The following is a 56,388-nucleotide window of genomic DNA, read 5'->3' as shown; positions in this document are numbered from 1 at the left end:
CGGCCGGAGCAAGTGCGTGGTCAGCGATGCCTGCCTCCGGGCCGCAGCTCAGGTCAATGTAAGCATCGTTGAGCGCCCCGACTTCAACACACTTGCCACAACATCGTTCGTTGCTGCCATGAAGGCGGCTCACACGCGGACCGCGACGACCTTAAGCGCAGCGATCCCAATCGATTGGCTGGGGCTCGACTACCGCGAGCGGAAGCTGGACCTTGCTAGGCTGGTGCACCACTGGTTCTTCAGCACTGTGCATTTGGCTTTGTGCATGGCCGCGGATGGGCAGACCCAGTTCAGTTTGGCGCGCGCGCCTGTCTATGCCGACCGAGAGAACGTCACGACCTTCTTGAACGGGCTCTCGGGCGTCGCCGCTCAAGTGGCTCTTCATTGGTGGCGTGGAGAGTTCGTGGGCTTCCATGAGCTTTACGAACTCATGGACTCCGTGGAATTCCGACATTTCCGACAAAGCCATGACTGGCAATCGGCGGCCGACGATTTCCGGGCATCTTTGCATCGCGTGGCTTGCGATGTTCACATAGGCAGCATCCTATTGGGTCACCCAGTAGAGGCTGAGCTGTCGGAAGTGACGGTGACCGCGGCGGGTACTTTCAAATGGTTTGACGCCGCATCCTTCTGTGAGCAATACGTCGCAGGGCTCCTAACGAAGATGTCAGATGAGGCCGCATTGACCTTCGTGCGATCGCAACACGAACTGTTCGACGCGGAGGTCCGCCAGGAGACCAGCGTGCATTTGCAGAAGCCACTGCAGTTGTGTGGAATCGCGGTCGCCCACGGTTTGGTCGAGCCAGCGCGCAAATTATGCCGGCAGACCTGGGAGCTGGCATCGGGCTTTTCGCATCGCAAGGATCCTACGCTGAATAACACCCTCGACGCGATTGGATTCCTGGTTGAAGTCTCACCGAATGAGGCGCGTAGTCTGTTGGCCCAAATCTCCTCCCAAGTCCACTCGGTGCTGGACTATACCGATGGCAGTGGCACCCGGCATGTGCTTACCAAAGCTGACGCGCTGCTGGCCAAGCTAGCGCCGGCCGCGCTAGTGGCTAAGTACGAAGAACATGTAAATGCTGGAGAATGGTTTGAAGCTGAAAACTGTCTGGGTGCCTATATAAAGCAGGGTGTGAAAGCTGGATGGCCGCTTGATGCGCTGATGCGCACTGGCCTGCACCCGGAGATTCGCGATGTGCTGCATCGTCTTGTCGAGAAGGGAGTCACTGGTGCCGCAGAGCGATTACAGGTAGTCAATGCTCATGCAGGGTGGGATGTCGGCGTGCTGTGTCGCGAGGAGCATGCGGGTTCGAGCATGGATCGCAAGCCCTTCGATGGTGATGTCTCGGCGTTTGAGCCTGAACAGCTAAAGGCTTTGCTTGAAAAGTTATCGGTCGGGTCCTTCGATAAGGATGCGGCACTCGTGGCTTGGTACAGGCACTGGGAGGCTAAAGGCCAGGGGAAGCGGTTACTCGAAGCGCTCGATGACTCGCTCTTGTCCGGCCAAGGTCGAGGAAGTGGCCTGCTTGACCTCTCCGGACACGCCTTCCATACCCGGCGCAAGCTAAGCGGGCTGAATGCAGCCTGGAAGTACCTCGTTAGCGCGCAGATCAACAGCGGCGGCTGGATTGGATACATGGAGCGCGAGGAGAAAACGTTCGCCCGACTGGACCTTGTGGCCAAGCACTACCCCCGTCGGTGTGACGAGTTCGTGATCGATACAGCATATGCCATGTTCGGTGAACCGGAGCGACCGCGTTTTGCGCCGGGCGAGGCCATGGTCTACTTCTACGTGAAGCAGGGCCGCATTGATGAGGCAGTCGCGTTCGCCCAAGTCATGGTCGACTGTGTGCTCGAAGACACCCGGACCCTCCCGCTGAATATTCCGCGCTGGGGGGCCGAACTGGCTGCGGCAGGCGCGCCGGGGGAGGTGGATGAGCTTCGATTACTCATTGCTCGTCTCGGATGGCCCATACCGGCCGTAAGGTGGTGGAGCATCCAGGAGCTCGCGACCAGGCTGGGCGACCCTGCGACTACGGCTGAGACCGAGGCCGCGCTACTGAAATTCCTGCATTCGCGCAAACTTGAGGCAGAGGTCGTGGAGGTGCTGTGCATCTTTTGGACGGCTGCAGGCGCAAATGGCTACGCTCCGAATGTCGAGCTACCAGCGCACACGCCGAAGCCGTCACTTCTGTCCAATTTATTTATCGAGACGCTCGGTTTCGAGGCGCAGACACTCGATATCGACCTCAAAGAGGCGCCGAAGGGCTCCGAAACTCCAGTTGATTTCGAGGGTGTGCAGGGTGTGGATTTGGCCGGTATCTTCCGGAACACACTGGCTAGGCTTGAGTATCGGACCAAACTCCCACTAATTCGGCAGATGGCGTTCGAGTGGGCTCAAAACCAGGCGACCTATCCTATCTCTCCCCTGCAGGCAGACCTTTGGCATTTTGCTCGGGCGCTGGGCGACGGTTTCGTTGGTCCTTACTCCTCCCGCGCCGCCCTTCGGGCAATCTCAGCCTATCTACGCACCTTGGCGGTAGCGGAACGGTTGTGGGGGTTGCCGTCTGCCGTTGTGCGTCATCACTCGCTTATTGCGTTGCCCATTAATCCAACGCTGGCTGCACTAAGGCCGTCGCGTCCAGCATGGGTGCCAGTACAGGCGGACTTCAGCGGATCCACCAAAGTGATCGAAGGAAGTCTGCGAAGTATCGTCGATCGCGTCGCGGCCGAGCGCCCCGGCGATGAGCTGATTGCGTTGAGCGCTCCCGTCGAGATGACGATGGAGCGCTGCGTAGAAGTGTCATTGGTGCGCTGGATGCAGGCCGGAGCTAGTGAGGTGGCGGACTCAGATCTGGCTGTCCATCTTGATTACTTCTGGCGCGACATGCCGGTGGTACCGAGCTTGCCCACGAAGCCGCTCGACAGGAAGACCTGGTTGGGGCCTGTTGATCAGTTGCTGGACGATCCGTCATCGTCGTTACCTCTGGCCGGGCGGATTGATCTAGATCGCATGGGATATCTGCAACTGAACTTCTATCCATCTAGATTCTTCGTGCCGACACTCCATGGGGCTGTTCAAGCCGAGATGCGTCAAGTGAGCAGCTTGCTTGAATTCCTCAAGAATGAACAAGTGATGGCTGACTACGTTCACTGGAATGCGGGCTGGGGTCCTGTTCGACCTGGAGCGCTGAGTGGAGCCTGCGGTGCAGCCTTGGTGTCGCGCGGAACGACCTATCGTGAGTTTCCGGCCGCCAAAGGACAGGTTGCTCGATCGTTCTATCTCTGGCAGGTTCGCCTGCTTCACCGGAACTACCCGCATGACGCTTATGAAGAAAGCCTGCAGAGCGGCGTGTTCTTTGTCTGATTTGCCGCCGTCTCAGCGTTCAGTGCACAGCGGCGGCGAGAACAGACGGTGCCATATCGACTCTAATTGCGGCGCGGGTGACTGCGTCTAGTCGATTGAGCCCCGTAGCTAGCGAAAGCTTTTGGTCGAAAGTAGTCAGTAGCGATTGGCTGCTTCCGGCCAAGACAAGCCTTCGTGTAGCACAGCTAACGCCTGCCGGCGTTCCAGAATTCTGCATCAATTCCAGCGAGATATGGGGACTTCTGCCATGGTTGGGGCATTGCTAGTTTGGCTCAAAGCCAAGCCGCGACTGGTTTGGATTGGCGGCAGGCATTGGCCTTCCACCCTGACAGAAAGCTCAGAATTCACCAGCAGTGGGAGCGCGACCACGTCTCTCAATCTTTTCCACTGGTGACCCGTGTTGGTCTAGGCATCGGCGTGTCTACGACCCGTGAGCTAAGCAAGACTAAACACTTGAAATAGTATGTTCGTACCTGGGGCCCTAATACCAGTACAACAAGAAGTTGCTGCGTGAGATCGACCGTCGGGTCCGATACCTGCGCAAGCGCCTCGAAGACGTCAAGGTGGTTGCCTATTCGCCGCAGCAGGAGGGCAAGGTCTTCTTCGGTGCCTGGGTGGAGATCGAAAACGATGACGGCGAAGCCCTGAAGTTTCGCATCGTCGGGTACGACGAGATCTATGGACGCAATGACTATATCTCGATCGATTCGCCCATGGCGCGGGCCCTGCTCAAGAAAGAGGAGGGTGATGAGGTGCTGGTGCATACACCTACTGGCGAAGCGACCTGGTATGTAAGCAGCATAAGTTACGAGCAGTAAGCGTTCAGCTGCAAGCCGAGGCGTATCTGCTCATGCTTGCAGCTTGCAGCTTAAGGCTATCCCTCTCGCAGCACCGCCAACGGGCTGGCATTAAGCGCCCGCCGAGTCCCCAGCACACCAGCCCCGCCTACCAGTAGCGCGCCCGCTAGCGGCAGTATCAGCAGCCACGGATGCGGGCCCCACTGCAGGTCGAACGCATAGCGGTAAAGCACCAGGGTAATCAACTCACAGCCTAGCGCTGCCAGGGCGCCACTGGCCGCACCCAGCAGCCCGAACTCGATACGCCGCGCTTTCACCAGCAACGGTCGAGCAGCGCCCAGCGCGCGCAGCAATGCGCCTTGGCGAATGCGTTCATCCAGCGTTGCCTGCAAGCCTGCGAACAGCACGGCCAACCCCGCTGCCAGGACGAACAGCAATACATATTCCACCGCCAGGGTAACCTGGGCGAGGATGCTGCGCAGCTGCTCCAGCAAGGCATCGACTTGCAGGATGGTCACCGCCGGGAACGCCCGCGACAGGGCCACCACATCCAGGTCATGACCCGGCGCGAGGTAGAAGCTGGTCAGGTAGGTGGTCGGCAGCCCCTGCAGGGTGCCGGGCTGGAAAATCATGTAGAAGTTCGGCTGGAAGCTGTCCCAGTGCACGCTGCGCAAGCTGCTCACTCGCGCCTGGCGTTGTTCGCCGCCAATGTCGAAGGTGAGCAGGTCGCCCAGTTGCACCTTCAGGCTGGCGGCAAGTTCCGCCTCGACCGAAACGCCGGGGATTTCATCACCAGCCGGTAGCGCCCGCCACCAGTTGCCGGCGGTCAAGGCATTGCCTGCGGGCAGGTCGGCGGCCCAGGTCAAGCTGAGGTCGCGCTGAACGGCGCGCTCGCCGGCGGAATCCTTGCTGACGATCTGTTGCACGGGTTGCTCGTTGATCTGGATCAGCCGGCCAGGCGTCACCGGGTACAGCGGTGCGGAGGCTGCGTTCACCTCGTGCAGGCGCTGGGCAAAAGGCTCACGGTCGTCGGGCAGGATGTTCAGGGCGAAATGGTTGGGTGCGTCCTTGGGCAGTTGTGCCTGCCAGGTGTCGAGCAGCTCGGCGCGCAGCAAAGCGACCAGGGCCATGGCCAGCAGGATCAGGCCAAACGCCAGTGCCTGGCCCGCGGCAGCCATGGGGTGGCGCAGCAACTGGCCCAAGCCCAGGCGCCAGGGCAGCGGGGCGCCTGCCAGCAGTTGCCGCAGGCTACGTAGCCCAAGCAGCAGCAGGCCGCCCAGTGCCAGCGCGGCAAGCAACCCGCCGCCTAGCAGGGCGAAGGTCAGCAGCAGGTCGAGGCTCAGGCGCCACATGATCAGGCCCAGGGTGAACAGGGCGGCGCCGTAGACCAGCCAGCTGCTGGGTGGCACGGGCAGCAGGTCGCGGCGCAGTACACGCAGTGGCGGCACCTTGCCCAGGGCGGCGAGCGGGGGCAGGGCGAAACCGGCCAGTGCGACCAGCCCGGTGGCGATGCCGGCCAATGCCGGGAGGATGCCGCCAGGCGGCACCACGCTCGGCAGCAGGCCGTGCAACAGGCGGAACAGGCCCAGTTGCGCCAGCCAGCCGAGCAAGGCACCGACCAGCGCGGCCAGCAGGCCGAGCATGGCCAGTTGCAGGCAGTACAGGCCCAGCGCTTGGTGGCGGGACAGCCCCAGGCAGCGCAACAGTGCGCTGGCGTCCAGGCGCCGCGCCGCATAGCGGCTGGCCGACAGTGCCACGGCGACGCCTGCCAGCAGCACCGCTACCAGGCTGGCCATGTTCAGGTAGCGTTCGGCCTTGCCCAGGGCACCCCCGATCTGCCGGTTGCCATCGCGGGTGTCGAGCAGGCGCTGGTTCGCCGCCAGGTTCTTCTCCAGCCCCTGGCGGTACTGCGCCAGGGCCTGTGCATCGCCGCGCCACAGCTCTCGGTAGCTGACCCGGCTGCCGGGCTGAATGACCCCTGTGGCCTCCAGGTCGGCGAGGTTCATCATCACCCGCGGGGTGAGGCTATAGAAGTTGTTGGCACGGTCCGGTTCGTAGGTCAGTACGCGGCTCATGCGCAGGGTCTTCATGCCGACATCGATGCTGTCGCCGATGCTCAGGCCAAGGGCAGCCAGCAGGCGCGGTTCGACCCAGACCTCGCCCGGCGGCGGGCCGCCACCGGGTGTTTCCATGGCATACGGCGCGGGTGCACTGCGTACCTGGCCACGCAAGGGGTAGGCGCCATCGGCGGCCTTGATGCTCGACAGCTGGATGCCGGCATCACCACCGACCACGCTGGTGAACTCCACCACCCGGGCGTGGCGCAGGCCCAGGGCGGTGCCGGCGTCTACCTGTTCCTGACGCGCCGGCGCACTGCCTTGCAATACCAGGTCGGCGCCAAGGAACTCGCTGGCGCGCAACTGCATGGCGCCATTGAGGCGGGCACCGAAATAGCCGATGGCGGTGCTGGCGGCAACAGCCACCAGCAGGGCGAAGAACAGCACGCGCACTTCGCTGGCGCGGATGTCGCGCAACAACTGGCGCAGCGCCAGGCCGCACAGGCGGGAAAGCGGCATGTGCTTCATCAGGCCTCCACCGGCGCCACCAGGCGGCCTGCTTCGAGTCGTATCAGGCGCCGGCAGCGGCTGGCCAGGCGTTCGTCATGGGTAACCAGAACCAGGGTGGTGCCGCGCTCCTTGTTCAGGTCGAACAGCAGGTCGCTGATGCGCTCACCGGTATGGCTGTCGAGGTTGCCGGTAGGTTCGTCAGCGAACAGCACCGCCGGTTGGGCGGCGAAGGCGCGGGCGATCGCCACCCGTTGCTGCTCGCCACCAGACAACTGGCGTGGCGTGTGGGTCAGGCGCTTGCCCAGGCCGACCCGTTCAAGCAGGGTGCGGGCTTGTTCGCGAGCATCGCGACGGCCGTCCAGTTCCAGTGGCAGCATGACGTTTTCCAGTGCATTGAGGCTGTCGAGCAGCTGAAACGACTGGAACACAAAGCCGACATGTTCGGCGCGCACCCTGGCGCGTTGGTCTTCGTCCAGTGGGCCCAGGTCTTGTCCGGCGAGTATCACCTTGCCGGCGCTGGGGCGGTCCAGGCCGGCCAGCAGCCCGAGCAGGGTGGATTTGCCCGAGCCCGAGGCGCCGACGATGGCCAGGCTGTCGCCTTGGGCGAGGTCCAGGGACAGTGCGTGCAGGATGGTCAGATCACCTTCCGCACTGGGGACCACTTTGCTAAGGTTCTGCGCAACGAGAATGCTGGGGCCCATGGAGAATCCAATGCGAGTGTGGTGGTTGAGTGCCGGTCTGGCCCTGTATTGCCTGGCCCAGAGCGCGGCGGCGGGAACGTTGCTGGTTGTCGGCGATAGTATCAGCGCCGGTTTTGGCCTGGATACCCGCCAGGGGTGGGTCTCTTTGTTGCAGACCCGGCTCAGGGACGAAGGTTTCGATGATCGGGTGGTCAATGCGTCGATCAGCGGCGACACCAGTGCAGGGGGCCAGGCGCGGCTGCCGGCGCTGCTTGCAGCGCACAAGCCCAGCCTGGTGGTGCTGGAATTGGGCGGCAACGACGGGCTGCGCGGGCAGCCTCCAGAGCAATTGCAACAAAATCTTGCCTCGATGATCGAGCGGTCACGCGAGTCCGGGGCCAAAGTGGTGCTGCTGGGCATGCGCCTGCCGCCCAATTACGGGGTGCGCTACACCACGGCGTTCGCCAAGGTTTATGAGCAGTTGGCAGCGCAGAAACAGGTGGCACTGGTGCCGTTTTTCCTCGAGGGCGTAGGGGGTGTGCCGGAGATGATGCAGGCCGATGGCATCCATCCGGCGCAGGGTGCCCAGCAGCGGTTGCTGGAAAATGCCTGGCCGGCGATAAAACCCTTGCTGTGACGCTTTAAACGGGGCCGGCTTTCGGCTAATGTTGCGCCCCCCGTTTCGAGAGCCCCCAATGCCGCGCCCTGCCTGGTCCTTGTATGCCTACCAACTGATCGAGCCCGATGAGCAGCTCGATCTGTTCGCCTGCCAGGAAATCCGCGTCCACCTTGTCGCCCGCCAGCTCGAACTGGGTGTGCCGGTCGACCGTACCCTTTGTGGGGGCTTGCTGCCTGCACAGCCACGGTGGTCCGGCGTGCCGCGTTCGATCTATCGTGACGGCCGCCTGTGCGACCTCTGCCGGGCGATTCTCGACGCCCAGCGCCGCGGCATGCGTCCGGTATGGCCACAGCTTTGACACGGCCCTGGGCCTGAAACTCCGAGCGCCTTTCATCATCTGAAACGCATGGAAACCGCCAGTGGCTCCCGCTTGGCACGGTGCGGGTGTACAATCGATTCTCTTGACCCACCTTTCGAAGGATTTACCGGATGTTGCCGCGCTTTCCCGCCGTCACCCGCTGCCTGACCCTGGCCGGCCTGCTGGCAGCAGGCCCCGCCGTTGCACTGGAGCTGCCGCTGCCGCCTCCGGGAGAAGACGTCGTTGGCCAGGTACAGGTGATCAAGGCCAAGTATGAGGACACCTTTGCCGACATCGGCACTGCCAACGACCTCGGCTACCTGGAGATGATCGCCGCCAACCCGGGTGTCGACCCATGGCTGCCGGGCGCCGGTACCGAGATCATCCTGCCGACCCGCTACGTGCTTCCGCCGGGCCCCCGCGAGGGCGTTGTCATCAACCTTGCTGAATACCGGTTGTACTACTTCCCGAAAGGGCAGAGCGTGGTGTACACCTTCCCGCTGGGGATCGGTCGTGAAGGCTGGGGTTCCCCCATCGCCAACACCAAGATCATTGCCAAAACCCCAAACCCGACCTGGACGCCACCGGCTTCGATCCGTGCTGAGCACGCCGCCGATGGTGACATCCTGCCAACCGTGGTGCCGGCCGGGCCAGACAACCCGCTGGGGCCGTACAAGTTCACCCTGGGCGTGCCGGGTTATCTGATTCACGGTTCGAACAAGAAGTTCGGCATTGGCATGCGCACCAGCCATGGTTGCTTCCGCATGTTCAACAATAATGTGCTGGAGCTGTCGAAGATGGTCCCGGTCGGTACGCCGGTGCGCATCATCAACGAGCCGTACAAGTTCGGAATCAGTGGTGGCAAGGTATACCTCGAGGCGCACACACCGCTGGACGATCACGGCGACCCTTCGGTGGTCGACAAGCACACTGCTGTCATCAACGCACTGCTCAAGCGCGAAGACCTGGCCAACAATGTGCGCATGAACTGGGACATGGTCCGCGGCGTGGTCGCTGCCGAAGATGGCATGCCGGTGGAAATTGCCGTGCCCGTCGATAACCAGGGTGCAGCTCCCATGGTGTCGAGCATTCCTCCAGAACTGCAGTAAGCCCTTGAGCGATAGGGCTGAAGCCTGCCCAGGTCAAACGCCTGGGCAGGCTTTTTCATTTGTGCTGTTTGCTTTTGTAGCGGCAATAAAAAAGCCGACCCCACAAGTGGGTCGGCTTCTTAACAATCCGTGAGGACTATTACTTGCGGCTGGCTTTGTCCAGCATACGCAGAGCGCGCTCATTGGCTTCGTCAGCGGTCTGCTGAGCCTTCTGAGCGGCTGCCATTGCATCGTCAGCCTTACGGTAGGCTTCGTCAGCACGGGCCTGAGCGCGAGCTGCTGCGTCTTCAGTCGCAGTCAGACGAGCTTCGGTTTCTTTGGATACGCTGCTGCAACCGGTAGCCAGAACTGCGGCCAGAGCCAGAGCAGAGAATTTCAGAACGTTGTTCATCGTGTTCCCCTTCAAGGACTTTCTATTAAATAGCCATCTCTCAGGAAAGAGAAACTGGCCGGCGTACATAGTACCCATTACTTGTAGTAAGTAAACTGACTCAGCGCAAGAACGGTAAAAAAAATGTTGCCCAAGGGTGCTTGACGAGATTTTCAGGCTTTTTGTGAGCACGCTGTGCAGGCGGCGCAAGCGATTGTTGTTTGGGAACTTTTTTGTTGAACTAACGGTGACTTTAAGGGTCGTTGTACGTCTAAAGCCCAAGAGTGTCCGGCTGAGTTTGCAGGTCAGTTCGTGCAGGGGTTCGAGCTCATTGCCGTGACTTTTAACCGATGCCACCTTGAGCAATCCGGGGTGTCGCGCCTACTATTTGATGGCCCGGTCCGGCAGAACCATTGCAATCGGCCTGCGGTCCAAGGGGCAAGAGGTGGCATAGGCGCTGCACGCATTGGTTCCTCTGCCGGATACATCACCATCGATTAAGGTAAAGGTCTGCCCAAAAGGCCTGCGAGGAGTAGTGATGAGTGAAGCGCTGACCATCCACCATGACCAGGCCGGTCATCAGTTCGAGACCAACGTGGACGGTCATCGTGCCTACCTGACGTACATGGATCTGGGCAAGCAGACGCTGGATATCTATCGCACTTTCGTCCCCAACGCCCTGCGCGGCCGCGGCATCGCTGCAGCACTGACCGAAAGGGCCTTGGAGTACGCGGACCAGATGGGCTACACGGTGATTCCTTCCTGCTCGTACGTCGAACGCTACATGGAGCGCAAGCAGCGTCATTCGAGTAAAGCCTGAACCTGCTGACTGCACATGCGAAAACGCCGGGCTAAGCCCGGCGTTTCATTTTGTGGCCACGTTCAGCCGCGCTTGCGCTTGGGCAGTACATCCTTGAGCTTGGCGTGCATGCTGCGCAGGGTGTTCTCTGTGGCAGACCAGTCGATGCAGGCGTCGGTGACCGATACGCCGTACTGCAGATCTTCCAGGTTCTTCGGGATCGACTGGGCGCCCCAGTTCAGGTGGCTTTCGACCATCAAGCCAATGATCGACTGGTTGCCTTCGAGGATCTGGTTGGCGACGTTCTCCATGACCAGCGGCTGCAAGGCCGGGTCCTTGTTGGAGTTGGCGTGGCTGCAGTCGACCATGATGTTGGCCTTGATCTTTGCCTTGGCCAGGTCCTGTTCGCACAGGGCAACGCTGACCGAATCGTAGTTCGGCTTGCCGTTGCCGCCACGCAGCACTACGTGGCCGTAGGGGTTGCCCTTGGTAGTGACGATGGATACGCCGCCTTCCTGGTTGATGCCCAGGAAACGGTGCGGCTTGGATACCGACTGAAGGGCGTTGATGGCCACGGTCAGGCCGCCATCGGTGCCGTTCTTGAAGCCGACCGCCGAGGACAGACCCGAGGCCATTTCGCGGTGGGTCTGGGATTCGGTGGTGCGCGCGCCAATGGCCGACCAACTGATCAGGTCTTGCAGGTACTGCGGCGAGATCGGGTCGAGCGCTTCGGTGGCGGTTGGCAAGCCCATTTCGGCCAGGTCCAGCAGCAGTTGGCGGCCGATGTGCAGGCCGTCCTGGATCTTGAACGAGTCATCCAGATAAGGGTCGTTGATCAGGCCTTTCCAGCCGACCGTGGTGCGCGGCTTCTCGAAGTAAACACGCATTACCAGATACAGCGTGTCGGAAACTTCCTCAGCCAGCACCTTGAGGCGCTCAGCGTATTCGTGAGCGGCCTTGATATCGTGGATCGAGCACGGGCCGACCACTACGAACAGGCGATGGTCTTTCCCGTCGAGGATATTGCGCACCACTTCGCGGCCGGCAGTAACGGTCTGCAAGGCTTTGGCGCTGAGGGGGATTTCCTTCTTGAGCTGATCGGGAGTGATCAAGGTCTCGTTGGAGGCAACGTTAAGGTCGTCGATCGGTAAATCAGCCATCGTGTTACTCGTCAGGTCACGGTGCCGGCCGCCAGCAATCCCCGTGCGGCCCAGCAGCAAGAATGTTCGCAGCGGGGAGCCGAACCTTAGCGCGTTACTGGGGGCGCGACAATGGGCTGCAACGCGCCTGTGCAGGGTTTTTCCCTGGTGCAACAGGCTTGTCCTGCTATTTGGGTGCGCAAAATGCCTCAACAGGTGTAGAAAAGCACACCGACATTTATCAGGAGATCAGCATGGACCCTCGCAAACCACGCATTGGCATTATTGGCAGTGGTGCCATCGGCGGCTTTTATGGCCTGATGCTGGCGCGGGCCGGGTTTGACGTGCATTTTTTGCTGCGCAGTGAATTTGCGCAGGTTCGGGAGCATGGCCTGAGGCTGGAAAGCGCCGTGCACGGCGACTGGCGCATGCCGGTGCAGGCTTATGCCAGCGCTGCCGACATGCCGCCGTGCGATTGGTTGCTGGTGGGTGCAAAGGCCACCAGCAATGGCGAATTGGCGCCGCTGATTGCGCAGGCATCGGCACCCGATGCCAAGGTGGTGCTGCTGCAGAACGGGTTGGGTGTCGAGGAGCAGTTGCGGCCAGCGTTGCCCGGCAATCTGCACCTGCTCGGTGGCTTGTGCTTTATCTGTGTCAACCGCGTGAGCCCTGGTGTGATACGCCATCAGGCGCTGGGTGCGGTCAACCTGGGCTATCACAGCGGGCCCGCCAGCGACGGGGGGCTGAGCATCGTAGAGGAGGGCGCCAGGCTGTTCCGCGCCGCGGGTATCGACTCCCAGGCCATGGACGACCTCGGTCAGGCTCGCTGGCAGAAGCTGGTGTGGAATGTCCCCTACAACGGCCTTTCGGTGTTGCTTGGTGCCAGTACCTTACCGCTGATGGCCGATGCCGACAGCCGTGAACTGGTTCGGGCGTTGATGGCTGAGGTGGTCCAGGCGGCCGCCGCCTGTGGTCACGAGCTGCCTGCCGGTTATGCCGAGCACTTGTTCCGGGTCACCGAGCAGATGCCCGACTACTGGCCGAGCATGTACCACGATCACGTCCAGCAGCGACCGCTGGAGCTTCAGGCTATCTATGCCGAGCCTCTGGCCCGGGCGCACGCTGCGGGGTGCAGCCTGCCGCGCATGCAGATGCTCTACCAGGCACTGGCCTTCGTCGATCGCGCCAATCGCGCCGGCTGAAACCTCTACAGCCCGCATTGGCAGTGCGCCGGGCGGCCGAGCGAGCGCCCGGCGCGCTGCTAAGCTGAAGCTTGCTCTGCCGCCACGGCAGTCGAGGAGGTCGAATGATCCGCTCCATGCTGTACGCCACCGACCTCGGTGTCTACGCCCCTTTTGTCATGCAGCATGCCTTGGCCCTGGCCCGCACGTTCGGCGCGGAACTGTATGTGATTCATGCCGTAGAACCCATGGGGCAGTTCGCCGAATCCCTCCTGCAAAGCTACCTCGATGAGCAGACGCTCGATGCGTTGCATAGCGAGGGCGTCAATACGGTGATGGCCAACATCGAGCAGCGTGTGCTGGAGAACTTTCGCGAGGAGCTGGGCGAGGACGCGGACCTGGCGGTGATCAAGGCGGTCCGGGTGCGCCAGGGTGATCCGGCGCAGGTCATCCTGGAACAGGCGCAACGTTTGAGCGTGGACTTGCTGATTTTCGGCAGCCACAGCGCCGGTGCTGGGGTAGATGTGCCGATTGGCCGAACGGCTGTGCGCTTGCTGCAGTTGTCTGCGGTGCCGGTGTACATGGTGCCGCTTTCGCAGCATCTCGGCCGTAGGAAAACGTGAAGCTGATGGTGGGCAGTTTCGGAGCGGCATGTAACAAAATAGTTCTAGTTTTATTTCGAGAACCACTAATATAGTTATATCCCGTCGCTGCCTGCTGCCGCTGACTTACCGCTGATTCGAGGGAAACCTATGAAGCTTCAACAACTGCGCTACATCTGGGAAGTGGCGCACCACGACCTCAACGTCTCCGCGACGGCGCAGAGTCTGTACACCTCTCAGCCGGGGATCAGCAAACAAATCCGCCTGCTCGAGGATGAACTGGGTGTTGAAGTCTTTGCCCGCAGCGGCAAGCATCTGACCCGTGTCACTCCGGCAGGTGAGCGCATCATCAACACCGCTGGTGAAATCCTGCGCAAGGTCGAAAGCATCAAGCAGATCGCCCAGGAATTCTCCAACGAGAAGAAGGGTACGCTGTCCATCGCTACCACCCATACCCAGGCTCGCTATGCGCTGCCGCCGGTCATCAGCAGCTTCATCAAGCAGTACCCGGAAGTCGCCCTGCATATGCATCAGGGTTCACCCATGCAGATTGCCGAGATGGCTGCGGACGGTACCGTCGACTTTGCCATTGCCACCGAGGCGCTGGAGCTGTTCGGCGACCTGATCATGATGCCGTGCTACAAGTGGAACCGCTGCGTGGTGGTGCCGCAGGGTCACCCGCTGGCCAAATTGCCGAAGCTGACGCTGGAAGCTGTAGCCGAATACCCGATCGTCACCTATGTATTCGGGTTCACTGGCCGCTCCAAGCTGGATGAGGCCTTCAATCACCGCGGCCTGACGCCGAAGGTGGTGTTCACTGCTGCTGACGCCGACGTGATCAAGACTTACGTGCGCTTGGGGCTGGGCGTGGGCATCGTGGCCAAGATGGCGGTGGACAGCAAGCTGGACAGCGACCTGGTGGCGCTTGATGCCAGTGAGCTGTTCGAGGCCAGCATCACCAAGATCGGCTTCCGCCGCGGCACCTTCCTGCGCGGCTTCATGTGCGACTTCATTGAGAAATTTGCGCCGCACCTGACGCGTGAAGTGATGGCCAAGGCGATCCAGTGCCACAACAAGCAGGAACTCGAAGAGCTGTTTGCCGGTGTCGAGTTGCCGGTGCACTGAAAAAGCAGCTTCAAGCTTCAAGAAAGAGCAGAAAGAGCAGCCCATGTGGGCTGCTCTTTCTTCTTGGGACTTGCAGATTATAGCTTGAGGCTTGCAGCTGCCTTCAGGCCTTGCTGATCAGGTTGCCGGCGTGCAGCCCGCATTCCTTCTGGGTCGACTCTTCCCACCACCAGCGGCCTTCACGTTCGTGCTGGTTCGGCAGTACCGGGCGGGTGCAGGGCTCGCAACCAATGCTGATGAAGCCGCGCTCGTGCAGGCTGTTGTACGGTAGCTCGAGCATTCGGATGTAGCCCCAGACTTCCGCGCTGGTCATCTGCGCCAGCGGGTTGAATTTGTACAGGGTGCGTTCCGCTGTGGAGAACGCGCTGTCGATTTCCAGTGCTGCCACCTGGCTGCGGGTGCCTGGGCTCTGGTCGCGGCGCTGGCCGGTGGCCCAGGCGCTGACAGTGGCGAGCTTGCGCCGCAGTGGCTCGATCTTGCGGATGCCACAGCACTCGCCATGGCCGTCCTTGTAGAAACTGAACAGGCCCTTTTCCTGAACGAACGGGTCGAGTTTGGCACGGTCCGGGCTGAGGATCTCGATTGGCAGGCTGTACTGCTCACGCACCTGGTCGATGAACCGGTAAGTCTCAGGGTGCAGGCGGCCGGTGTCGAGGCTGAACACCTTGACCTGCTTGTTCAGCTTCCAGGCCATGTCGACCAGCACCACATCCTCGGCACCGCTGAAAGAAATCCACAGGTCGTCGCCGAAGTGCTCGAAGGCGAGCTTGAGAATGTCCTGCGGGGATTTGCTGGCGTAGGTCGCGGCCAGGGCGGCGACGTCGAAGGGTTGGCTCATCAGGCGGTTTCCATCTTGGCTGTGGCGCTGTGCGCTCGTAATGAGGTGATGGTAACAAAAAATGGCAGGCTAGACGCTGTGCCTGCACCGGCCCTGGGCCGGCGCAGGCAAACACTGGGTCACAGGCTCTGCAAGGTCTCCATCAATACCCGTACCTTGGCGATCGATTCTTCGTATTCCGATTGCCAGTCGGAGTCCGCCACCACCGCGCCGCCGCCCCAGCAGCTGACCTGCCCATCCTTGACCAGCAGGCTGCGAATGGCGATGGAACTGTCCATTTCACCGCGCACATCCACGTACAGCAAGGACCCGCAATACAGCGCGCGGCGGCTGGGCTCCAGCTCGTCGATGATCTGCATGGCGCGAATCTTGGGGGCGCCGGTGATCGAGCCGCCTGGGAAGCTGTCGCCGATCAGGTCCAGGGCGTCCTTGTCGGTGGCCAGTTGCCCGGTGACGCTGCTGACCAGATGGTGCACGTTGGGGTAGCTTTCCAGGCTGAACAGCTCTGGCACCTTCACCGAACCGACCTGGCAAGTGCGGCCCAGGTCGTTACGCAGCAGGTCCACGATCATCAGGTTTTCCGAGCGGTCCTTGGGGCTGTGGCGCAGCGCCTCGGCATTGCGGGCGTCTTCTGCCGGGTCGGCAGAGCGCGGGCGGGTGCCCTTGATCGGGCGGGTCTCCACTTGCCCCTGGCTGACGCAGATGAAGCGTTCTGGAGAAAAGCTCAGCAGTGCGCTGCCGTCGGCCAGTTGCTGGTAGCCAGAGAACGGCGTCGGGCAGGCCTTGCGCAAGGCCTGGTAGGCGCGCCAGGGGTCGCCCTGGCAAGGTGCGCGGAAGCGTTGGGTCAGGTTGATCTGGTAGCAATCGCCGGCCTGAATGTAGCGCTGTACCTGATCGAATGCTGCCTCGTATTGCCCTGGGTGCAAATCACCCGTCATGGCGGCGAGCAGGCGGAAATCGCCGCTTGCAGCGTTGTCGGTGTCTTCAAACAAGGCGATGAGGCGCTCGCGCTCGTCATCAGCCAGCTGGGGGTGGAACACCAGTTGGCTGGTGTCATGCTGGTGGTCGGTCACCAGCGCCCAGCCATACAACCCAAGCTGGGCGTCGGGCAGGCCGAGGTCATCCGTGGCGAGGCAGGGCAGGTGCTCCAGGCGTCGGCCGAAGTCGTAGCTGAGGTAGCCGATCAGGCCGCCGGCAAATGGCAGCTCGACACCACCTGGCAACTGCGCAGGGCCCAGTTGTTTCAGGCTGGCGCGCAGCCGTTGCAGGAAGGCCCGGCCATCTTCGTCGGGCAGTACCTGCAAGTGTTGCAGCGGCCAGGCGCTGAGCAGGTCGAAGCGGCCGCGCTCGGCGCCTGGGCGGGCGCTGTCGAGCAGGATCGCCCCGGGCGCCTGGCGCAGGCGGGCGAAGTACGCGGCGGGGTCGGGCTGATAGGGCAGGGGGTAGAGCGTACAGGTCGGCATCAGTGTGGACGGCGATGTAAAAGCGAGGAGGGCGATTGTAGACCTGCGCAGGAAATGCGCCTAGCGCCAGTGTGACTTTAGGCAGTGGGTTGAAGCCATCGCCGGCTTGCCGGCGATGGGGGCAGAGCTATCAGCCCGGATGCACGTGCCCGAACAGGCTTTGCGCGACCCGGACACGCTGTTCGGCATCCTCGGTCACACCGTCCTTGGCCAGCGCCTCGATGTGCGCCTCGATGGCATGGGTGCGTTGGGTCAGCCCGGTGTCGTTGGCGATCTGGATGTTCAGGCCAGGGCGGGCATTGAGTTCGAGAATCAATGGCCCCTTGTCCTGGTCCAGCACCATGTCCACACCGATGTAGCCCAGGCCGCACAGCTCATAGCAGCCGGCTGCCAGCTTCATGAAGCCGTCCCAGTTCGGCAGCTGTACGCCATCCACCGCATTGGTGGTGTCCGGGTGCTTGCTGATGATGTTGTTCAGCCAGGTACCGCGAAGGGTCACTCCGGTGGCCAGGTCCACACCTACGCCGATGGCGCCCTGGTGCAGGTTGGCCTTGCCGCCGGACTGGCGGGTCGGCAGGCGCAGCATGGCCATTACCGGGTAGCCCATCAGCACGATGATGCGGATGTCCGGCACGCCCTCGTAGCTGATGCTCTTGAAGATCTGGTCGGGGGTTACCCGGTACTCGATCAGCGCGCGGTCGCGGTGCCCGCCGAGCGAGTACAGGCCGGTCAGGATGCTGGAGACCTGATGCTCGATCTCTTCATGGCTGATGATCTTGCCGGAAACGGTGCGGTAGCGGTCCTCGAAGCGGTCGGCAATCACCAGGATGCCGTCACCGCCGGCCCCCTGGGCCGGCTTGATGACGAAGTCGTTGCGCCCGCCGATGATCTCGTGAAGCTTGTCGATCTGCTTCTCGGTCTCGATGATGCCGTACATTTCAGGCACGTGAATGCCCGCTGCCAGCGCACGCTCCTTGGTGATGATCTTGTCGTCGACGATCGGGTACAGGTTGCGCTTGTTGTACTTGAGCACATAGTCGGCATTGCGCCGGTTGATACCCATGATGCCCCGGGTCTCCAGGGCTTTCCACGTCTTGATCAGGCCAAACATCAGGCGTCAGCCTTCTTCAGGAATGCCTTGAAGCGCACCAGCTCGGTCAGGCGGTAGCCGCGGTAGCGACCCATCGCCAGCATGAAGCCCACCAGGATCAGCAGTACCGCCGGGAAGGTGAAGACGAAGTACACCAGCTCCGGCACCATCATCAGCAGGTGGGCAAGCGACGCTGCGAACAGGGTGCCGATCGCCACTTTCATGGCATGACCGCCGCCACGTTCTTCCCAGGTGATCGACAGGCGCTCGATGGTCATGGTCAGGATCACCATCGGGAACAGCGCTACCGACAGGCCGCGTTCCAGCCCCAGCTTGTGGCTGAACAGGCTGATGGCGGCAATCAATACCACGACGAAGGTCAGTACCACCGAGAGGCGCGGCAGCATCTGCAGCTTGAGGTGCTCCAGGTAGGAGCGCAGCGACAAGCCCAATGCGGTGATCACGGTGAACAGCACGATGCCGAAGCCCAGCTGGGTCTCGCGGAACGCCAGGGCGATCAGTACCGGTGTGAACGTGCCCAGGGTCTGGATGCCGATCAGGTTGCGCAGGACCAGGATCACCAGCACGCCGATCGGGATCATCACCATGATCATGAAGGTCTGCTGGGTCTGCAGCGGCAGGCCGTACAGCGAGTACTCGAGGAAGTCGGCGTCGGTGTTCTCGTCGGTCAGCTTGGCCAGGCGGATGGCGTTCATCTCGCTGTTGTTCATGCTGAAAGTGACGTTGGCTTTCTTGCCGCCATCGACGGTGACCAGGTTGTCATCGCCGGTCCACCACAGCAGGCGGTCGCTGGGCAGGCCCTGCTCACCGGTGTCCGGGTTGAAGTACAGCCAGTCGCTGCCGTTGAAGCTGCGCAGCCAGAGCTCGGGGGACTGCGGCGTATCGGCCACCAGGCGGATGGTATGGACCTTTTCCATCGGTACATGCGCGATCGACAGCAGCAGGTCGATGACCTGGGCCTTCTTCATGGGCGAGGTATCGCCGGCCAGCAGCAGCTTGACGTTGTCGTCGTTGAGGTTGTTGACCCGCTTGATGGTTTCGCTGACGAAGGTCTCGACGTCCGCCGAGTGCTGGCGGATCGGCGCCATCAGGGCTTCGGCGGCGATCTTCTCGGGGCCTTCTACGGCAAGGCTGTCACGGAAGGTCGGGCCTTTGATGGCGGCCTTTTCGCTGCTGTAGCGCTTGGTCAGCACCAGGCGGTAATAGAGGGTCTGGTTGCCGCTGGCGCGGCGGGCCGACCAGGTTACCTTGCGGTTGCCATCGGCGCGGTTGACGCTGACCCCGTAGTTGTTGGAGATGAAGCTCTCGTTGAGGCTGACATAGTCGCGGTTCAGCGGCGGTACGAACATTTGTACCTTGACCGGGTCCTTGCTGCTGGCGACGAACTCGACCTTGGCGTCGATGTTCCAAAGGTCGTCGGTTTCGTCTTCGGTCACCGGGATGCCGAGGAAGAAGATCTGATAGGCCGTGACCGCCACGCCCAACAGCACCAGTACGGTGATCAGGACTTTCAGATGGAGGGTAAGAGAGCGCATCGGGATTACTCTGCTTTGGGAGCGTCGGTGGCACAGGCAGGTTTGCCGGCCGCGTATTTAAGGCTTGGGTCGACCAGCGCGTCGAAGTGCTTGAGCGCCTCGGAACCGATCAGCAGCGGGAACTGGAACGCGCTGCGGTCGGTGAGGTTGACTTCGATGGTGCGCAGGGCCTGGCCCATGCAGATTTCGAGTTCGATGACCGGGCGGGCGGTATAGGCCTTGCCCGATTCGGCATCATAGTCGCCTGCGCGGCGCTTGATCTTGCTGACCCGCGCCAACGGGCGTTCGATGGGGTGCGAATGGGCGGCATCTATCGCCAGGTAGAAACGCACCCAGCTCTCGCCGTCGCGCTTGAAGCGCTTGATGTCGCGGGCACTCAGGGATGCGGTCTTGGCGCCGGTGTCGAGTTTGGCGGCCACTTCCAGGTCGAGGTCCCCGAGGCGGGCGTATTCGTTAAGACCGTACACGGTCTTGCCCGCCGCCTGGCCAAGGGCCGGCAGCAGGGTGAGGCATGACAGCAATAAAACGGGTGTAAGTCTCATAGTCCTGGCGCGGTGCTGTGCAAGGTTCGGGGCAAGGCGACTGGCAGGTACTGCGCAAGCTTCCTCGGTTCGTCTGTCAACAACATGAATGGATGACAGAAACGCTATCCATACTCCGTTGGAGGCGCGGCATTCTATCACGCCGATGCCTTGGCGCCAGCGCGTCGCGATCTGACAACGCCATCACTCACTAAGTTCGCGCTCAGACAATTGTCGACAATGTTCATTTTCTCTTTGACTGAATGGGCTTGCTTCGCTAGTTTCTCCTCAATGGCTTATCAAGGTGTCAACAATATGCTGGACCTCATTACCCCCAGCCCTTCAGCGCCGGATGAAACGGAAACCTTGTCCGAGCATGTCTTCCGGCGCATCCAGGCCGCGATCGTCAAGGGGGAAATAGCCCCGGGCAGCAAAATCTCCGAGCCGGAGCTGGCGCGCACCTATGGCATCAGCCGTGGCCCGCTGCGTGAGGCCATCCATCGTCTGGAGGGCCAGCGCCTGCTGGTGCGGGTGCCACATGTAGGTGCGCGCGTGGTGTCGCTCAACCATGCCGAGCTGATCGAGCTGTACGAAATCCGTGAGTCGCTGGAGGGCATGGCTTGCCGCCTGGCGGCCGAGCGCATGAGCCAAGGCGATATCGACGAGTTGCGCCGGGTGCTGGACACCCACGAACGCGACGCGGCGTTCCAGGCGGGGGTGGGTTACTACCAGCAGGAAGGCGATTACGACTTCCATTACCGGATCATCCAGGGCAGCGGCAACCAGACCCTGGTCAAGATGCTCTGCGGCGAGCTGTACCAGCTGGTGCGCATGTACCGCATCCAGTTTTCCGCCACGCCCAACCGCCCGCGCCAGGCCTTCGCCGAACACCACCGCATCCTCGATGCCATCGCCGATCGTGACGGCGAGCTGGCCGAACTCCTGATGCGCCGCCACATCGGCGCGTCCAAACGCAATATCGAGCGCCACTACCTGGACGCCAACAACAATAGCCTTTGAGGTGAGAAATGACTGTGAAGAGCACCCCTGGTCAGCGTTTTCGCGATGCCGTTGCCGCCGAACATCCACTGCAGGTGGTCGGCGCCATCAACGCCAACCATGCGCTGCTGGCCAAGCGCGCCGGCTTCAAGGCCATCTACCTGTCCGGTGGCGGTGTCGCCGCCGGTTCGCTGGGCTTGCCGGACCTGGGCATCACCGGTCTTGATGACGTGCTGACCGATGTGCGGCGCATCACCGACGTCTGCGACCTGCCATTGCTGGTAGATGTCGACACCGGCTTCGGTGCCTCGGCCTTCAACGTTGCGCGCACGGTGCGTTCGATGAGCAAGTTCGGTGCCGCCGCCATCCATATCGAAGACCAGGTAGGCGCCAAGCGCTGCGGCCACCGGCCGAACAAGGAAATCGTCTCCCAGCAGGAGATGGTCGACCGCATCAAGGCTGCGGTCGATGCCCGTACCGATGACAGCTTCGTGATCATGGCACGTACCGATGCCCTGGCTGTGGAAGGCCTGAACGCAGCGCTGGACCGCGCCGCCGCCTGCATCGAGGCCGGCGCCGACATGATTTTCCCTGAGGCCATTACCGAACTGCAGATGTACAAGACCTTCGCCGACCGGGTGAAGGCGCCGATCCTGGCCAACATCACCGAGTTCGGTGCCACGCCGCTGTTCACCACCCAAGAGCTGGCTGGCGTGGACGTGTCGTTGGTGCTCTACCCGCTGTCGGCGTTCCGCGCCATGAACAAGGCGGCCGAGAATGTCTACACCGCGCTGCGTCGCGACGGCACGCAGAAAAACGTGATCGACACCATGCAGACCCGCATGGAGCTCTACGATGCCATTGGCTACCACGCATTCGAGCAGAGCCTCGATGCCTTGTTTGCGCAGAAAAAAGGTTGAGCCAATGCCGGCGATAGGGCCGGTACAGGCACCCTGATTTAGCCAGAACGATATCCATAACAAATTCAAGAAAGGAGAAACACCATGGCCGAAGCAAAAGTACTCGGTGGCGCAGGCCTGCGTGGCCAGGTGGCCGGCCAGACCGCTCTGTCGACCGTCGGCCAGGCCGGCGCCGGCCTGACTTACCGGGGTTATGATGTGCGCGACCTGGCAGCAGGCGCCGAATTCGAAGAAGTGGCCTACCTGCTGCTATACGGCGAGTTGCCCAGCAAGGCAGAACTTGCCGATTACAAACACAAGCTCAAGGGCCTGCGCGACCTGCCGCAGGCGCTGAAAGAAGTGCTCGAGCGCATCCCGCGCGACGCGCACCCGATGGACGTCATGCGCACCGGCTGCTCGGTGCTGGGTACGCTGGAGCCGGAGTTGACCTTCGACGCCCAACACGACAAGACCGACCGCCTGCTGGCGCTGTTCCCGGCGGTGATGTGCTATTGGTACCGCTTCACCCACCATGGCGTACGTATCGACTGCACCAGCGATGAAGACACCCTGGGCGGGCATTTCCTGCACCTGCTGCACGGCAAGAAGCCGAGCGAGCTGCATGTCAAGGTAATGAACGTTTCGCTGATCCTGTATGCAGAGCACGAGTTCAACGCATCGACCTTCACCGCCCGGGTCTGCGCCTCGACGCTATCGGACCTGTACTCCTGCATCACCGCGGCCATCGGCTCGCTTCGCGGCCCACTGCATGGCGGTGCCAACGAGGCGGCGATGGAGCTGATCGAGCGCTTCCAGAACCCGCAGGAAGCCACTGCAGAGTTGCTGCGCATGCTCGAGCGCAAGGACAAGATCATGGGCTTTGGCCATGCCATCTACAAAGAGTCCGATCCGCGCAACGAGGTGATCAAGGGTTGGTCGAAGCAGCTGGCCGACGCAGTCGGTGACAAGGTGCTGTTCCCGGTCTCAGAAGCCATCGACAAGACCATGTGGGAGCAGAAGCGTCTGTTCCCCAACGCCGATTTCTACCATGCCTCGGCGTATCACTTCATGGGCATCCCGACCAAGCTGTTCACCCCGATATTTGTCTGCTCGCGCCTGACCGGCTGGGCAGCGCACGTGTTCGAACAGCGCGCCAACAACCGCATCATCCGCCCGAGCGCCGAGTATGTCGGCGTCGAGCAGCGCCAGTTCGTGCCAATCGAGCAGCGCTGAAACAACAGGCCCTATAGCGACCCTGTGGGAGCTGGCTCCCACAGTGATTGCAGGGCCTGTGCGTTCATCCACGACCGTACCGTGACCGAGCCGATATTCTATGAACACTGCATACCGCAAAGCCCTGCCAGGCACTGACCTGGACTATTTCGATGCCCGTGCCGCGGTTGAGGCCATCAAGCCCGGTGCCTACGACAACCTGCCTTACACCTCGCGCGTGCTCGCCGAAAACCTGGTGCGCCGCTGCGACCCTGCAACCCTGAACGCCTCGCTCGGCCAGCTGATCGAACGCAAGCGCGACCTCGACTTCCCGTGGTTCCCGGCGCGCGTGGTGTGCCACGACATCCTCGGCCAGACCGCGCTGGTCGACCTCGCCGGCCTGCGTGACGCCATCGCCGAGAAAGGTGGCGACCCGGCGGCAGTCAACCCGGTCGTGCCGGTGCAACTGATCGTCGATCACTCGCTGGCCGTCGAGTGCGGTGGTTTCGACCCGCAGGCCTTTGACAAGAACCGCGCCATTGAAGACCGTCGCAACGAAGACCGCTTCCATTTCATCAACTGGACCAAGAAGGCGTTCAAGAACGTCGATGTGATCCAGCCCGGTAACGGCATCATGCACCAGATCAATCTGGAGAAAATGTCGCCGGTGATCCACAGCGATCGCGGTGTGGCCTACCCGGATACCTGCGTGGGCACCGACAGCCATACCCCGCATGTCGACGCGCTGGGCGTGATCGCCATCGGCGTCGGCGGCCTGGAAGCTGAAAATGTCATGCTGGGCCGTGCCTCGTGGATGCGCCTGCCGGAAATTGTCGGCGTGGAGCTGCGCGGCAAGCTGGCGCCCAACATCACCGCCACCGACCTGGTGCTGGCCTTGACCGAGTTCCTGCGCAAGCAGAAGGTGGTTGGCGCCTACCTCGAGTTCTACGGCGAAGGTGCACGCGCCCTGACGCTCGGTGACCGTGCGACCATCTCCAACATGGCGCCGGAATATGGTGCAACCGCTGCGATGTTCGCCATCGACCAGCAGACCATCGACTACCTGAAGCTGACCGGCCGTGAAGATCAGCAGGTTAAACTGGTGGAAACCTACGCCAAGGCCACGGGCTTGTGGGCTGACGCGTTGGCCACGGCCGAATACGAACGCGTGCTGAACTTCGACCTGTCGAGCGTGGTGCGCAACATGGCCGGGCCGTCCAACCCGCATGCCCGGGTTGCCACCAGTGAGTTGGCAGCCAAGGGCATCGCCGGCGCCTGGGATGAGGTGCCGGGGCAGATGCCTGACGGCGCAGTGATCATCGCTGCGATTACCAGTTGCACCAACACCAGCAACCCGCGCAACGTGATCGCCGCTGGCCTGCTGGCGCGCAATGCCAACAAGCTCGGCCTGGCGCGCAAGCCGTGGGTCAAGTCGTCGCTCGCGCCCGGCTCCAAGGCCGTGCAGCTGTACCTGGAGGAAGCGGGGCTGGAGAAGGAGCTGGAGCAACTGGGCTTCGGTATCGTCGCCTTCGCCTGCACCACCTGCAACGGCATGTCCGGTGCTTTGGACCCGGTGATCCAGCAGGAAATCATCGACCGTGACCTCTACGCGACGGCGGTGCTCTCGGGCAACCGCAACTTCGATGGGCGCATCCACCCGTACGCCAAGCAGGCATTTCTCGCTTCGCCGCCGCTGGTGGTGGCCTATGCCATTGCCGGTACCATCCGCTTCGACATCGAGAAGGATGTACTGGGCGTAGTCGATGGTCAGGAAATCCGCCTCAAGGACATCTGGCCAAGCGACGAAGAGATCGACGCGGTGGTGCGCGCTGCGGTCAAGCCGGAGCAGTTCCGCAAGGTCTACATCCCGATGTTCGCTATCGAGCAAGACCGTGGGCCGAAAGTGGCGCCGCTTTACGAGTGGCGCCCGATGAGTACCTATATCCGCCGCCCGCCCTACTGGGAAGGCGCCCTGGCCGGTGAGCGCACGTTGCGCGGCATGCGTCCGTTGGCGGTGCTGCCCGACAACATCACCACCGACCACCTGTCACCTTCCAATGCCATCCTGCTCGACAGCGCGGCGGGTGAATACCTGGCCAAGATGGGCCTGCCGGAGGAGGACTTCAACTCCTACGCCACGCACCGCGGCGACCACCTGACGGCGCAGCGTGCCACCTTCGCCAACCCCAAGCTGTTCAACGAGATGGTGCGCAAACCCGATGGCAGCGTGCAGCAGGGTTCGCTGGCGCGCCTGGAGCCGGAGGGCAAGGTGACCCGGATGTGGGAAGCCATCGAAACCTACATGCAGCGCAAGCAGCCGCTGATCATCGTTGCCGGTGCCGACTATGGGCAAGGCTCGTCCCGCGACTGGGCGGCCAAGGGCGTGCGGCTGGCGGGCGTCGAGGCGATCGTGGCCGAAGGCTTCGAGCGCATTCACCGCACCAACCTGGTGGGCATGGGCGTGTTGCCGCTCGAATTCCTGCCGGGCACCGACCGCAAGACCCTGGGCCTGGATGGCAGCGAGACCTATGACGTGGCAGGTGAGCGCAAGCCGCGTGCAACCCTGACGCTGGTGGTCACGCGCAGCAATGGCGAACGGGTCGAGGTACCGGTGACCTGCCGGCTCGATACCGCCGAAGAGGTGTCGATCTACGAGGCGGGCGGGGTATTGCAGCGCTTCGCCCAGGATTTCCTCGAAGCCACCGCCTGAGCTTGAAAAGCGGGGCCGCAACGCGGCCCTTTCGCGACGCAAGGCCGCTCCTACCGGGGCTGTAGGAGCGGCCTTGCGTCGCGAAGGGCTGCAAAGCAGCCCCAAGGGTATTTCGCCGGACTATCAGGACAGCACAACCATGGCACACGCACCACAAATCAAGATCCCCGCCACCTACATCCGCGGCGGCACCAGCAAAGGCGTGTTCTTCCGCCTGCAAGACCTCCCTGAACGAGCCCAAGTCCCAGGGCCGGCCCGTGACGCACTGCTCCTGCGGGTCATCGGTAGCCCCGACCCCTACGCCAAGCAGATCGACGGCATGGGCGGCGCCACCTCAAGCACCAGCAAGACCGTGATCCTTTCACCTAGCACCAAGCCCGAGCACGACGTCGACTACCTGTTCGGCCAGGTAGCCATCGACAAGGCCTTCGTCGACTGGAGCGGCAACTGCGGCAACCTGTCTGCTGCTGTCGGCTCGTTCGCCATCAGCAGTGGCTTGGTCGAGCCGTCGCGCATCCCGCGTAATGGCATTGCCACCGTGCGTATCTGGCAGGTCAATATCGGCAAGACCATCATCGCTCATGTGCCGATCACCGAGGGCGAAGTGCAGGAAACCGGCGACTTCGAACTCGACGGTGTGACGTTCCCGGCGGCTGAGGTGCAGCTGGAGTTCCTTGAACCGGCGGCCGATGAGGGCGAAGGCGGCGGGGCGATGTTCCCTACCGGCAATCTGGTGGATGACCTGGAGGTGCCCGGTGTCGGTACCTTCAAAGCCACTTTGATCAACGCGGGGATCCCGACCATTTTCGTCAATGCCGACGATGTCGGCTATGCCGGTACCGAGCTGCAGGATGCGATCAACGGCGATGCCCAGGCGCTGACGCGTTTCGAGGCGATCCGTGCCCATGGCGCCGTGCGCATGGGGCTGATCGAGCATGTCGACCAGGCGGCCGGGCGTCAGCACACGCCGAAGGTGGCTTTCGTTGCGCCGCCAAGCACCTACACTGCGTCCAGTGGCAAGGCTGTCGAGGCGGCTGACATCGACCTGCTGGTGCGTGCACTTTCCATGGGCAAGTTGCACCACGCGATGATGGGTACTGCTGCGGTGGCCATCGGTACCGCTGCTGCCATTCCAGGTACGTTGGTCAACCTCGCTGCTGGCGGGGGCGAGCGCAGTGCCGTGCGCTTCGGCCATCCCTCCGGCACCTTGCGGGTCGGGGCTCAGGCCAGCCAGGTGGATGGTGAGTGGACGGTCACCAAGGCAATCATGAGTCGTAGTGCCCGGGTGTTGATGGAAGGCTGGGTAAGGGTGCCTGGCGACAGCTTCTGACGCACCATTGGCGCTTGGCTTTGAACCAGCAGGGCCGCTGCGCGGCCCGTCGCTGGCAATCCGGTTCCTGCATTGACCGTGTGGGAGCCGGTTCACCGGCGATGGGCTGCGTAGCAGCCCCAATCAAAGGAGCTGCAAATGAGCGCCAACGTGGACCTGAACGAGCGTCCTGACTACGACGGGGTGCTGCAAACCCTTGCCGATTACGTTCTCACCTACCGCGTCGAATCCCCCGAGGCGCTGGACACCGCGCGCAATTGCCTGATGGACACCTTGGGCTGCGGCCTGTTGGCCCTGCGCTTTCCAGAGTGCACCAAGCACCTCGGCCCGCTGGTGGAGGGAACAGTGGTGCCTAATGGCGCCCGGGTGCCCGGCACCAGCTACCGGCTCGACCCGGTCAAGGCCGCCTGGGATATCGGCTGCACCGTGCGTTGGCTGGATTACAACGACACCTGGCTTGCCGCCGAGTGGGCCCACCCTTCCGATAACCTTGGGGGGATCCTCGCGGTGGCCGATCACCTGTCGCAAAAGCAGGTAGCCAAAGGTGAAGGCCCTCTGCTCATGCGTGAAGTGCTCGAGGCGATGGTCATGGCCCATGAGATCCAGGGTGTGCTGGCGCTGGAAAACGCCTTCAATCGTGTCGGCCTCGACCACGTGCTGTTGGTCAAGGTGGCCTCCACGGCCGTGTGCGCCAAGCTGATGGGGGCCAACCGTGAACAATTGCTCTCGGCCTTGTCCCATGCCTTTGTCGATGGCCAGGCTTTACGCACCTACCGCCATGCACCCAACGCTGGCTCGCGCAAGTCGTGGGCCGCCGGCGATGCTTCGAGCCGTGGTGTGCGCCTGGCCGATATCGCGCTGCGTGGCGAGATGGGGGTACCCGGGGTGCTGACCGCGCCGCAGTGGGGCTTTTATGACGTGTCGTTCAGCCATACCAACAATGACCTGGCGCTCAAGCCGTCTGCCCAGCAGACGCTGCGGGTACCGCAGGCGTTGGCCAGCTACGTGATGGAGAACGTGTTGTTCAAGGTCAGTTTCCCGGCCGAGTTCCACGCCCAGACTGCCTGCGAAGCCGCGGTCAGCCTGCACCCGCAAGTGCGCAACCGCCTGCACGAAGTCGACCGTATCGTCATCACCACCCAGGAATCGGCCATTCGCATCATCTCCAAGGTCGGCCCGCTGGCCAATGCTGCCGATCGCGACCACTGCCTGCAGTACATGGTGGCGGTGCCGCTTATATTCGGCCATCTGGTGGCCGAGCATTACGAAGATGCCTTCCACTCCGCCCACCCGAGCATCGACCGTCTGCGCGAAAAGATGGAGGTGGTCGAGGACCCTCGTTTCAGCCGTGAATACCTGGAGCCGGACAAACGCTCGATCGCCAATGGCTTGCAGGTGTTCTTCAAGGATGGCAGCAGTACCGAGCAGGTGGTGGTGGAGTACCCGGTCGGGCACCGGCGCCGGCGCGGCGAGGGCATCCCTTTGCTGGAGGCCAAGTTCAGGGACAACCTGGCGACGCGGTTTGCGCCCCAGCGTTGCCTGGAGATTTTCGAGCTGTGCGAGGATCAGCAGCGGCTGGAGGTAACGGCGGTGCACCGGTTTGTGGATTTGTTCGTGATCTGAGGCGAGCAAAAGCAAAAAACCCCGGCATTGATGCCGGGGTTTTTTCTTGTAGCGTACCGCTGATTACGCTTGAACAACCGGGATCTTGGCGTTGGCCGCAGCTTCGCGGAACTCGGCGATCTGGTCGAAGCTCAGGTAGCGGTAAACGTCGGCAGCCATGCTGTCGATGTCTTTCGCGTACTGCATGTACTCCTCGACGGTCGGCAGCTTGCCGATGATCGATGCGACAGCAGCCAGCTCGGCCGATGCCAGGTAGACGTTGGTGGCGTCGCCCAGGCGGTTCGGGAAGTTACGGGTCGACGTGGAGACCACGGTCGAACCGGTCTGCACACGTGCCTGGTTACCCATGCACAGCGAGCAGCCTGGCATTTCCATGCGCGCACCGGCCTTGCCGTAGATGCCGTAGTAGCCTTCTTCGGTCAGCTGGTGGGCGTCCATCTTGGTTGGCGGAGCCAGCCACAGACGAGTCGGAATACCGCCCTTGACCTTTTCCAGCAGCTTGCCGGCAGCGCGGAAGTGACCAATGTTGGTCATGCACGAACCGATGAACACTTCGTCGATCTTCTCGCCCTGTACCGACGACAGCAGGCGGGCGTCATCCGGGTCGTTCGGCGCGCAGAGCACAGGCTCCTTGACGTCGGCCAGGTCGATTTCGATGATTTCGGCGTATTCGGCATCGGCGTCAGCCGACAGCAGCTCAGGCTTGGCCAGCCAGGCTTCCATGGCCTGGGCGCGACGCTCCAGGGTGCGGGCATCGCCGTAGCCTTCGCCGATCATCCAGCGCAGCAGGGTGATGTTCGACTTCAGGTACTCGGCGATGGCCTTTTCCGGCAGCTTGATGGTGCAGCCGGCAGCGGAACGCTCGGCCGAGGCGTCGGACAGTTCGAACGCTTGCTCGACGGTCAGTTCGTCCAGGCCTTCGATTTCCAGGATGCGGCCGGAGAAGGCGTTTTTCTTGCCTTTCTTCTCGACGGTCAGCAGGCCCTGCTGGATGGCGTAGTAAGGGATGGCATGCACCAGGTCACGCAGGGTGATGCCTGGCTGCAGTTTGCCCTTGAAGCGCACCAGGATCGACTCTGGCATGTCCAGCGGCATGACGCCGGTGGCGGCGGCGAAGGCCACCAGGCCGGAACCGGCCGGGAACGAGATGCCGATCGGGAAACGGGTGTGCGAGTCACCACCGGTACCGACGGTGTCAGGCATCAGCATGCGGTTCAGCCAGCTGTGGATGATGCCGTCGCCTGGGCGCAGCGACACGCCGCCACGGGTGCGGATGAAGTCTGGCAGGGTGTGGTGGGTAGTGACGTCGATCGGCTTCGGATAGGCCGCGGTGTGGCAGAACGACTGCATCACCAGGTCAGCGGAGAAGCCCAGGCACGCCAGGTCTTTGAGCTCATCGCGGGTCATCGGGCCAGTGGTGTCCTGGGAGCCGACGGTGGTCATCTTCGGCTCGCAGTAAGCACCTGGGCGCACGCCCTGGCCTTCGGGCAGGCCGCAGGCACGGCCGACCATTTTCTGAGCCAGGGTGAAGCCCTTGCCGGAATCGGCAGGCTGCTCTGGCTTCTTGAACAGGTCGGATGCACCCAGGCCCAGCTCGGTACGGGCTTTTTCGGTCAGGCCACGGCCGACGATCAGCGGGATACGGCCGCCAGCGCGGACTTCATCCAGCAGTACTTCGGTTTTCAGCTCGAAGCTGGTGACCAGCTCGTCGCTGTCGTGACGGCGTACTTCACCTTTGTACGGGTAGACGTCGATGACGTCGCCCATGCCCAGGTTGGTGCAGTCGAATTCGATCGGCAGGGCACCGGCGTCTTCCATGGTGTTGTAGAAGATCGGGGCGATCTTGGTGCCGAAGCAGAAGCCACCGGCGCGCTTGTTCGGCACGTACGGGATGTCGTCGCCGAAGAACCACAGCACCGAGTTGGTGGCGGATTTGCGCGAAGAACCGGTACCGACCACGTCACCGACGTAGGCGACCGGGAAGCCTTTGGCCTTGACCGCTTCGATTTGCGCCAGCGGGCCGACCGAGCCCGGCTGCTGCGGCTCGATGCCGTCGCGGGCCATTTTCAGCATGGCCAGGGCGTGCAGCGGGATGTCAGGGCGCGACCAGGCGTCCGGGGCAGGGGACAGGTCGTCAGTGTTGGTTTCGCCGGGCACCTTGAACACGGTCAGGGTGTACTTGTCGGCGATGGCCGGACGCGAGGTGAACCACTCGCCGGCAGCCCAGGATTCCAGCACGGCCTTGGCGTGAGCGTTGCCCGCCTTGGCTTTTTCGGCCACGTCGTGGAAGGCATCGAACATCAGCAGGGTGTGCTTGAGCTTTTCGGCCGCGACGGCGCCCAGTTCGGCGTCATCCAGCAGCGCGACCAGCGTTTCGATGTTGTAGCCGCCCTGCATGGTGCCCAGCAGCTCGGTGGCGTGCTTGCGGTCGATCAGTGGCGAGTTGGCTTCACCCTTGGCCACGGCAGACAGGAAAGCGGCCTTGACGTAGGCAGCTTCGTCGACTCCTGGTGGAACGCGGTGGGTGATCAGGTCTACGAGGAAGGCTTCTTCGCCGGCCGGCGGGTTTTTCAGCAGCTCGACCAGGCCTGCGGTTTGTTCGGCGTTCAGCGGCTGGGGCACGATACCCAGGGCGGCACGCTCTTCGATGTGTTTGCGGTAGGCTTCAAGCACAGTTATTACCCTCATCAGTGGTCCCTAAAGGGAGTCCGGGACGCTCATCCAGCATTCTCTGCACCCATGCGCCATCACGGCTTCTTGGGCCGCCCAGCCAGGGTCGCAGAGAATCCTTACAGAAGCTGCTTTCAAAGTTTTACGCCTGCAGAACGGGGGCTGATGAGGGCTGGCGCGGGCATGCGAGGGGTGCATGGCCCGGGCCAACGCCGTTCTACCGGATCAACTGTGCTCGTGACGCTTTGAAAACAGCTTCCAACGGACATTGTTGCCTTGAAAAGGCGGGATGATTCTACGGCAAATTGTCGCAGAAGGTAAGGCGGCGAACATGACTTTAACGAGTGACCCTGGTTAGACAAAGGGCTAACATGGGCCTGTGTTCCACCGCCAAGCCGTTGTTTTTCCATGCCCAACCAGTCCATCAAGACCCCTTGCGTCGGCCTTTGCTCCACGGTGTATGGAGACACGGTGTGCCGTGGCTGCAAGCGTTTCCATCACGAAGTCATCCACTGGAACGCTTACGACGACGATCACAAGCGTGCCGTTTTGCTGCGCCTGGAACAGTTGCTGGTACAGGTGATGATGGCCAAGCTGGAAGTGTTCGATACGAACCTGCTGCGTCAGCAGCTGCAGCAGCGCTCCATCCGCTTTGTCGAGCAGCAGTCTGAGTATTGTTGGGCGTATCAGCTGATTGCACGCGGTGCCCGCCTGATTCGCGACCTGGAAGCGTACGGGATGGCGTTGCTGCCCGAGTTTCGGGACTGGGAGCTGCCGCAGTTGCGCGATGCCATCGACCGCGAATTCTTTTTGTTGTCCGAGGCGCATTACCAGCGCTATATCGCGCCGGGGTTCCTGCGTACCGAACTGAGGTAAGCCTTCTTCCTGCCCCCTGCCTTGAAAAGGCGCCACTGTGCGTTTTTTATCGAGCGTAGGGAGTTTGGATGATGGCGGAGCTTTGTTTTGAACCGCTGCTGAGTTTTACCGCGACATGCCGCTGGCAATTGCTGGATGCACCATTGCGGGCCGCCCAGATTGACGATGATGAAATCACCCGGCCGTTCTGGGTCGAATTCGATGACTGGAACGGTGACGATGGTTGGCTGATGACCAGCCTGGACTACGGCGAGGAAATGTTGCAATCGCTCCTGATTGACTCGCTCTGGGGGCGCGAGGCTCGTAAGCGTGCGTTTTGTGACGCTTTCTGGTTTGGTGTCTATCGACTTGCAACGGGCTTCGTTTACGAGATCCGCCCGGCATATGAGGGCAATAACGTCGACCGTTGGCCTTCACTGGAATACTGGCTCGACGTCAGTCGGAACGGTTATCTGGGCTTTTACCCGGCGCGTTCGGATGCCGGTGTGTGCAAGGACGACCCCGCCAGACTGGCGTTGCGAGACCCCTTCGGGACATCCGTGGTGCTACCCGCCGACCCGCCTGTCGATCTGGAGACGGCACTGTACAAGCTGACCGCCGGGCGGCGAACGCCACTGTGGCATATCCCTGGCCTGGATCCACAGGAGTTGCAAGAAGGGCAAGTGCTGTTGAACCTGAAGCTCTATAGCGCAGACGGTCGGCAAGTGAGGCGACGGGTGGAGCGGGTTGCATACCTCAACAACCGTCGAGGCGAGCGTGGCCAGTTCAGCCTGCAGGTGTCTAACCCTTGTGTGCCGCCTCACCCTCGTCCGCTCGTTGCCAAGGCTTGACCCCGTGCTCGTGTAGCGCAGCGCCAGTCAATCGCCGCTGTATTCGCAGCCGCTGGTGCAGGTTTCATGAATACGCACCTTGGACAGCTCCGGCAGCAGCGGCTTGACCTGCTCCCAGATCCACTTGGCGATGACCTCGCTGGTGGGGTTTTCCAGGCCTGGAATATCGTTGAGGTAGTTGTGGTCCAACTGCTCGTAGATCGGCTTGAAGATCGCCTTGATTTCGGAAAAGTCGCGGATCCAGCCGGTATGCGGGTCAAGCGGGCCGGTCAGATGCAGGCCGACCTTGAACGAGTGGCCATGCAGGCGGCCGCATTTGTGCCCGGCCGGGACGTTAGGCAGGCGGTGGGCCGATTCGAAGGTAAATTCCTTAAAGATTTCCACGGTCAGAACTCTGTGTGTATCGAAGATGCGCGCAGTCTACCAGCATGGTCGCTACAAGGCTTGCAGGCGTTCGTGCAGCCGCCCGGTGGCGATCAGCTCCAGCAGTTCGTCACCCAGCCGCTGGCTTTCGGCAATGGCCTGGTACCAGTAGCGCTTGCGGCTGGGTGCATCGCCCATGAAACGCTTGAAGTCGTTGCGGTCGGGCAGCTTGCCGAAGGGCAGTGCGGCCAGGTACTGCGGTGACGGCGTCACCAACAGCACATTGCGCAGGCGCGTGGCATCGCCCTTGCGCCATGGCAGCGCCTTGTCGAACCAGCCAGGCACGACCTTGTCGGTGAAATGCGGGTAAAGCACCAGGTCGTCGCCGCGGTATGGCAGGTCGAGGTGATAGTCGAGCAAACCGCCGTCGCGGTAGGTGCCCGCACCCGCACCGGGGATGTCGCGCACGCCTTCCATGACCATCGGGATCGAGCCGGACGCGAGCAGGGCGTGGCGCAGGTTGCCCTGGCCCAGTGGCAGGTAGCGTGAGGGAAAGTCTGTGAGTTGATCCAGCGGCGGGGCGGCACGCTCATCGTGCAGGATGACCCGTTCGAAATGCCGGCCCAGGCGCGAGCGCCCCAGCAGATTGCTGGCGATCACCGAGCCCAGCCCCATCCCCAACCGGCCGCGGTGGTCGTGGGCAAGATGGCCGTGGCTCTTCACCACCAGGATGTTCAGGCGGTAGTACGGGTTTGCCAGGATCTGCCCATCGCGCCCTTGCAGCAGGTCGTCGAGCATCTGCTGGCAGCTGCGGCTGATCTGGGCTGCGGTCACACCTTTGGCGAAGTCCTGTTCGGTATACAGTTCACCGAGGCGGCGGATGCCAGCGATCGGGTCATCGAGGCAGGCGCTGGCGAAGCGCCAGGAGCCGATCGATGCACCGATCAATGCCCGTTGGCGGGGCGCCGATGGCAGCCACTCGCCGAACAGCGCCAGGTCCAACCCCTGAATCCCCAGTGGTTTGGGCCCGCCAGCGGCACCCGGTACCACGCCGACGTCCGCTGCCTGCAGCCCGCGTTCGCGGATCTGCTGCAGGGCACGTTTGCCGGCCTTCAGGGTCAGAGCCGGGTACTTGATATGGATGGCGCTCATGGACGGCCTCGCAACTCACAGGAGGGCCATTATAGGGAGTCGCTGGTTGATGCGCTGCGCTATCATGGCGCCAGCTATTTTCAGGTTGAGTTAAGGACCGGTGGATAATCTTAACTCCGTAGACAAATTGCACACCTCGATGGAGAGAACCTGATGAAAACCCTGACTGCCTTGTTCACTGCCGCTGCGCTTGCTTTCGGTGCCAACGTCGCCCTGGCCAAGGACGTCCAGCCTGACGAAGTGGTCAAGCTGGTGAATGCCAAGACCATCAAGTCGCTGGATGAGCTCAAGGCCACTGCCGTTGCCAAGCACCCGGGCGCCACCGTCACCGATTCGGAGCTGGAAAACGAATACGGTCGCTACATCTACAAGGTCGAGATGCGTGACACCCAGAACGTCGAATGGGACGTTGACCTGGACGCCAAGACCGGTGAAGTGCTGAAGGACGAACAGGACCGCTGATGATCCACTTGACCCGGTCGGCGCGCTACCTGGCGCTCTCGCTGCTGGCCGTCTGCTCCTTGGCCGTTGCTCGCGACCTGGATCAGGATGAGGCCCTGCAGTTGCGCCAGAAAGGCGTGATTCTGCCGCTCGAGCAATTGCTCGAGACCGCCCTGGGGCGCCACCCCGGGGCGCGGTTGCTGGAGGCGGAGCTGGAAGAAGACGATGATCGCTACGAATACGAAGTCGAGCTGCTGACCACCGAAGGCGTGGTGCGCGAGATCAAACTCGATGCCAGCACGGGTGCCCTGCTCAAAGACGAGGAAGACGACTGAATGCGCCTGTTGCTTGTCGAGGACAATGTCCCCCTGGCTGACGAACTGATCGCTGGCCTGCAGCGCCAGGGCTATGCCGTGGACTGGCTGGCCGACGGCCGGGACGCGGTATACCAGGGCCAGAGCGAACCCTACGACTTGATCATTCTGGACCTCGGCCTGCCGGGGTTGCCGGGGCTGGACGTGCTGGCGCAGTGGCGTGCCGCAGGTCTGGCCACGCCGGTGCTGATCCTGACCGCGCGAGGCTCGTGGGCCGAGCGCATCGAGGGGTTGAAGGCTGGCGCCGACGACTACCTGAGCAAGCCCTTCCATCCTGAAGAGCTGCAGTTGCGCATTCAGGCGCTGCTGCGCCGGGCGAAGGGCCTTGCCAACCAGCCCCGTCTTGAAGCCGCCGGGTTGCACCTGGACGAAAGCCGCCAGTGCGTGAGCCGCGAGGGGGTGGACGTCCAGCTGACCGCTGCGGAGTTCCGCCTGTTGCGTTACTTCATGCTGCACCCTCAACAGATCCTCTCCAAGAGCCACCTGGCCGAGCACTTGTACGACGGTGAAACCGAGCGTGACTCCAACGTGCTCGAAGTGCACGTCAACCATTTGCGCCGCAAGCTGGGCCGCAGTGTCATCGAGACCCGCCGCGGGCAAGGCTACATCTACGCCGGGAGCACCGGGTGAAATCGATTCAGGCACGCTTGAGCCTGGGCCTTGTAGCCGTATTGGTGGTGGTCGGGGTGGTGCTTGCGCAGCTTACCTTGTGGTTGTTCGAGGCCGGTTTGCAGCGCTATCTGGAAAACGGCCTGCGCAAGGAAAGCGAGAACCTGCTGGTGGCGCTGGTGCGCGGGCCTTCGGGGTTGCAGTTGGATGAGCGGCGCATTTCCGCCGCCTATCAACGGCCGTTTTCCGGTTACTACTTCCGCATCGATTTCGACAAGGGCACCTGGCGCTCGCGCTCTTTATGGGACCTGGACATGCCGAAACCGGCCGCGCCCGGTCTCTCCGATAGCCACGAGCTGGGCCCGGAAGGCCAGCAGTTGCTTGCGCTGCGTGCCAATTACCGGCGGCTGGGCCAGGACATTTCGATCAGCGTCGCCCAGGATTACTCGCCTGTGCGCGAGGGGTTCCGGCGCCTGCAGCAGATCGGCCTGGGGATGGGCCTGGTGGCGCTGATCCTGGTGCTGGTGTTGCAGCGCATCACCGTCACCCGCTCGTTGCGCCCGCTGGAGCGGGCGCGTCAGCAGATTGCTCAGTTGCAGCAAGGCCAGCGCTCGCAGCTCGATGCCCAAGTGCCCAGCGAGCTGGCACCGCTGGTAGGTCAGATCAATCATCTGCTCAGCCATACCGAAGACAGCCTGCGCCGTTCGCGCAACGCGTTGGGCAACCTGGGTCATGCATTGAAGACGCCATTGGCGGTGCTGCTGAGCCTGGCGTCCAGCGAGCGCCTGAATGGCTTGCCCGAAGTGCGTGCGCAACTGCGCGAGCAACTGGAGCAGATCCAGCAGCGCCTGGCACGCGAACTGAACCGGGCGCGCCTGGCTGGGGATGCGCTGCCTGGCGCTCAATTCGACTGCGATACCGAGCTTCCGGGGTTGCTCGCCACCTTGGGCATGATCCATGGCGAAGGCTTGCTGCTCGAGCGCGATGTACCGCCAGGGTTACTGCTGCCTTGGGACCGGGAGGACTTCCTGGAGCTGCTTGGCAACCTGCTGGATAACGCCTGCAAATGGGCTGACAGCGAAGTGCGCCTGGGCATAGCCCCGACCACCGAAGGCTATCAGGTGTGGGTCGACGATGACGGTCCGGGCATACCTGAAAGCCAGCGCCTGCAGGTGCTGGAGCGCGGTTCGAGGCTGGATGAGCAAGTGGATGGGCATGGCCTGGGGCTGGGAATCGTGCGGGATATCGTCGATGCCTGGGGTGGGTCTTTGGCCTTGCTCCAGAGCCCTTTGGGCGGGTTGCGGGTGAGTATCGATTTACCGCGCAAGGTGCGCTGACCCTCTCTGGCCCTGTCGCCGGCAGCCGCACTGCAAAAAAACTGCAGTACAGCCGCATTTTTTTGAATTGGCCCAAGCCCGACACTGGGCGGCACAATCCCCTGACGAAACCCTGCGGTTTCCATCTCTCCACGGACGGAGCCCCTAGGGCCCAGGCCAGTTCGGCTGGGCTTTCTTTTGATCAGAACCACAAACACGATTACTTGAATGACTGCCTTGCGTTCCGAAAGTCGCCTGCAGCGGCTGTTGCCGTCGCCCCTGAATATTCCTCCAAAACAATGGCTGCGTGCCGGCATCGGCGCGCTGCTCGGTTTGTTCCTCGCCGGCTGGTTGACCGGTATGGCCTACGGGCCTGGTATCGCCTTGCACCTGCTGGGCCCTCTTGCGGCTTCGGCAGTGCTGGTGTTCGCCGTGCATTCCGGGCCGTTGGCCCAGCCCTGGCCAGTGCTGGGCAGCTATGCGCTGGCGGGCGCAGTGGGCCTTGCCATGCGCGAGGGGTTCGGCCCCCACCTGTGGGTTGCGGCGGCTGCCTTGGGCATCTCGCTTTTGCTGATGTGCCTGTTGCGCTGCCTGCACCCGCCGGGTGGCGGTGTTGCGGTGAGCGCGGTGCTGGCCGATTCAGGGCTGACGGCGCTGGGCGACCACCTGCTGGAGCCCGTGTTGCTCAACGCGCTGATTCTGGTGACGGTGGCAGTGGTCTACAACCGTTTGACCGGCGTGCATTACCCCAAGGGTGCTGCGCCACGCAAGGACCAGCACCACACCCACGACCCGTTGCCCAGCGAGCGGGTCGGGGTCAGTGGTGCGGACCTGGATCAGGCGTTGGAAGAGTTGGGTGAGTTCGTCGACGTCACCCGCGATGAACTGGAGCGCATCATCCTGGCCACCGAGCAGCATGCCCTGCAGCGTAGCCTGGGCGGGATCAGCGCAGCTTCGGTGATGTCCCGCGATGTGCAGTTCGCCGCCCCCGACACCACCCTGGAACAGGCCTGGAAGATGCTCGCCAGTCATCACCTGAAAACCCTGCCGGTGCTGCAACAGGGCAAGCTGGTGGGTATCGTCAGCCTCAGCGATCTGCTCGGTCCGGCCATGCAGCGTGGCCGGTTCAGCTGGCGGGGGCTTTTCGCGGGCAAGGCCGTGCGTATGGAGCAGGTGATGAGCCGGCAGGTCATCAGTGTCAGCAGCCAGCACCCATTGCAACGCCTGCTGCCCCTGCTGTGCGAGCAAGGGCTGCACTGCCTGCCAGTGATCGATGGCGACCAGTTGGTCGGTGTGATCACCCAGACCGACCTGATCGCCGGCCTCAAGCGCCAGTTGCTCAGTGGCGCTGGCAGCGTTTCAGATCAGCGGGTCCCAGCGTTGTGACCAATCGCTGGCGCCGGAGGCCACCAGCCGGCGCAGCACCGCGAAGGCCTGTTGCAGGGCCTCGCTGTCGCGCTTGCGCGGGTAGACAAGGAAGGTCGGGTAGGTGAACTCTGGGGCTTGCGGCACCCGCTCGAATACCCCGCTGTCCAGATACGCCTGCACCACGCGGGTACGGAAATAGCCGCTGCCGCCTTTGTCGAGAATGAACTGCAGGGCCAGCGGCCCGAGGTTGAAGCTCAGCGCCGGTCGCGCGCAGTCGGGCAGGGCGGCGTCGTGCTGGCGGCGGAAGGCCTCGCCCCAGTCGATGTAGATGTACGGGTCGGGTTGCTCGACCCGGCGTATGCGGATCAGCTTCTCTTCCATCAACTGCTCTACCTGCAGGCCCGGGCCGTAGGTGGGCTGATAGACCAGTGCGGCGTCCAGCAGGCCCATCTCTACCTTGCGCAGCAAGGACTCACCGTCGCTGACCTCGCTGCGGATGGCGTGGCTGGGCAATGCGCAGTGCAAGGCGCTGACCCAGTCAAGCAGCATCGGGTTGCCCAGGCTCACTTCTGCCCCTACGTGCAGCACTTGCTGGCAGCCTTCAGGCAGCGGTAGGTCACGGCGCGCGGCCTCCCACGTCTGCACCAGCTGGTTGGCATAGCTGACGAAGGCTTCGCCATCACTGGTCAGGCTGGCGCCGTTGCGGCTACGCACGAACAGCTGGCAGCCCAGTTGCTGCTCGAGGCGCTGCACGCGGGCGGTGATGGCGGTCTGTGACACGAACAGGCGCTCGGCGGCGGCGACGAGGCTGCCGCACCGTACGACTTCCAGAAAGGTTCGGGCCTGCTCGATATCCATGGGCTGCTCTGTGGCGGGAAGGGTTGCCTATTCTAGAGGCTTTGCACCGTTATGGGGCGCTTTCGCCAGCGCTGCAAATCTGCATATGCGTTGTGACTTTAGTCCCATGGCGGCCGGTGCGTGGCGGTCCATACTCAAGGCTCGCCCTTCAATAACAACAAGTACCGGGTTGCCATCAACATGACCTACCAGCACAGCTACGCCCATTCCATTACCGACCCTGCTGCCTTCTGGGCCGAACAGGCCGAACATCTGGCCTGGTACCGCAAACCCACCCTGACGCTGCAAGAAAACCCGGACGGCACCCATCGCTGGTTCGCCGACGGCCGCCTGAACAGCTGCTACCTGGCCCTCGATCGGCAAATCGAGCTGGGCCGTGGCGAGCAGATGGCGTTGATCTACGACTCCCCCGTGACCGGTGTGCAGCAGGCGTTCACCTACAACCAGCTGCGTGACGAGGTGGCGCGCCTGGCCGGGTTGCTACGCCAGCTGGGGGTGGGCAAAGGCGATGGGGTGATCATCTACATGCCGATGGTGCCGCAGGCGGCCATGGCCATGCTCGCCTGCGCGCGTATCGGTGCGGTGCACTCGGTGGTGTTCGGTGGCTTTGCAGCCAACGAGCTGGCCCTGCGTATCGATGATGCGCGGCCAACCCTTCTGCTGACGGCGTCCTGCGGACTGGAGTTCGACCGGGTGATCGAGTACAAGCCGCTGGTCGACCGCGCGCTGCAACTGGCTCGCCATCAGCCGCGCCACGTGCTGGTGCTGCAGCGGCCCCAGGCCAGCGCCGGGTTGCAGCCAAACCGCGACCTTGACTGGCAGCAAGCGCTGGTAAATGCCGAGCCGGTGCCTGCGGTCGAGCTGGAGTCGGCAGACCCGCTTTACATCATGTACACCTCTGGCACCACGGGCAAACCCAAGGGCATCGTCCGTGAGAACGGTGGCAACGCGGTCGCCCTCTGTTATGCCATGCGCCACATCTACGGCATGCAGGCCGGTGATGTGTGGTGGGGCATTTCCGATGTGGGTTGGGTGGTCGGCCATTCGCTGATCGTCTATGGGCCACTGATGAGCGGCTGCACCACGGTGTTCTACGAAGGCAAGCCGATCCGCACCCCGGATGCGTCGGCCTATTGGCGTGTGGTTGAGCAGTATGGGGTCAATGCCTTGTTCTGTGCGCCGACCGCCATGCGGGCGATCCGTAAGGAGGACCCGGATGGCGAGCTGATCCGCCGGCATGACTTGAGTTCGCTGCGCCAGTTGTTCCTGGCCGGGGAAAAGCTCGATTCAAGCACCCACCAATGGCTGGAACGGGTTACCGGCAAGCCGGTGCACGACCATTGGTGGCAGACCGAGACTGGCTGGCCAGTCACCGCGCCATGCGTGGGGCTGGAGGGCAGCGCGGCGCGTCCGGGTTCGAGCAACCGCGCGGTGCCGGGTTATCACGTACGTGTGCTGGATGACGATGGGCACTTGCTGGGCCCGAACCATCAGGGCGCCATCGTCATCGCTCTGCCGCTGCCGCCCGGTTGCAGCCAGACCTTGTGGGGCGATCATGAGCGCTACCTGCAGGCTTATCTGCAGACTTACCCGGGTTACTACCACACCGGTGATGGTGGCTACCTGGATGACGATGGCTTCGTCTACATCATGGGGCGAACCGATGACGTGATCAACGTCTCCGGCCATCGCCTTTCCACCGGCGAAATGGAGGACCTGGTGGCGTGCCACCCTGCGGTGGCCGAATGCGCGGTAATCGGTGTGCATGACGAGATCAAGGGCCAGGTGCCCTTGGCGCTGGTAGTGCTCAAGGACGGGGAGGGCATTACCGAGGCGCAACTGTTGGTGGACTTGGTGGGCAGGGTGCGTGAAGCGATCGGCGCGTTGGCCTGCTTCAACCGGGTGCGCTTGGTGAAACGGCTGCCCAAGACCCGCTCGGGCAAGATCCTGCGGGCGGTGCTGCGCAAAATCGCCGATGGCCAGGCGTATGTGCCGCCCTCGACACTGGATGATCCGGCGGTGCTCAAAGAGATCGAAGCGGTGCTGGCGGACCTGCCCAGGGCAGGCTGACCGGTTGGCCTGGCTAGCGCGTGAATGCGAGGGTTCAGCCGATGAAATCCTGCGGGCCGACCTGATGCAACTGCCCCAGCCGGCTGCGGGTGCGCATCAGGTCGGCAATGGTGCCGCCAAGGCTCTCTTCCAGCCGCCGCTGCCCGATCACCGTCACCTGGCAGTCCTGATCGTACAGCACATCCACCAGGTTGACGAAGCGCTGCTGCGCTGCCAATGAGCACTCCGAGAGGTCATCCAGCCCGTCGATGATCCAGGCATCATATTGCTGGGCAAGCTGCAGATAATCGATCACTGCTGTGGGCTGCTCGCACAGGTCGTCAAAGGCGAACATCACCAGCCTGCCGTGACTGGCGAGCGCGCGAAGGTTGCGTTTGTTCACCTCAAGCGTGAGCGGGTGCGCGGGCGGCACCTTCAGCGCAAGGCGTTGGGCCGCACCGCCCGGCCATACATAATGGCCCTGGGTAAAGCGCTGGTGTTCGCGGTTGGCCGGCAGGCTGCGAAAGTCTGTGTCGCCGCCCACTTCAAGGACCTCCATGCGGCCATGGATCAGGCGGATCACCGGCAGGAATCGCTCGTGATACAGCGGGTTGGGCAGCAGGCCCTCGGGGGCGTAGTTCGAAGTCACCAGCACGAAGATGCCACGCGCGAACAAGGCATTGAACAGGCGGGTGAGCAGCATGGCATCACCGATGTCATGCACATGGAATTCGTCGAAACACAGCACCTTGCAGTCGCCCAGCAATGCGTCCAGCGTGGCGCCAAGGGCATCGTCCAGCAGCCTGTGACGGTGCATGCCCTGGTGCAGGCGGGCAAAAAAATCATGGAAGTGCAGGCGTTTTTTCGACTCGATCGGCACTGCCTGGAAAAAACCGTCCAGCAGCCAGCTCTTGCCGCGGCCAACCGACCCGTACAAGTAAAGGCTGCGTGGTTCGCCGGGCAAGCGGGCAAGCTGCTCGGCCATGGCCTGGATGACCCGGCGCTGGCCCGCGCTGAGCTGATAGCCACGGCTGCGCGCCTTGTCTTCGAACCATGCGAGCAGTTCGCTCTGGCTGGAGGTGGCGGGTCGCAGGCGTTGGCCCAGTTGGCGCAGGGGGGAGGGGATCCAGGCAGACAAAAGCTAAGCTCCTTGGGCACAGGAAGGTCAGCGCGCAGCTTGCCCCAGGTCGGCCCTTTTAACCAATAGAAAAAGTGCGGGGCTTCTATCAGTTGGCCGGATAACTCAAACCTTGCGTTCCAGCTGACGCTCGATCATGTACTTGATGGCCAGCCGGCGCTCCTTGAGGTGGCGCAGGTCGTCGTCCTGAAAGTTACCTGCTGAAATCGCCTCGGCAGCCAGTACCTGGTTGTCGATGTCGACGTACTCGTCGAGCATTCGGTCAAGGGTCTTGTCCTGTTGACGGCGCTGCTGGACGATCTCGCGGGGGTAGTGCAGGTCCTGGTACAGGTCGTGGGAAACGGGCATGGCATCCTCCTTGGTCAATGCAAATGGCTTATCTGATTGGAAGGGCGCGATGCGATTGTGTTGAAGCCAAGCGGATTAAATGCGACGGATGGTCGTTTTGCGGCGTGTGAACGGCCCGCAAAACACTAACCTGCTGTTTTAAAGCATTTTTTTTGCGCAAGGGGCTTCCCAGGTGCAAAGAATGTTGTTAAAGTGCCGCGCATTCCAAGACAACAACCCAGTTGTCACTCAGTTGGAATGGTCAGAGCAGCTAACGCTGCATCCGATACAGGGGCGTCGCCAAGCGGTAAGGCAGCAGGTTTTGATCCTGCCATGCGTTGGTTCGAATCCAGCCGCCCCTGCCATTTTCTCGTTAAACATCCATTCCTGATTCAGTGCAGATGACTATCGACGCTGGGTTTTTTCGTTTCTGGCGTTTGCGCAAGCCCATCGCCAGCTGACGACAATGGGCCCTGTCAGCTACAGCGCGATTACCTGTTCACCCGCAGCAGTTCATCCAGCACGCGGGCCAGTTCCTCAGCCTGCACCGGCTTCTGCATCACCAGGCTGTCCGGCAAATCCAGCCCTTCCAGCTCGGCATACCCTGTCAGAAACACCACCGGCAAGCGCGGATGCCGTTCACGTGCGGCCAAAGCCAGTTGGGCACCGTTGAATTCGGGCATGGCAAAGTCGGTCAGCAACAAGTCGATCTCGTCGTCCAGCTGGGCCAATGCCTGTTCGCCGCTGTGTGCCTGGCGTACCTGATAGCCGTACTGGCGCAACACATCGCCGAGCATGTCGCGCACCAGGTGGTCGTCATCCACCAGCAGCACCGTGCGGTCGCGGCCACTGTCGCTGATGGACTGCGACGCAGCCGGGATCACCGGGTCCGCCGCCAGCTCATGCTTCACTGCGGGCAGGTAAACGGCAACCTGGGTGCCATGCCCAGGCGCGGTGTCGATGCGCACACCGCCACCAGACTGCTTGGCAAAGCCGAACACCTGGGCCAGCCCCAGGCCCGAGCCTTTGCCGATGTCCTTGGTGGTGAAGAAGGGTTCGAACACCTTGGCCACCACCTCTTCGCTCATGCCGCAGCCGGTGTCGCGGATGCTCAGCATCACGTACTCGCCCGGCTCCGGGTCTTCCGGCCGCTGCGGGCGGGCCTTGATCCGGGTATTGCGTGTGGCCAGCGTCAACTGGCCACCGTCGGGCATGGCGTCGCGGGCGTTGATCGCCAGGTTGAGAATGATCATTTCGGTCTGGGTCGGGTCGGTCAGCGCTTGCCACAGGCTGTGGTCCAGGTCCAGGCGCACAGAAATGCTCCCGCCCAAGGTGCGGCGCAGCAATTCCTCCAGGCCGCCCAAGGTGCGGTTGAGGTTCAGCGGTACCGGTTCCAGGCGCTGGCGGCGGGAGAAGGCGAGCAGCTGTGAGGTCAGCTTGGCGCCGCGTTCACCCGCCTCGCGGATATGCGTCAGGCGTTTGCGCGCTTTTTCCAGGTCACCTTTGTCCAGGTCGCGCTCAAGGAAGCTTGAGCCGGTAAGGATGACTGTCAGCAGATTATTGAAGTCGTGTGCAACACCCGCCGTGAGCTGGCCGACCGCCTCCAGCCGTTGCATCTGCTGCAACGCTGCCTCTATGCGCTCGCGCTCGGTGATCTGTTCGCGCAGGCGGTCGTTGGCGTCGGCCAGGCCCATGGCTGCTTCGCGCTCGCTGGTGATGTCGCGGGCTACCACATAGAGCAGCGTGTCTTCCGGTACCACCACCCATGACAGCCAGCGCAACTGGCCGCCTGCATGCTGGATACGGCCGACGAAGCGCGCGCTGGTGCGGCCATGGGCGAGGGAGGCGAGTTCGGTCAGCAGTGCTTCCTGGTCCGGTTCGGGCAGCAACTGCAATAACGAGGTCTGGCTCAGGCGTTCGCGCGAGAAACCCAGGCTGGCCTCCCAGGCAGGGTTCAGTGCGACCGGTGTGAGGTCTTTGTTGAGCACCGCGAGCAAGTCCTGGGAAAGCTCCCAGGCCCGGTCACGCTCGCGGGTACGGCGCTCGACCCGCTCGCCGAGCATTTCGTTGAGCTGTTTGAGCGCCTGGGTCGCCAGGCGCTGGGCGTGGATGTCCTGGAGTACGCCCGAAAAGCGTGTGCAGCGGCCATCGACAAACTGGCTCTGACCGCTGCTGAGCAGCCAGCGCGGTTCCAGGCCGTTGGGTTGGGCAATGCGAAATTCGGCCCGGTAAAGCCCGTCGCTGTCCGGGCGCATGGCGTATTCCACCGTTTCGCGCACCCGTTGCACGTCTTCTGGATAGATGCCGGCATAGAAAACGTCAAGGCTCATCTCGGTGTCTACCGGCAGACCGAACAGCGTCTTGCAGCGGTCGTCCCAGATCAGCAGCCCTTCTTCCGGGCGAAAGTCCCAGGTACCCATGCCGGCTGCATCGATGGCAATCCGGGCGCGTGCCTCAAGGTCCGCCAGGGCTTCTTCGGCACGGCGGCGACGCTGACGTTCCTGCACTTCGGTAAGCGCCCTGCGCACTGCCTTGGGCAGCAACGACAGGTTTTTCTTCAGTACGTAGTCGGTGGCACCCAGGCGGATCATTTCCACCGCGTGCTCCTCACCGTATATGCCCGACAGGAAGATGAACGGCGTATCCGGCGCCAGGCGCTGGGCGATGGCCAGCACGTCGGTACCGGACGAGCCGGGCAGCACGCAGTCGCAAAGGATCAGGTCATAGCTGGCTTCGTGCAGGGCATGCTCGGCGGCGACATGATCGAACACCAGCTGCGACTGCAGCTGCAGTCCGCTGCGCTCCAGGCTTAGCAAGGTCAGCTCGGCATCCAGCGAGCTGTCTTCGACCATCAGTAATTTGAGCGGCGTTGGCAGCATGTTCGCGGCGGGCCTCAGTTGCTGCCACGCCGGTTGAGGCGTAGCGAGCCAGGTGGTGGTTCGTTGAGCACGGCCCAGAACACGCCGAGGTCGGAAATCGCCGCGACGAACTCCTTGAACTCCACGGGCTTGACCACGTAGGCGTTGACCCCCAGTTCATAAGCCCGCAGCAAGTCGGGCTCTTCCCGCGACGAGGTCAGCATCACCGTCGGGATGCTGCGCAGCTCGGGGGTGGCACGCACCTCCCTTAGCACTTCCAGGCCATCGACCTTGGGCAGTTTCAGGTCCAGTAGCAACACGGCGGGGTTGCCGTCGTCGCGCGCGGCATAGGCGTTACGCCGTAGCAGATAGTCGAGGGCATCAGCGCCGTCGCGCAGAACGATGACCTCGTTGGCCAACTGGCTACGCTCCAGGGCCAGGAGCGTCAGCTCCAGGTCCCGGGGGTTGTCTTCTACCAGCAGGATAGGTTTGAGCATGATTGAACCGGTGCCTCAGTTTGTTTCTGGATGACGTGGAAGAGTGAAATGGAAGCTGGCGCCCTGGTCGACCTGGCCTTGGGCCCAGACTCGGCCATCATGGCGCTCGATGATCCGCCGCACGCTGGCCAGACCTATTCCGGTGCCCTCGAAATCCTCCATGCGGTGCAGCCGCTGGAACACCCCGAAGAGTTTGTTGGCATAGGCCATGTCGAAGCCCACGCCATTATCGCGAATATAGACTTCGATTTCCTCCGCGTGCTGGTGTGCGCCGATTTCGATGCGCGCAGGTTCGCGGCCACGGGTGTACTTGATAGCGTTGGCGATCAGATTATGCAGCGCCAGGTTGATGAACGCCGGGTCACCGATCACCTTGGGCAGTGGTGCGACGTCCCAGACGATCTCGCGCCCTTCATAATCGGGCGCCAGTTCCTGGCGGATGGCTTCTACAAGCGCATTGAGGTCAACATCCGACAGGCGTAGCGCCGAGCGGCCCATCTGCGAGAAGTTGAGCAGGTTATCCACCAGGCTGCCGGCGAACTGCGCAGCTTCCTCGATGTGCTTGAGAAAGCGCCGGCCGCGTTCACTCAAGCCCTGGCCTTCGATTTCGCCTAGCAGTTCGGTGTAACCGGCGATATGCCGCAACGGTGCGCGCAGGTCGTGTGACACGCTGTAGCTGAAGGCTTCGAGCTCCTTGTTCGAACGGCGCAGCTCGTTGGCCAGTTGCGCCAGCTCTTCGGCCTTGCGCAGGACAATGCCGAGCACGGCGGTGCGCAGTTCGACCACGCCTTCGATCGTCAGCGGGTCCCATGGCTCGCAGTAGCCGCCCAGCTGTTCCTGCCAGTGTTCGAAGCTGTGCCGCGGGTTCAGCGCGCCCTGCGGGCCTATCTGTTTGTCGGGCCGTCCGGCCCAGTTGACCGTGCGCACCTGCTCGGGGCGGAACCACAGCAGGTAGTGCGAGTGGATCTGGGAAATGGCCACTGCCAGCACGCCACCGGCATGCTCGGCCAGCTCGGGCAGTTCGTCGATGTCGCGGCGCACGTTGTCACTGTGGAACACCGTCTCATCATGACGCTGGGCCAGCCAGTGCACCAGCGCAGTGACCTGCGCTGCCGGCGGCGTCTGGCCAATCAGGTCGCAGCGCTCGGCGGAAATGACCGCTGCGCCGCTTGCCCCGGCGAAGGCCAGCAGCACCTCGGGCTGCGCGCGCAGGCCCTCGCTGACACTGTCATGGTCGGCCATCGAGGAGATCATGCGTACGATGTGCTGGCGCAGGTCGAGCAGCTTCCGGGTATTGGCGTGGGCCTCACGCGACTCGATCTGCAGCGACAGCACACTGGCCAGCAGCTCGCAGGCTGTGCGGGTGCGCAGGTCGACCGGTCGAGGTTGCTCGTGGTGGCACGACACCAGCCCCCACAGTTGCCCATCGACCACGATCGACAGTGACATCGACGCCAGGGTGCCCATGTTGCGCATGTACTGCAGGTGCACCGGCGACACGCTGCGCAACGCGGCAAAACTCATGTCCAGCGGCTTGCCGGTGCGCGGGTTGGCCGCCGGCACCAGCGGTGAGGCCTGGTAGTCGGCATCTTCGATCACACGAATGCGGTTGACCCGATAGAGCTCGCGGGCCTGGCGGGGAATGTCCGACGCGGGGAAGCACAAACCCAAGTAGCGTGGATAGCCGGCATCAGCCACTTCAGCGAGCACCTGGCCATTGCCCTCTTTATCGAAGCTGTAGGCCTTGACCCGGCCAAAACCGGTGATTCGCTTTATCTGCAATACAGTCTGCTGCAGCAACGCTTCCAGGGTTGCGGCGTTGTTCAGGCTACTGACGAAACCCCGCACCAGGGGGTAATAATCGCCTTGGTCGACCGGGCCGACAGGCTGACGAACGGGCTCGAACTCAGCGATCAGTACCTGATCATGGCGATGGGTCAGCAGGCGCAGCCGGTCGTTGCAGGGTGCCCCATTACGCAGGAGCACATCGCCGATGTGGAAGGGGAATACATCGTCGCCGGGCAGGCGCTCAAGATGGGAACGCAGATCGAAACTGTCGCTGACCACGTCGGCGAAGGTGCATCCCACCAGCTCAAGGGCGGGCACACCGAGCCAGCGTTCGACATTGTCGCTGGCCTGGAGGATACGCAGGTCCTGTTCATCCAGCACCAGCAGAAAACCATGTGGCTGGATGCTGCCGGGTACCTGGATCGGCTCCTGGGCGCAGCGTTCCACGGCTTCGGCGAGTGCGATGTCGGTGGTCGTCAATGGATACGCTCCTGTCATGTTCGTCCATGCATGGCGCGCATGCGTCTGATGCGGGCTCGGTGGCTGCTGCGCACCGTAACAGAATGCGCACTGCTTTGCCGGCCTATGGCCATTGGAGGCACGGGAGGCGCTTGGGTTCGATGCCAGCCGAAAATTTCTTTGCTGTGGGCAGTGCCAGACGATGTCTGCGGTTTGTACCGGGACAGCTCGCAGACACTATATAGAGATATGAGCGAGGGTATTGGAGCGGGCTGGCCTCGCGAAGAGGCCAGCATTGATCAGCGCAAATCGTCAGCCATCTTCAGCAAGGTCTCCAGCACCGCCCCTGCCAATGCCTTGGACCGCTCTCCCGACCAGCCGGTCACCGGGTTGGGCGCATCGTCATGGTCCTTGAACGGCATCTCAAGGGTCTGCGACAGGCAGTCGTACGCCATGCCCACCGCATTGCACGCCAGTGTCGTATTGGCCTGCCCCGGCTCATCGCGGGTATAGCCATACTTGGTCTGGAAGTCAGGCGTAACGCTGCATAAGGTGCTGCGGAACTGCTCCTCAAGCTTGACCAGGCGTGGCGTGTACCCCGGGTTACCCTCACACGCTGCGGTGAACACGTGCGGGATTTCTTCATCCCCATGCACATCGATGAACGCATCCACCCCGTACTGCTTCATCTGCGCCTGGGCAAAGAACACCTCCGGGCTAGCCTCGACGCTGGCGTCCTGCCAGGCCCGGTTGAGGTCCTGGCCCTTGAAGTTGGTGCGCAGGTGGCCGAGGAAGGCGCCATCCGGGTTCATGTTTGCGATCAGGTACAGGTCAGCCTTGGCCAGCAATTGCTGGACGACGGCTTCATTGGCTTGAAGACGGTCGATCACCCCCTCCATGAACCACTCGGCCATGTGCTCGCCCGGGTGCTGCTGGGCGATCAGCCAGAGCTTGCGTTTGCCTGCGGCTCCGTCGCCTGCGCGCAACAGCGGAATGTCGCGGCCCTGCACGCTGCGGCCATGGGCCAGCAGTTCGACACCGGGAATCTGCTGGGCACGCTCGATCAACTGGTTGTGGCGCGCACGCGGGTAGGGCTCGAAGTAGGCGAACCAGATCTGCTCCTGCTCGGCTTTCACTTCGAAGGCCAGTGCCTTGCCATCGAACTGGCTGGGCACACGGAACCAGGTTTGCTGGTCGTACGAAGCCACGGCGTTATAGCCGGCCCAGGCGTTCTTGTAGGAAGACTCGCTGGCGTTGTCCAGGCTGAAGCGATGGACCTGACCGGGCGTGAGGCCGCTGACCTTGAAGTGGAACCACTGGAAGTGGCCGCTGTGGGTGTCCGGGCGAATGGCCAGGTGGACCTGGGCAGGGTTACTGGCATCCAGGACCTGGATGTTGCCGGAATCGAAAGCGCAGTCGATCTGCAGAGGGGACAGCGTCACGGTCATTGGCGTGGCTCCTTGGGCTTTGTTGTGGGGGGGTACTGTACACCCCTCGCGGGGGAGGCTGTGTACAAAAACAGCACCCTCAATGATTTCCTATTGTTGGGAAGTTAATTCCAGGCTGGTTAAGCAGTTGATAGATCGAACTGGAATGGGCGGGTCAGGACGGACTAGTACGATGTTGGGTTCAAGAATCCTACACGTTTTTAGGGTGTTTCATTCAGTAATCCCGCTTGTGTGTATTGCCTGTGTGGGTTCGTATATGCATTGAAAAAAATAGTGGAACGGTTAGGCGTGTTGGTCAGCGCCCTGTCGTCAGTAACCGGAGTGGGTGGCGTGCCTGCTAAAACTACTGCCCTGTCGATTTTACTCATTCTTATCAGTCTGCTGGGTGTATTCCCACTCGACGTCATTTTGCCTTCTGTTCCGCAGATGGCTGAGTATTATGCAGTCGATACAAAGCGCATTGCCTATTCAGTGAGTTTATTTGCGCTGGGTGTGGCTCTATCCCAAGCGGTGATCGGCCCGCTTTCCGATTGTGTGGGAAGAAAACGCTTGCTGATCGCTGGGCTCTTGGTAGGCATCGCAGGGGCAATCGGCTGCATGCGCACCACTCACTATGAGACCTTCATGGTGTTTCGCCTGTTGCAGGCCATGGGCTGTGGCTGTTTCGTACTAAGCCAAGCGCTGGTGCAGGATAGTTACAGTGGCCAGCAGCGCAATGCGATGCGAATTCTTCTGACCAGTGCAAGCGGCGTCTTTATCGCGTTGTCGCCGTTAGCAGGCAGCGTGCTTCAGCAATATTGGGGGTGGCAGGGGAGTTTTCAGGCGTTTGTCATGCTGGCAGTATTGGTGCTGTTACTTTGTTTGATGTTATTGGGTGAAAATAGAGCCTCTCGCTATCGGGGAGGTTTTTTGCCTGGCTATTGCCAGATTCTGAAGGACAGAAAGTTTCTTGTGTATTCGTTCTTCTCCTGTTTGGCATTTGCCTGTCACTTTTCATTTGTTGTCGTATCCCCCTTGTTGCTGATGGGGCCGCTAGGGTTGACGGAGTTCGCCTTCTCCATGGCGTTCCTCTTGTATGGGTTGGCCTACATGGTCGGCGGTGTAGTTGCCAATTCGCTGAATCGAAGTATGAGTACACAGGCGCAGATTGGTTGTGGATTTGCACTGATAGGCACCGCTGGCATTGCCCTGCACCTTGCTATTTCAAGCGGTGCACTGGTGCTCATCGATCTTGTATTGCCATTAACCTTATGCACAATCGGCACGACGATCGTCCGCCCGGCTGCAACCACGTACGCACTCAGTCGGCATCCCGATCGCGCAGGGGCTGCTGCATCGGTCAGCAACACATTGCTCTTTGCGTGCGGTGGGGGCGTTAGCCTGCTGGTGGCTTCATCAGGAGAGGTGAGTTTGGCAATGCATCTGGCAGTGAGTTTTATAGCCTCTTGCCTATCAGGCTGGTTGCTCCTTGCCTGCGTGTCCGGGCTATTCGGACATAAGCCTTGATTTGGCAGGGGTACTGGCTTTGCATCCTGCCGACCCTGACGGCTTACGCCCAGTAGCCAAACAGCACCAGCGCCGCCACGCCCAGCCCTACTGCAATCGAACACCCACCCAACGAAATCGCCGCTCGCCCTTGCCGATACCAGTTATCGTGCCCCAGCTCCCTCGCTGGGGCGAGCAGGCTGCGCCAGCGCAGTTCGGTGTCATGGAAGGCTTGCAGGTGCGCTGCATCGGCGTCCAGCCAGCGCCGAAAATCAATGCGCTCGCAGGTGGTGACCTCAGGGCTCTGCAACCGTACATACCATTGGCTGGCAGCGCTGGCCACAGCATCACCGTGCGGGCGGGCCGTTTGCAGGGCCTGGTTCATGTGCCGTTCGATGCTCAGCAAGGGCAAGTCGAGGCGCCTGGCGATGCCGGCGAAGTCCAGCTGGTCCAGGCGATTGAGCAAGGAACACTTGCTGAACGCGGCGTGGCAAGCGCTTGAGCCCGTGCAGCAGGGCATCCTCGGCGTCGTGGCCGGTAGCGGGCGTTGGGTGCTCAAAAGGCAGCAGCAGGCGGCTCATGGTCAGCTCCTTGCTCAAGAGTAGGGGTGGGGGCATCTTCCGTGATGCGAAACCAGCTTAGTAGAAACGAGATTGATTCTCAAGTGCTGATTCCGCAAAGTTTTGTAATGAGCGTTCACGCCCTGACACACTTTTGCTATCATCGCGGCCATCAATGATCTTCATTAGCCTGAAGAGCCAAAAAAAAAGACCCGGCAATAAGCCGGGTCAAAAACCGTGATTAGCCTGATGAGGAGATAATCTGAGAGCGACCTAAGCTCCAGGTTATCCAGCAGATCTCGCGATCAGCTGAGTGCAATAATAATCGTTATCATTTGCCAGTCAAATGATTTTTCACCTATCCGGTAAAAACTTTTGCTGGAGCACTCCCTTGTCCCGGCAATCGGGGCCCCTTGCCGTTACCTGGCCACCACGTCTCTCCCTATTCCAGTTCCAGTCTAAAGACCGCTCTGCACGGTCCGCTTGTGCTCCAGCAGCGCCCTGGCCATGTCCATCATGTGCATCAGTGCAAAGGTCAGCTCGCGGTGGCTGCCTTCCTGATGGGTGGCGGTTTCATGGGCGGTGGCGGCCGCGCAGCGCAGCAGCGCGATGGCGTGCTCCTGGGCCTGGTCTGCGGTGACGCCTTCGTGGAGTGTCCAGATCTTGTTGTCGATGCTGGGGCGCGGCGGGTTGGGGTTGAGGTAGTAGTCGAGGGCGCGGCGGGCTGCTTCGCTGTCGAGTTCTGTTTCGTCGTTTTTCGGTGGTTTCATCGCGATACCTTCTGATTTCCCTTCAAACACAATGAAATCAGAGCATAGGTCAATCTGTACTATTAATCCTGTCACAAATAATTCAGAGTGTGTATTGAAGCGGCTAATACAGTCCGTATTGTTGCCGCTCATGGAAAACTGGAACGCATTTCTCAAGCGCTACAAGCGCGAACATAATCTCAGCCAGCTCAAGCTGGCCGAACGTCTGGGCATGACTCAGGGCGGCGTGGGCCATTGGCTGCGTGGGACGCGGCGGCCAACGCTGATCACCATCAACGAGAAACTGGAAAAGCTCGGGTTGGTGTACCTGGAGGCCCAGGTCATGGTGGTTGAACGTGAGGTCAATGACCTCACGCGTGAATCCAGGGGCACCTACGGCCCCGCACGGCCTTTGTCGGTTGAGGCGCTGCGTTATGCAAGCTTCCGTTTCCCTGTGCTGAGCTGGGCTGATCTGCAGGGGCCTTTACCTGAAAAGAGCGACCTGCACGAACAGACTGACTATATGCCGGCGGGTAATGCATTTTGGCTGGCAGTGGAAAACGACTCGATGAACGCCGCCAGTGGCAAGAGCGTGCCGGAAGGTATGCGTATCCTGATCGATACGGGGCTCGAGGCGCAGCCGGGCAAGTTGGTGATTGCCAGGCAGCCGGGGCGCTTGGCGGTCTTGCGGCAATTGATCGAAGAGGGTGGGGAGCGGATGCTCAAGCCCCTGAATACCCGTTATCCGACGGTTTTGTGTGAGCCAGGGTGTGAGTTTCTCGGGGTGGTTGTGCGGGTGCACGGCTCCTTCTAGATTGCCGGGGCCGCAAAGCGGCCCTTGCTTGCATCACTCCACCAGTTCGACCAGCACCGTCCCTTCGCTGACCATATCCCCTTCCTGGCAAAACAACGCCTTCACCGTCCCACCTTGCGGAGCGCGGATGCTGTGTTCCATTTTCATCGCCTCCAGCACCACCAGCGCAGTCCCTGCTTCCACCGCCTGGCCCGGCTCCACCAGTACCCGCACGATGCTGCCATTCATGGGCGCGCCCAGCCCGCCCTGATGGCTGTGGCTGGCTTCGGCCTCAGCGATCGGGTCAAAGGCCTCGATGGCATGCATTTCACCATCCCAGCGCAGGTATAGCGTGCCACCGCGGCGCACTGCCAGGTAACGCCTGCGCACGCCGCCTTGATCATGCCCGAGCTGTTCGCCGTCCAGCTGCCAGGCCAAAGTAGCGCCGTGCTCAAGGGTAACTGCCTGGCTTTCGCCGCCGCTGCGTAAATGCAGGCTGCTGTGCGCTGGCAGGCCCAGGCGCAAACCCGTGCGCTCAGCCCAGGGGGAGCGGTTATCGTCGTCACGCTGATGCGGCGCCTGGCCCTGCAGCCAGGCTTCCCCTGCGGCTTGCCAGAAGCCTGCGGGCAATGGCTGCGGTACCGGCAGCAGTACCTCCTGATGACGTGGAATAAAGCCTGTATCCAGCTCGGCCGCCGCGAATGCGGGATGGGCGAGGATGCGGCGCAGGAAGGCAATGTTGGTCTTCAGCCCGCCGATGGCGAACTCGTCCAGCATCGCCAGCAAGCGCAGGCGTGCCTGTTCACGGTTTTCGCCCCACGCGATCAGCTTGCCCAGCATGGGGTCATAAAAGGATGAGACCTGGTCTCCCTCGCTTACCCCGCTGTCCACCCGGCGACCTTCGCCAGGTGCCGACTCGCGGTACAGCGTCAGGGTGCCTGTAGCCGGCAGAAACTCATTGGCCGGGTCTTCGGCATACAGGCGCACCTCGATGGCATGGCCGATCAGCGGCACCTGCGCCTGGGTAATCGGCAGCGGCTCGCCGCAGGCGACGCGGATCTGCCAGGCCACCAGGTCCAGGCCGGTGATAGCTTCGGTCACCGGGTGCTCTACCTGCAGGCGGGTATTCATCTCCATGAAGAAGAACTCGCCACGGGCATCGAGCAGAAACTCCACGGTGCCGGCACCGACATAACCGATGGCCTGGGCGGCGCGCACCGCCGCTTCGCCCATGGCCCGCCGCAATTCAGGGGAGAGCCCCGGCGCAGGCGCTTCCTCGACCACTTTCTGATGGCGGCGCTGGATCGAGCAGTCGCGCTCATTAAGGTACAGGCAGTTGCCGTGCTGATCGGCGAACACCTGGATCTCGACGTGGCGGGGCTTGAGCACGTACTTTTCCACCAGCATGCGCGCATCGCCGAACGACGACTGCGCTTCACGCTGGGCCGAGGCGAGGGCATCGGCCAGCTGGCTTTCTTCCTCCACCACTTTCATGCCCTTGCCGCCGCCCCCGGCGCTGGCCTTGAGCAGCACCGGGTAGCCGATGCGCTCGGCGGCGGCGCGGAAGGTTTCCAGGTCCTGGGCGTCGCCGTGGTAACCCGGCACCAGCGGTACGCCGGCCGCTTCCATCAGCGCCTTGGCTGCCGATTTGCTGCCCATTGCATCAATGGCGCTGGCCGGCGGGCCAAGGAAAATCAGCCCGGCGTCTTCGATGGCTCGGGCAAAGCCTGCGTTTTCCGAAAGAAAGCCGTAGCCTGGGTGAATGGCCTGGGCGCCGCTGGCTTTGGCCGCAGCGAGCAATTTGTCGATCACCAGGTAACTGTCAGCGGCTTTGCTGCCACCCAGGTCGACACGGATATCCGCTTCGCGGCTGTGGCGGGCATCGCGGTCGGTGGCGCTGTGCACGGCCACGGTGGTCAGGCCCATGGCCTTGGCGGTGCGCATCACCCGGCAGGCGATTTCGCCACGGTTGGCGACCAGCAGCGTGGTCAATGGCGGGCGGCTCATGGGCGCGGCTCCTTGTTGGGCTCGGTTTGCCAGGCGGGGCGACGTTTTTCCAGGAAGGCGCGCAGGCCCTCCTGGCCTTCGGCGCTGACACGGATACGGGCAATGGCGTTTTCACAGTAGCGGCGCAGGGCAGGGCTGAGCTCACCGTCATCGACTTCGCGCAGCAGGTCCTTGGTGGCGCGCAGTGCCTGCGGGCTGTTTTGCAAGAGGTTGTCCACCCAGGCTTGTACCTGCACTTCCAGCTCACTGGCCGGGTACACCTCTGCCAACAGCCCCAGTTCCCGGGCCCGTACGCCGCTGAAGCGTTCGGCGGTCAGGGCATAACGGCGCGCGGTACGCTCACCGATGGCCTTGACCACGAACGGGCTGATCACCGCCGGGGCCAGGCCGATGCGCACTTCGGACAGGCACAGCTG

Annotated in this window: 46 protein-coding genes, 1 tRNA gene and 2 pseudogenes (2 of these 49 cut by a window edge); 26 read left to right on the top strand and 23 right to left on the bottom strand. The window is 62.3% G+C overall.

All coding sequences use genetic code 11. The features are described from left to right. Nucleotides 1-3,370, top strand: the 3' portion of a protein-coding gene (locus ACEWE8_RS09605) for an ATP-binding protein (RefSeq protein WP_223255152.1). Its footprint begins 2,537 nt before the window's first position; 3,370 of the gene's 5,907 nt are visible here — the last part of the coding sequence; the start codon falls outside the window, past its left edge; it ends in the stop codon at nt 3,368-3,370. A 485-nt stretch (nt 3,371-3,855) separates the two neighbouring features. Next, a pseudogene (greB, locus tag ACEWE8_RS09600) lies at nt 3,856-4,188 on the top strand (transcription elongation factor GreB); the annotation flags it as partial. Nucleotides 4,189-4,244: 56 nt separating this feature from the next. On the opposite strand, the gene ACEWE8_RS09595 reads toward greB, so the two are convergent. Further along, nucleotides 4,245-6,752, bottom strand: a complete 2,508-nt coding sequence (locus ACEWE8_RS09595; protein WP_046787324.1) for an ABC transporter permease — start codon at nt 6,750-6,752, stop codon at nt 4,245-4,247. After that, nucleotides 6,752-7,435 carry an ABC transporter ATP-binding protein gene (locus tag ACEWE8_RS09590; RefSeq protein WP_046787323.1) on the bottom strand — a complete coding sequence of 228 codons (684 nt, stop codon included), beginning with the start codon at nt 7,433-7,435 and terminating at the stop codon, nt 6,752-6,754. Before ACEWE8_RS09590 ends, ACEWE8_RS09595 begins: the two co-directional genes overlap by 1 nt. A gap of 10 nt (nt 7,436-7,445) precedes the next feature. Between ACEWE8_RS09590 and ACEWE8_RS09585 the strand changes: the two genes are divergently transcribed. From ACEWE8_RS09585 to ACEWE8_RS09575, 3 genes are all read left to right on the top strand, one after another. Continuing rightward, nucleotides 7,446-8,051, top strand: a complete 606-nt coding sequence (locus ACEWE8_RS09585; RefSeq protein ID WP_046787322.1) for an arylesterase — start codon at nt 7,446-7,448, stop codon at nt 8,049-8,051. Nucleotides 8,052-8,109: 58 nt separating this feature from the next. Then, complete coding sequence (locus ACEWE8_RS09580) at nt 8,110-8,391, top strand: hypothetical protein (RefSeq protein ID WP_039601335.1); 282 nt, start codon at nt 8,110-8,112, stop codon at nt 8,389-8,391. A gap of 131 nt (nt 8,392-8,522) precedes the next feature. Next, a complete protein-coding gene (locus ACEWE8_RS09575) occupies nt 8,523-9,500 on the top strand; it encodes a L,D-transpeptidase family protein (RefSeq protein ID WP_395589297.1) in 978 nt (325 codons plus the stop codon). Between the two features lie 139 nt (nt 9,501-9,639). Here the strand turns inward: ACEWE8_RS09575 and ACEWE8_RS09570 are convergent, their stop codons facing one another. Continuing rightward, the gene (locus ACEWE8_RS09570) at nt 9,640-9,891 is read right to left on the bottom strand and encodes an Lpp/OprI family alanine-zipper lipoprotein (RefSeq protein WP_003250288.1); all 252 of its coding nucleotides are present in this window, start codon (nt 9,889-9,891) and stop codon (nt 9,640-9,642) included. A 517-nt stretch (nt 9,892-10,408) separates the two neighbouring features. Here ACEWE8_RS09570 and ACEWE8_RS09565 point away from each other — a divergent pair. Further along, nucleotides 10,409-10,690: a GNAT family N-acetyltransferase gene (locus ACEWE8_RS09565; protein ID WP_046787320.1), complete on the top strand. Its 282-nt coding sequence runs from the start codon at nt 10,409-10,411 to the stop codon at nt 10,688-10,690. A gap of 62 nt (nt 10,691-10,752) precedes the next feature. Here ACEWE8_RS09565 and ACEWE8_RS09560 read toward each other — a convergent pair whose 3' ends face one another. Further along, nucleotides 10,753-11,829 (bottom strand): 3-deoxy-7-phosphoheptulonate synthase, encoded by a 1,077-nt coding sequence (locus ACEWE8_RS09560; RefSeq protein WP_046787319.1) that lies wholly within the window; start codon nt 11,827-11,829, stop codon nt 10,753-10,755. A 233-nt stretch (nt 11,830-12,062) separates the two neighbouring features. On the opposite strand from ACEWE8_RS09560, the gene ACEWE8_RS09555 reads away from it, so the two are divergent. From ACEWE8_RS09555 to cysB, 3 genes are all read left to right on the top strand, one after another. Beyond that, nucleotides 12,063-13,010 carry a putative 2-dehydropantoate 2-reductase gene (locus ACEWE8_RS09555; protein ID WP_046787318.1) on the top strand — a complete coding sequence of 316 codons (948 nt, stop codon included), beginning with the start codon at nt 12,063-12,065 and terminating at the stop codon, nt 13,008-13,010. Between the two features lie 104 nt (nt 13,011-13,114). Further along, nucleotides 13,115-13,612, top strand: coding sequence for a universal stress protein (locus ACEWE8_RS09550; protein ID WP_012313668.1), 498 nt, complete (start codon nt 13,115-13,117; stop codon nt 13,610-13,612). 129 nt (nt 13,613-13,741) lie between these two features. After that, nucleotides 13,742-14,716, top strand: coding sequence for an HTH-type transcriptional regulator CysB (gene cysB, locus ACEWE8_RS09545; protein WP_046787317.1), 975 nt, complete (start codon nt 13,742-13,744; stop codon nt 14,714-14,716). 103 nt (nt 14,717-14,819) lie between these two features. Here the strand turns inward: cysB and ACEWE8_RS09540 are convergent, their stop codons facing one another. The 5 genes from ACEWE8_RS09540 to ACEWE8_RS09520 form a co-directional block, all read right to left on the bottom strand. Then, nucleotides 14,820-15,554, bottom strand: coding sequence for a phosphoadenylyl-sulfate reductase (locus ACEWE8_RS09540; RefSeq protein WP_046787316.1), 735 nt, complete (start codon nt 15,552-15,554; stop codon nt 14,820-14,822). Between the two features lie 119 nt (nt 15,555-15,673). Further along, complete coding sequence (pabB, locus tag ACEWE8_RS09535) at nt 15,674-17,017, bottom strand: aminodeoxychorismate synthase component I (RefSeq protein WP_046787315.1); 1,344 nt, start codon at nt 17,015-17,017, stop codon at nt 15,674-15,676. Nucleotides 17,018-17,147: 130 nt separating this feature from the next. Then, nucleotides 17,148-18,128, bottom strand: a complete 981-nt coding sequence (locus tag ACEWE8_RS09530) for an alpha-L-glutamate ligase-like protein (RefSeq protein ID WP_046787314.1) — start codon at nt 18,126-18,128, stop codon at nt 17,148-17,150. Beyond that, nucleotides 18,128-19,663 carry an inactive transglutaminase family protein gene (locus ACEWE8_RS09525; RefSeq protein ID WP_012313673.1) on the bottom strand — a complete coding sequence of 512 codons (1,536 nt, stop codon included), beginning with the start codon at nt 19,661-19,663 and terminating at the stop codon, nt 18,128-18,130. Before ACEWE8_RS09525 ends, ACEWE8_RS09530 begins: the two co-directional genes overlap by 1 nt. Nucleotides 19,664-19,668: 5 nt before the next feature. Then, a complete protein-coding gene (locus tag ACEWE8_RS09520; RefSeq protein ID WP_046787313.1) occupies nt 19,669-20,205 on the bottom strand; it encodes an ATP-dependent zinc protease in 537 nt (178 codons plus the stop codon). Nucleotides 20,206-20,499: 294 nt separating this feature from the next. Between ACEWE8_RS09520 and ACEWE8_RS09515 the strand changes: the two genes are divergently transcribed. The 6 genes from ACEWE8_RS09515 (at nt 20,500) to prpD (ending at nt 28,957) form a co-directional block, all read left to right on the top strand. Then, nucleotides 20,500-21,204 carry a GntR family transcriptional regulator gene (locus tag ACEWE8_RS09515; RefSeq protein ID WP_046787312.1) on the top strand — a complete coding sequence of 235 codons (705 nt, stop codon included), beginning with the start codon at nt 20,500-20,502 and terminating at the stop codon, nt 21,202-21,204. An 8-nt stretch (nt 21,205-21,212) separates the two neighbouring features. Then, on the top strand, nt 21,213-22,103 hold the full coding sequence (gene prpB, locus ACEWE8_RS09510; RefSeq protein WP_012313676.1) for a methylisocitrate lyase: 891 nt from the start codon (nt 21,213-21,215) through the stop codon (nt 22,101-22,103). An 84-nt stretch (nt 22,104-22,187) separates the two neighbouring features. Then, nucleotides 22,188-23,315 carry a 2-methylcitrate synthase gene (gene prpC, locus ACEWE8_RS09505; protein ID WP_046787311.1) on the top strand — a complete coding sequence of 376 codons (1,128 nt, stop codon included), beginning with the start codon at nt 22,188-22,190 and terminating at the stop codon, nt 23,313-23,315. Between the two features lie 100 nt (nt 23,316-23,415). Next, nucleotides 23,416-26,004, top strand: a complete 2,589-nt coding sequence (acnD, locus tag ACEWE8_RS09500) for a Fe/S-dependent 2-methylisocitrate dehydratase AcnD (RefSeq protein WP_046787310.1) — start codon at nt 23,416-23,418, stop codon at nt 26,002-26,004. A 139-nt stretch (nt 26,005-26,143) separates the two neighbouring features. Beyond that, nucleotides 26,144-27,334, top strand: a complete 1,191-nt coding sequence (prpF, locus tag ACEWE8_RS09495) for a 2-methylaconitate cis-trans isomerase PrpF (protein WP_046787363.1) — start codon at nt 26,144-26,146, stop codon at nt 27,332-27,334. A 138-nt stretch (nt 27,335-27,472) separates the two neighbouring features. Further along, entirely contained in the window at nt 27,473-28,957 is a 1,485-nt protein-coding gene (gene prpD / locus ACEWE8_RS09490) for a 2-methylcitrate dehydratase (RefSeq protein WP_046787309.1), read from the top strand. A 63-nt stretch (nt 28,958-29,020) separates the two neighbouring features. Here the strand turns inward: prpD and acnB are convergent, their stop codons facing one another. Then, a complete protein-coding gene (gene acnB, locus ACEWE8_RS09485) occupies nt 29,021-31,630 on the bottom strand; it encodes a bifunctional aconitate hydratase 2/2-methylisocitrate dehydratase (RefSeq protein ID WP_046787308.1) in 2,610 nt (869 codons plus the stop codon). A 405-nt stretch (nt 31,631-32,035) separates the two neighbouring features. Between acnB and ACEWE8_RS09480 the strand changes: the two genes are divergently transcribed. Then, nucleotides 32,036-32,503: a DUF1289 domain-containing protein gene (locus ACEWE8_RS09480; protein ID WP_046787307.1), complete on the top strand. Its 468-nt coding sequence runs from the start codon at nt 32,036-32,038 to the stop codon at nt 32,501-32,503. Nucleotides 32,504-32,571: 68 nt separating this feature from the next. Continuing rightward, entirely contained in the window at nt 32,572-33,333 is a 762-nt protein-coding gene (locus ACEWE8_RS09475; RefSeq protein WP_046787306.1) for a hypothetical protein, read from the top strand. Nucleotides 33,334-33,360: 27 nt separating this feature from the next. Here ACEWE8_RS09475 and queD read toward each other — a convergent pair whose 3' ends face one another. Beyond that, nucleotides 33,361-33,717 (bottom strand): 6-carboxytetrahydropterin synthase QueD, encoded by a 357-nt coding sequence (gene queD / locus ACEWE8_RS09470; protein WP_012313684.1) that lies wholly within the window; start codon nt 33,715-33,717, stop codon nt 33,361-33,363. Between the two features lie 51 nt (nt 33,718-33,768). Next, the gene (locus ACEWE8_RS09465) at nt 33,769-34,848 is read right to left on the bottom strand and encodes a hypothetical protein (RefSeq protein WP_046787305.1); all 1,080 of its coding nucleotides are present in this window, start codon (nt 34,846-34,848) and stop codon (nt 33,769-33,771) included. A gap of 153 nt (nt 34,849-35,001) precedes the next feature. Between ACEWE8_RS09465 and ACEWE8_RS09460 the strand changes: the two genes are divergently transcribed. The 5 genes from ACEWE8_RS09460 to ACEWE8_RS09440 all read left to right on the top strand — a co-directional run bounded on the left by ACEWE8_RS09460 (nt 35,002) and on the right by ACEWE8_RS09440 (nt 38,974). Further along, nucleotides 35,002-35,310 (top strand): PepSY domain-containing protein, encoded by a 309-nt coding sequence (locus ACEWE8_RS09460; RefSeq protein ID WP_046787304.1) that lies wholly within the window; start codon nt 35,002-35,004, stop codon nt 35,308-35,310. Beyond that, nucleotides 35,310-35,624 carry a PepSY domain-containing protein gene (locus ACEWE8_RS09455; RefSeq protein ID WP_012313687.1) on the top strand — a complete coding sequence of 105 codons (315 nt, stop codon included), beginning with the start codon at nt 35,310-35,312 and terminating at the stop codon, nt 35,622-35,624. The genes ACEWE8_RS09460 and ACEWE8_RS09455 overlap by 1 nt, the downstream gene beginning before the upstream one ends. After that, complete coding sequence (locus ACEWE8_RS09450) at nt 35,625-36,293, top strand: response regulator transcription factor (protein ID WP_046787303.1); 669 nt, start codon at nt 35,625-35,627, stop codon at nt 36,291-36,293. It abuts the gene before it with no gap. Further along, nucleotides 36,290-37,609 (top strand): sensor histidine kinase, encoded by a 1,320-nt coding sequence (locus ACEWE8_RS09445; protein WP_046787302.1) that lies wholly within the window; start codon nt 36,290-36,292, stop codon nt 37,607-37,609. The genes ACEWE8_RS09450 and ACEWE8_RS09445 overlap by 4 nt, the downstream gene beginning before the upstream one ends. Nucleotides 37,610-37,816: 207 nt before the next feature. After that, nucleotides 37,817-38,974, top strand: coding sequence for an HPP family protein (locus tag ACEWE8_RS09440; RefSeq protein WP_046787301.1), 1,158 nt, complete (start codon nt 37,817-37,819; stop codon nt 38,972-38,974). Here ACEWE8_RS09440 and ACEWE8_RS09435 read toward each other — a convergent pair. Continuing rightward, the gene (locus ACEWE8_RS09435; RefSeq protein WP_039602801.1) at nt 38,948-39,814 is read right to left on the bottom strand and encodes a LysR family transcriptional regulator; all 867 of its coding nucleotides are present in this window, start codon (nt 39,812-39,814) and stop codon (nt 38,948-38,950) included. The two genes, ACEWE8_RS09440 and ACEWE8_RS09435, sit on opposite strands and share 27 nt — an antisense overlap. Before the next feature lie 180 nt (nt 39,815-39,994). Here ACEWE8_RS09435 and ACEWE8_RS09430 point away from each other — a divergent pair, with 180 nt between their 5' ends. Further along, nucleotides 39,995-41,884 (top strand): propionyl-CoA synthetase, encoded by a 1,890-nt coding sequence (locus ACEWE8_RS09430; RefSeq protein ID WP_046787362.1) that lies wholly within the window; start codon nt 39,995-39,997, stop codon nt 41,882-41,884. Nucleotides 41,885-41,918: 34 nt separating this feature from the next. On the opposite strand, the gene zapE is transcribed toward ACEWE8_RS09430, so the two are convergent. Together zapE and ACEWE8_RS09420 are read right to left on the bottom strand one after the other, a co-directional pair. Next, on the bottom strand, nt 41,919-43,001 hold the full coding sequence (zapE, locus tag ACEWE8_RS09425; protein ID WP_046787300.1) for a cell division protein ZapE: 1,083 nt from the start codon (nt 42,999-43,001) through the stop codon (nt 41,919-41,921). Nucleotides 43,002-43,106: 105 nt separating this feature from the next. Further along, entirely contained in the window at nt 43,107-43,349 is a 243-nt protein-coding gene (locus tag ACEWE8_RS09420; protein ID WP_039602799.1) for a hypothetical protein, read from the bottom strand. Between the two features lie 269 nt (nt 43,350-43,618). Here ACEWE8_RS09420 and ACEWE8_RS09415 point away from each other — a divergent pair. Beyond that, nucleotides 43,619-43,693 (top strand) — tRNA-Gln (locus tag ACEWE8_RS09415). A gap of 126 nt (nt 43,694-43,819) precedes the next feature. On the opposite strand, the gene ACEWE8_RS09410 is transcribed toward ACEWE8_RS09415, so the two are convergent. The 4 genes from ACEWE8_RS09410 to ACEWE8_RS09395 all read right to left on the bottom strand — a co-directional run bounded on the left by ACEWE8_RS09410 (nt 43,820) and on the right by ACEWE8_RS09395 (nt 50,378). After that, nucleotides 43,820-46,207 (bottom strand): response regulator, encoded by a 2,388-nt coding sequence (locus ACEWE8_RS09410; protein ID WP_367904135.1) that lies wholly within the window; start codon nt 46,205-46,207, stop codon nt 43,820-43,822. A gap of 14 nt (nt 46,208-46,221) precedes the next feature. Further along, nucleotides 46,222-46,683, bottom strand: coding sequence for a response regulator (locus ACEWE8_RS09405; protein WP_046787299.1), 462 nt, complete (start codon nt 46,681-46,683; stop codon nt 46,222-46,224). A gap of 15 nt (nt 46,684-46,698) precedes the next feature. Further along, nucleotides 46,699-48,969, bottom strand: a complete 2,271-nt coding sequence (locus tag ACEWE8_RS09400; protein ID WP_046787298.1) for an ATP-binding protein — start codon at nt 48,967-48,969, stop codon at nt 46,699-46,701. A gap of 260 nt (nt 48,970-49,229) precedes the next feature. Beyond that, the gene (locus tag ACEWE8_RS09395) at nt 49,230-50,378 is read right to left on the bottom strand and encodes a M14-type cytosolic carboxypeptidase (RefSeq protein WP_395589296.1); all 1,149 of its coding nucleotides are present in this window, start codon (nt 50,376-50,378) and stop codon (nt 49,230-49,232) included. A gap of 330 nt (nt 50,379-50,708) precedes the next feature. On the opposite strand from ACEWE8_RS09395, the gene ACEWE8_RS09390 reads away from it, so the two are divergent. After that, complete coding sequence (locus ACEWE8_RS09390) at nt 50,709-51,884, top strand: MFS transporter (protein WP_046787296.1); 1,176 nt, start codon at nt 50,709-50,711, stop codon at nt 51,882-51,884. 43 nt (nt 51,885-51,927) lie between these two features. On the opposite strand, the pseudogene ACEWE8_RS09385 reads toward ACEWE8_RS09390, so the two are convergent. Both ACEWE8_RS09385 and ACEWE8_RS09380 read right to left on the bottom strand, forming a co-directional pair. Next, a pseudogene (locus tag ACEWE8_RS09385) lies at nt 51,928-52,444 on the bottom strand (DUF4880 domain-containing protein). A 437-nt stretch (nt 52,445-52,881) separates the two neighbouring features. Continuing rightward, on the bottom strand, nt 52,882-53,193 hold the full coding sequence (locus tag ACEWE8_RS09380) for a DUF6124 family protein (protein ID WP_046787295.1): 312 nt from the start codon (nt 53,191-53,193) through the stop codon (nt 52,882-52,884). Nucleotides 53,194-53,323: 130 nt separating this feature from the next. On the opposite strand from ACEWE8_RS09380, the gene ACEWE8_RS09375 reads away from it, so the two are divergent. Further along, entirely contained in the window at nt 53,324-53,986 is a 663-nt protein-coding gene (locus ACEWE8_RS09375) for a LexA family transcriptional regulator (protein ID WP_046787294.1), read from the top strand. Nucleotides 53,987-54,019: 33 nt separating this feature from the next. Here the strand turns inward: ACEWE8_RS09375 and ACEWE8_RS09370 are convergent, their stop codons facing one another. After that, nucleotides 54,020-55,972, bottom strand: a complete 1,953-nt coding sequence (locus ACEWE8_RS09370; RefSeq protein ID WP_046787293.1) for an acetyl/propionyl/methylcrotonyl-CoA carboxylase subunit alpha — start codon at nt 55,970-55,972, stop codon at nt 54,020-54,022. Next, nucleotides 55,969-56,388 carry the 3' portion of a gamma-carboxygeranoyl-CoA hydratase gene (locus ACEWE8_RS09365; RefSeq protein WP_012313711.1) on the bottom strand. It continues 396 nt past the right edge of the window, so 420 of the gene's 816 nt are visible here — the last part of the coding sequence; its start codon lies beyond the right edge, outside the window; its stop codon occupies nt 55,969-55,971. The genes ACEWE8_RS09370 and ACEWE8_RS09365 overlap by 4 nt, the downstream gene beginning before the upstream one ends.

This window comes from Pseudomonas sp. TR47, from assembly GCF_044143025.1.
GTDB lineage: Bacteria > Pseudomonadota > Gammaproteobacteria > Pseudomonadales > Pseudomonadaceae > Aquipseudomonas > Aquipseudomonas putida_E.
This window is presented reverse-complemented; position numbering and strand designations above follow the sequence as displayed.

What these genes read in the sequence shown, in the direction of transcription:
- ACEWE8_RS09400 (WP_046787298.1), bottom strand. Translation starts at nt 48,969, where the DNA reads ATGACAGGAGCGTATCCATTGACGACCACCGACATCGCACTCGCCGAA.
- ACEWE8_RS09560 (WP_046787319.1), bottom strand. Translation starts at nt 11,829, where the DNA reads ATGGCTGATTTACCGATCGACGACCTTAACGTTGCCTCCAACGAGACC.
- ACEWE8_RS09525 (WP_012313673.1), bottom strand. Translation starts at nt 19,663, where the DNA reads ATGCGCTCTCTTACCCTCCATCTGAAAGTCCTGATCACCGTACTGGTG.
- ACEWE8_RS09455 (WP_012313687.1), top strand. Translation starts at nt 35,310, where the DNA reads ATGATCCACTTGACCCGGTCGGCGCGCTACCTGGCGCTCTCGCTGCTG.
- ACEWE8_RS09520 (WP_046787313.1), bottom strand. Translation starts at nt 20,205, where the DNA reads ATGAGACTTACACCCGTTTTATTGCTGTCATGCCTCACCCTGCTGCCG.
- ACEWE8_RS09370 (WP_046787293.1), bottom strand. Translation starts at nt 55,972, where the DNA reads ATGAGCCGCCCGCCATTGACCACGCTGCTGGTCGCCAACCGTGGCGAA.
- pabB (WP_046787315.1), bottom strand. Translation starts at nt 17,017, where the DNA reads ATGCCGACCTGTACGCTCTACCCCCTGCCCTATCAGCCCGACCCCGCC.
- ACEWE8_RS09555 (WP_046787318.1), top strand. Translation starts at nt 12,063, where the DNA reads ATGGACCCTCGCAAACCACGCATTGGCATTATTGGCAGTGGTGCCATC.
- ACEWE8_RS09550 (WP_012313668.1), top strand. Translation starts at nt 13,115, where the DNA reads ATGATCCGCTCCATGCTGTACGCCACCGACCTCGGTGTCTACGCCCCT.
- ACEWE8_RS09480 (WP_046787307.1), top strand. Translation starts at nt 32,036, where the DNA reads ATGCCCAACCAGTCCATCAAGACCCCTTGCGTCGGCCTTTGCTCCACG.
- prpB (WP_012313676.1), top strand. Translation starts at nt 21,213, where the DNA reads ATGACTGTGAAGAGCACCCCTGGTCAGCGTTTTCGCGATGCCGTTGCC.
- ACEWE8_RS09530 (WP_046787314.1), bottom strand. Translation starts at nt 18,128, where the DNA reads ATGTTTGGCCTGATCAAGACGTGGAAAGCCCTGGAGACCCGGGGCATC.
- ACEWE8_RS09450 (WP_046787303.1), top strand. Translation starts at nt 35,625, where the DNA reads ATGCGCCTGTTGCTTGTCGAGGACAATGTCCCCCTGGCTGACGAACTG.
- ACEWE8_RS09565 (WP_046787320.1), top strand. Translation starts at nt 10,409, where the DNA reads ATGAGTGAAGCGCTGACCATCCACCATGACCAGGCCGGTCATCAGTTC.
- ACEWE8_RS09580 (WP_039601335.1), top strand. Translation starts at nt 8,110, where the DNA reads ATGCCGCGCCCTGCCTGGTCCTTGTATGCCTACCAACTGATCGAGCCC.
- ACEWE8_RS09475 (WP_046787306.1), top strand. Translation starts at nt 32,572, where the DNA reads ATGATGGCGGAGCTTTGTTTTGAACCGCTGCTGAGTTTTACCGCGACA.
- cysB (WP_046787317.1), top strand. Translation starts at nt 13,742, where the DNA reads ATGAAGCTTCAACAACTGCGCTACATCTGGGAAGTGGCGCACCACGAC.
- acnD (WP_046787310.1), top strand. Translation starts at nt 23,416, where the DNA reads ATGAACACTGCATACCGCAAAGCCCTGCCAGGCACTGACCTGGACTAT.
- ACEWE8_RS09575 (WP_395589297.1), top strand. Translation starts at nt 8,523, where the DNA reads ATGTTGCCGCGCTTTCCCGCCGTCACCCGCTGCCTGACCCTGGCCGGC.
- ACEWE8_RS09590 (WP_046787323.1), bottom strand. Translation starts at nt 7,435, where the DNA reads ATGGGCCCCAGCATTCTCGTTGCGCAGAACCTTAGCAAAGTGGTCCCC.
- ACEWE8_RS09595 (WP_046787324.1), bottom strand. Translation starts at nt 6,752, where the DNA reads ATGAAGCACATGCCGCTTTCCCGCCTGTGCGGCCTGGCGCTGCGCCAG.
- ACEWE8_RS09410 (WP_367904135.1), bottom strand. Translation starts at nt 46,207, where the DNA reads ATGCTGCCAACGCCGCTCAAATTACTGATGGTCGAAGACAGCTCGCTG.
- ACEWE8_RS09440 (WP_046787301.1), top strand. Translation starts at nt 37,817, where the DNA reads ATGACTGCCTTGCGTTCCGAAAGTCGCCTGCAGCGGCTGTTGCCGTCG.
- ACEWE8_RS09465 (WP_046787305.1), bottom strand. Translation starts at nt 34,848, where the DNA reads ATGAGCGCCATCCATATCAAGTACCCGGCTCTGACCCTGAAGGCCGGC.
- ACEWE8_RS09375 (WP_046787294.1), top strand. Translation starts at nt 53,324, where the DNA reads ATGGAAAACTGGAACGCATTTCTCAAGCGCTACAAGCGCGAACATAAT.
- ACEWE8_RS09430 (WP_046787362.1), top strand. Translation starts at nt 39,995, where the DNA reads ATGACCTACCAGCACAGCTACGCCCATTCCATTACCGACCCTGCTGCC.
- ACEWE8_RS09420 (WP_039602799.1), bottom strand. Translation starts at nt 43,349, where the DNA reads ATGCCCGTTTCCCACGACCTGTACCAGGACCTGCACTACCCCCGCGAG.
- ACEWE8_RS09460 (WP_046787304.1), top strand. Translation starts at nt 35,002, where the DNA reads ATGAAAACCCTGACTGCCTTGTTCACTGCCGCTGCGCTTGCTTTCGGT.
- ACEWE8_RS09540 (WP_046787316.1), bottom strand. Translation starts at nt 15,554, where the DNA reads ATGAGCCAACCCTTCGACGTCGCCGCCCTGGCCGCGACCTACGCCAGC.
- ACEWE8_RS09405 (WP_046787299.1), bottom strand. Translation starts at nt 46,683, where the DNA reads ATGCTCAAACCTATCCTGCTGGTAGAAGACAACCCCCGGGACCTGGAG.
- prpD (WP_046787309.1), top strand. Translation starts at nt 27,473, where the DNA reads ATGAGCGCCAACGTGGACCTGAACGAGCGTCCTGACTACGACGGGGTG.
- ACEWE8_RS09380 (WP_046787295.1), bottom strand. Translation starts at nt 53,193, where the DNA reads ATGAAACCACCGAAAAACGACGAAACAGAACTCGACAGCGAAGCAGCC.
- prpC (WP_046787311.1), top strand. Translation starts at nt 22,188, where the DNA reads ATGGCCGAAGCAAAAGTACTCGGTGGCGCAGGCCTGCGTGGCCAGGTG.
- ACEWE8_RS09395 (WP_395589296.1), bottom strand. Translation starts at nt 50,378, where the DNA reads ATGACCGTGACGCTGTCCCCTCTGCAGATCGACTGCGCTTTCGATTCC.
- ACEWE8_RS09585 (WP_046787322.1), top strand. Translation starts at nt 7,446, where the DNA reads ATGCGAGTGTGGTGGTTGAGTGCCGGTCTGGCCCTGTATTGCCTGGCC.
- ACEWE8_RS09515 (WP_046787312.1), top strand. Translation starts at nt 20,500, where the DNA reads ATGCTGGACCTCATTACCCCCAGCCCTTCAGCGCCGGATGAAACGGAA.
- prpF (WP_046787363.1), top strand. Translation starts at nt 26,144, where the DNA reads ATGGCACACGCACCACAAATCAAGATCCCCGCCACCTACATCCGCGGC.
- ACEWE8_RS09570 (WP_003250288.1), bottom strand. Translation starts at nt 9,891, where the DNA reads ATGAACAACGTTCTGAAATTCTCTGCTCTGGCTCTGGCCGCAGTTCTG.
- ACEWE8_RS09435 (WP_039602801.1), bottom strand. Translation starts at nt 39,814, where the DNA reads ATGGATATCGAGCAGGCCCGAACCTTTCTGGAAGTCGTACGGTGCGGC.